The following is a 54,712-nucleotide window of genomic DNA, read 5'->3' on the forward strand; positions in this document are numbered from 1 at the left end:
CCCCGAGCCCTCCGCGGCCGGCAAGCCGAGCAAAAAGACTTCAACCACCCCCCCCCCGGCCTTTTCTTACCCAATTTAAAACGGCGCCCCCCCGCCCCGCCCAGAAGCGGCGCCACGACAGAAAAGCCGCGCCACCACTATGCTTCCGAACAACTCATTCCCGGATTCAACAGAATAAGCAAACCGGGGTACCACAAAGCCCAGCCAGCCCTTAGCTTCGCTGACGGGCCCCACCCTGACGCAGACGACCACCAAAAAATCGTGTACTTCGTTTAATTCGTAATTCTATGAAGCTACTGAGCGACAGCATCGCCGACGACGCCGACTTCTTCGTGGAGCAAATCCACCTGGTAGCCATCGTCTTCGACAACACCGATGACGTGACCGTGTGGGCCACCACCTATTTCGACCAGGACGCTCATTTCTTTCATCTGGCCCTGCCGTTCAAGGCCCTGGACACGCTGCTAAGCCTGACCCACGACCGGGCCGAAGCCCTGCAGGAGGAAGTAGCCGACGCCCTGGCGGCCGGCGAGTGGCCCGCCCTCCTCGAATACAATTCCGACGAAGCCCCACCCGTACCCTTACCCAGCGTGGCCCTGAAGCTTTCGGTAACCTACCCCGCCCTGGAAGATGGCGAAACTGCTGACGAAGCCCCCGACGACCCCCAGCCGCACAACATCTTCTACCTCGAAGGCGTGTTTGTGCGCCTCGACTCCTAACCTAACAGCCCGTAGCGGTTTCCAGCCTTCGGCGTAGATCTTTGTATAATAATAATCCCGCCTCACGCGCGGCGAAGGTAGCCACCGCCTATGCTCCCGGTACCCATCTTCTACTTAATTCCGGGGCTGGGCGCTGATGGGCGGGTGTTTCACTACTTGCGCTTGCAGGGCGAAGTGCACGTGCTGCATTGGCTACCTCCGCACGGCGCTCGCGAGCCACTGCCGCACTATGCCGCGCGCCTCGCGGCGGCCGTGCCGGTAGAGCAAGCCTGCTGGCTGGTTGGGGTCTCCTTTGGCGGCGTGCTGGCGCTGGCCCTGGGCGAGCTGCGCCCCCTGGCCCGGGTGGTACTCATTTCCAGCTTGGCGAGTCCGCGCGAGTTGCCGTGGGTGGCTAACCTGGCCCGTGCCACGGGGCTGCATCGGCTGCTGCCCATGCGCTGGCTGGCGCTCGGGCCGCGCGTAGCCCAGTGGTTTTTTAGTGTCGAGAACGACGCGGAGTACCAGCTGCTCCGCGCCATTATCCGCGACACCGACCTGCGGCTGGCGCGCTGGGCCATTGGGCAAATCGTGCATTGGTCGGGTAGTTCTGGCATCCCGGTTGCCCGCATCCACGGGACGCACGACCGGCTACTGCCCCGGGGTGCGGCGCACAGCCACTACCAGCTCCCCGGGGGCCATTTCATCATTGTCAGCCGCGCGGTTGAGATAAGCCAGCTACTGAACTACTTAGCTGCCCCAGCTGCTTTCGCTCCGCAACCCGCCCCGACGGGTTAATCACTCACTGTTCATCGTCCATCATCCCGTGCAAGCCACCTTCCCTTACGCCGGCCGCCTCTACACCTACGACCCCGCCGCGCCCCTTGACGTTTCCCTGCCCCTGGCCCCCGGTGCAGACCAAGTGAGTTGCTTCTGGGCCGAGCCCGTGCAGTTTGATACCATTCGAGTGGGCTCCTTCGTGGGCAGCGTGGCCCTTGGCGGCAGCACCAACTACCAGCGCGTCCACGTCACGCCCCACGGCAACGGCACCCACACTGAGTGCTACGGCCACATCGCGCCCGACCCTGCCGCTACGCTTAACCAGTGCCTGCGGCGCTTCCTGTTCGTGGCCCGGCTGGTAAGCGTAGCCCCCCGTGCCCAGCCCAACGGCGACCTGGTGGTGATGCTGGCCGATGTGCAAGCCGCCCTGGCAAGCCAAGCCGACGGCTCGGTGCCCGAAGCGCTGGTTTTGCGCACCTTACCCAACGACCCGGCCAAGCGCAGCCGACACTACTCCGGCACCAACCCACCCTACGTTGAGCCGGCCCTGGCCCATTTTCTGGTGGCGCAGCACGTTCAGCATCTCCTGCTCGACCTGCCCAGCGTCGACCGGGAAGAAGATGCCGGGCAACTGCTGGCCCACCACGCTTTTTGGCGGTATCCTGCCCAGCCGCGCTGCGGGGCCACCATCACCGAGCTGATTTTCGTACCCGACGAAGTAGCGGATGGCCTCTATCTGCTCAACATTCAGATAACCAGCCTTGAGCTGGACGCCAGTCCCAGCAAGCCGGTCCTCTACAAGCTAAGCCCGATGCCTCCGCCTCCGCCGGGGCCCTGAGTTCATCCCTGATTAGTAGCTCGCCGGGCCCGGCTCTCCTTGGGCCTGCACATTACATTAAGCAAACCGGAACTTACCCGGCCGGGTACAGCCCTACAAGGATTCGGTGGGGTTTCACCAGCTACCTCAAGTACACCACCCTGAAAAATGCGTTAATCTCGTAGCTATCAAGGCGGCAATTACTCCGATGTCTGGACCGGCCTTGCTTCTTGACCTACCAGTGCCGGACTGCCAGCCTTGGGCCTGGGCTCGCTAGCCAGTTTATGCCTAAGCCTAGCGGCACTACGCAGAAAGGGCTGCCCGGTGAGGAGCAGCCCTTTATCCAGTAAGGGGTATGGCGGCAATTAAGCCGGTACCGATACTACTTCGCGGGGAATTACCGTAACGAACGACCGGTCTTTGCGGCCTTTGCGGAACTGTACTTCACCGTCGACCAAGGCAAACAGCGTGTGGTCCTTGCCCATGCCTACGTTTTCGCCGGGGTGGTGCTTGGTGCCGCGCTGACGCACGATGATGTTACCGGCAACGAGGGCCTGGCCCCCGAAAATTTTCACGCCGAGACGTTTGGAATGCGATTCGCGGCCGTTGTTGGACGAGCCGACACCTTTCTTGTGAGCCATATTTTTTGGAATTAAAAATTAAAAATGAGGAATTAAAAATCTGCTGAAGACTAAGCTCGAACAACTTTTAATTTTTAATTCTCAATTTTTAATTGGAATTGGCCTTAGCCGATGCTGTTAATCATTACTTTGGTGAACGACTGGCGGTGGCCGTTCATCTTCTGATAGCCCTTGCGGCGCTTTTTCTTGAAGACGAGCACCTTGTCGCCCTTCACGTGGGCGAGGATGGTGCCGGTTACGGCCACGTTCAACTCGGGAGTGCCGATGGTGATGGTGCCGTTGTCATCGGTCAGCAGGGCGTTGCCTAGCGTTACGGTGTCGCCGACGTTGCCGGCCAGTTTGTGAGCGTAAACGAATTTGTTGGCCTCAACCTTGGTCTGCTGGCCAGCTATGTTGACAATTGCGTACATCAGCTTTCGCGGGTTTTTCTAAAATGGGAAGGCAAAAGTACGACTTCCGTTTGGCATATCCAAGCCTAAGTTGTTAATCGTCATTGGCTGGCCTCCGCGGGAGCTTTCGGAACACCTTGTACGCGAATAAAACGCCGCTCCCGGACCGGGTTAGGAAATGTAACGATTACTAAAAAAAATAGCCGTTACCTGGGTGGGGCCCGCCGTTTTGGGGACAAGTCGGTTTATCCACACGGAAATTGTGGATAAGTAGGGTCCAAAGAGCCTGATTTTGAGCGTCGTTTCCTGGCCTAGCCCGTTAGACCAAGTGAAAAAAGCGGCGGATTACGCTCCTAAAAAAAGTAGCTGGAACCGGAACATAACAAAGAAAAAACCTTAGAGGGGTGGTCATCGGCCTCGGCGGCGGACTTATATTTGGTGTTGGAACGCGACCCACCATTTTAGGGCATCAGTCAAACATCTGCCCAAACCCGGCAGTTTAGTTTGCCGCTTTCTCCTCCGCAACTAGTCATCAAGTCCCTCAGTATTTATGGAGCCTCTCCTCGCCGAAAACCCCAACCGCTTCGTGCTTTTCCCCATCCAGAACGATGAGGTATGGCAGTTCTACAAAAAGTCGCAAGCTTCCTTCTGGACCGCCGAAGAAATCGACCTCTCGCAGGACCAGAAGGATTGGAACAGCCTGAACGACAACGAACGCCACTTCATCAAGCACGTGCTGGCCTTCTTCGCCGCCTCCGATGGAATCGTGAACGAAAACCTGGCCGTCAACTTCATGCAGGAAGTGCAGATGCCCGAGGCCCGCTGCTTCTACGGCTTCCAGATTATGATGGAAAACATTCACAGCGAGACCTACTCCCTGCTGATTGATACCTACATCAAAGATCCCAAGGAGAAGGATTACCTCTTTAACGCCCTCGAAACGGTGCCCGCCGTGCAAAAGAAAGGTGAGTGGGCTCTGCGGTGGATCAACTCCGAGCACTTCACCGAGCGCCTCATCGCCTTCGCCGCCGTAGAAGGCATTTTCTTCTCCGGTTCGTTCTGCTCCATCTTCTGGCTGAAGAAGCGCGGCCTGATGCCCGGCCTCACCTTCTCAAATGAGCTGATTTCGCGCGACGAAGGGCTGCACTGCGACTTCGCCTGCCTGCTCTACGGCTACCTCCAAAATAAGCTGCCCGAGGAGCGCGTGCATAGCATCATTGCCGACGCCGTGCGCATCGAACAGGAATTCGTGACCGATGCCTTACCAGTGAACCTCATCGGTATGAATGCCAAGTCGATGGCCCAGTACATCGAGTTCGTCGCCGACCGCCTGCTGGTGGCTCTCGGGTGCAGCAAAATCTACAATGTCACCAATCCCTTCGACTTCATGGAAATGATTTCGGTGCAGGGCAAAACCAACTTCTTCGAGAAGCGCGTAGCGGAGTACCAGAAAGCCGGCGTGATGAGCGAGCGCAACGATAACGTATTCACGCTGGACGAGGATTTCTAAGCAACTATCGTACAGAAAAGAGCGCCCCAAGGGGTTGGATTACGCTCTAATCCAACCCCTTGGGGCGCCTTTTTAACTGCCCGTGCAAAAGTAAACGTATCAATCAAGCTGTCATACTGAGCTCGCCCCAGCATCTCGCGTGTAGGAGTAACTCAATCGCTGAATGAAGCCAGATGCTTGTCCACAGTGGTCTTCGTTTTGGCCTCCGGGAACGCCAGGGGACTAGGCCCGATCTTGTACGTTTAGTGATGATGGTCCCTCTTTACTACTCTGGCTGCTCATCACTTTGGGCTTGCGATGATGATAAGCTGATCCGGCATGGTTCAGCACAACTGTCGTAGTGCCACGATGCTACTTGGGCCTAACAGTCGCAAGGGCGACAGCTTGGCGCCATAAGCTATATTGGTTTTTAAAGTGAATTTGTTGATTATATACAAGCTCTGAGCTAATGTGTTGTATGCTCAGTGCAGAAAGTGCGCCCTCTTCTTACCTCAATTATTAGGCTTTGCCAGTCTTTTGAAAGTCTGATTTTGTTAAATTTATACTGCTGATAATAAAATATATAAAGCAGGCAAAGGGCCCTAATAACCCTTGCCGTAATGTCCCTGATTACGTAATTTAGTTCTTGCCAGTCTTGAGGCCGCACCTAGTTTTGGTGTAGACATAAAAAGGCCAGGCCGGGAGCGGGGTGCTTTTCTGGCAAAATGCTGGGACCATGCAGGTAGCTGATTTTAGCCCAAATCAAGGTAGCTTTAGTTTAAGATTGACCAGTGCAGCTGCTCTCAATAACACTTTGCTTAACGCCTGACCTTCTGCTGCCGCGCTTCGTCACTTATCAAACACCCGTCGCTTATGCCTTCCATTTACGAGTTGAAGCCCAGGTTTCAGCAGTTGCTACGGCCTTTGGCGACGTTCCTCTACCGGGCTGGTATTACGGCCAATGGCGTAACGGTGGCGGCCCTGTTGGCCGCGCTGGCCTACGGGGCGTGGCTGTTCCTGGCCCCCACCAGCCGCTGGGCCTTGGGCCTGTTGCCCACTTTTTTATTCATGCGCATGGCGCTTAATGCCATCGACGGTATGCTGGCCCGCGAGTTTGGGCAGCAAAGCAAGCTCGGAGCGGTGCTCAACGAGGGCAGCGACGTCGTGGCCGACGCCGCCCTGTATGCGCCCTTCGCCCTGCTGCCGGGCGTGCATGCCGGGCTGGTGCTGCTGGTGGTGTTCCTGGCCGGGCTCAGTGAGTTCATCGGGGTGCTGGGCCAGGTGGTAGGAGGGGGGCGGCGCTACGATGGTCCGTGCGGCAAGAGCGACCGGGCTTTTGCCTTCGGAACAATGGCGCTGCTCCTGAGCCTGGGCCTGCCGGTACAGCCTTATCTTAACTACGTTTTCGGATCGCTAGCCTTACTACTGATTCTTACCGTGTGGAACCGGGCCCGTCAGGCCTTGCGCGTTTCCTCGCTAACCGCCTAAGAATGTGACTGATTTGCTTTCTTACGCTTTTGGCAGTATCGTCATCCTGCTGGTGACGGCCTCCCTGACCGTGGCCACGCTAATGCGGCTGCACCCGGCACGCAGCTACGTGGAGCTGAAGCTGCGCATCCAAACCTGGTGGTGGCTGACGGCCGGCCTGTTCCTGGCCCTGAGCTTCAACCGGGGGGTGGCCCTCGTGATGATGACCTTGGTGAGCTTTCTGGCTTTCAAAGAGTTCATCTCCCTGATTTCGACGCGACCCATCGACAACGCCGTGCTGATTCTGGCTTACCTGGCCATTCCGGTGCAGTACCTGTGGGTGCACATCGCGTGGTACGGGATGTTCATCATCTTCATCCCGGTTTACGTGTTTTTGCTCCTGCCGCTGCGCATGGTCATCGCCGGCGAAACCCGCGGCTTCCTGCGGGCCGTCGGCACCCTGCACTGGGGCCTGATGACCACGGTATTCAGCATCAGCCACATGGCGTATCTGCTGGTGCTGCCGGCCCACGCCGGCGCCCATGGTGAAGTACGGGGGGAGATGCTGGTCTTCTTTCTGCTCGTACTCACCCAGATCAACGACGTGGCGCAGTTCCTCTGGGGCAAGATGTTGGGTCGGCACAAGGTGGCCCCCAAGGTGAGCCCCAACAAAACCCTGGAGGGTCTGCTGGGCGGCGTAGCCACTACTACCCTGTTGGCCTGGCTGCTAGGGTCGTGGTTTACGCCCATGAGCCCGCTGTACTCAGCCCTGGCCGGGGTGCTCATCAGCTTATTTGGATTCACCGGCGATGTGGTGATTTCGGCCGTCAAGCGCGACATTGGCGTAAAAGATTCCGGCAGCCTGCTGCCTGGTCACGGCGGCGTCCTCGACCGGCTCGACTCGCTGACTTACACGGCGCCCCTGTTTTTTCACTACCTCTATTACCTGTATTACTAGGCCATGCGCGGGGTATTGAGCAAGTCGTTGCGGCTACTGTTCATGGTGTGCGTGGCCTATCCGGTAGTGCTGCTGTGGCTGGGCATTCATGTGCGGCACCGGGAGCGGCTGCCCCGGAAAGGGCCCGCCATTATCGCGGCCAACCATAACAGCCACCTCGATATCCTGACCCTGCTCTCGCTGTTTCCGCTGTTCAGCATTCCAAACGTTCAGACCGCGGCGGCGGCTGATTATTTCTTCAAAACGCGGTGGCTGAAGTGGTTTTCGCTGCACGTCATCGGCATCATCCCGGTGGTGCGGGGCCAGGGCCCGGCCAATCACGAAAACCAGGACCCGCTCACTGATTGCTACCGGGCCCTGGAAGCCGGCAAGGTGCTACTGATTTTCCCCGAAGGTACCCGGGGGGAGCCCGAGCAACTGGCCGAGCTGAAGCCCGGCATCTGGTACCTGGCCAAACGCTTTCCGCACGTGCCGGTGGTGCCCGTATACCTGCACGGCCTGGGCCGGGCCATGCCCAAAGGCGCCCTGATTGCGGTGCCATTCTACGCGAAAGTAGTCGTAGGCAAGGCGCTGAGTTGGGTCGACGATAAAACGGCCTTCATGAACTCCCTACGCGACCAGTTCAATAAGCTCAAGCTCAAGGTGTGCATTCCTGTCGAAGACGATGAGTAGCGCTGCGACCCCACCCCCGGCCCCTCCCCTCCGGGAGAGGGGTGCCAGACGACTGCTCCACTAGAACACCCCCCTCCCCCGGAGGGGGGCCTAACGGCCGGAGCATCAACTCCAATTCCTTGAAAACAACTAACAATCACTACCAGCACTTAACCCTCAACCCGTCCCCAATGCTTGCTCCTTCCTCCCTTGCCCATCCTGCCCGCACCTGCAACGAGCAGCACTTTCCGTCCTTCGACGCAACTTCGCTGTTCTACCGGCACTGGCCCGCTGCGGAGCCGGCGGTGGAGAAAAAAGCCATTGTGCTGTTTCACCGCGGCCACGAGCACGGCGAACGCATGGCGCACCTGGTAGATGAGCTCGCCCTGCCCGATCATGACTTCTTTGCCTGGGACGCCCGGGGCCTGGGGCATTCGCCCGGCAAGCGGGGCTACGCCGACAACTTCGGCGTGCTGGTGAAAGACGTGGACGCCTTTGTGCGGCACATTGCTGCCCAGCATGGTATTGCCACAGAGAACGTGGTGGTTATCGGTCAAAGCTTTGGGGCAGTCGTCGTCGCCACCTGGGTGCACGACTACGCGCCTCGCCTGCGCGGTCTGGTGCTGGCCTCGCCCGCGTTCAAAATCAACCTGATTGTGCCGGGTGCCCGCCAGGCCCTGGCGCTGCTGTACGCGGTGAAGGGCAATTTCTTCGTCAACTCCTACGTGAAGGCCACCCAGCTCACGCACGACGAAGCCCGCATTGCCTCCTACAACAGCGACCCGCTTATTACGCGGCCTATCTCGGTCAATATTCTGCTGGAGTTGAATGAGGCGGCCGACCGGATCATCGCCGACGCGGCGGCCATCCACGTGCCCACGCAAGTGCTCGTTTCGGGCGACGACCAGGTGGTCTACCAAAAGCCGCAGCAGCAGTTCTTCGACGGACTGAGCAGCCCCGTGAAGGAAATTCACGTGCTCGACGGCTTCTACCACGACACCCTCGGCGAGCGGGACCGGGAGCGGGCCCTGGTGCTGGTCCGTGATTTCATTACCCGCGTATTTGCCACGCCGCCGGCTCCTTATAGCCTGCTCGATGCCGACCAGCACGGCCATACCCAACGAGAGTTCAGCCGCTTGAGTGCCCCCCCAACGTCAGCCCTGGCCCGCGGGTACTGGGCCCTGGGCCGGTTCTGGATTAAGGTGGGCGGCCAGTTTTCGGCGGGTATTAAGAACGGCCTGGCTACCGGCTTCGACTCGGGCAGCACCCTCGATTACGTGTACCGCAACCGCAAGCAAGGCCTGACGCCGGTGGGTAAGCTGGTGGATGGCGTTTACCTGAACAGCATTGGCTGGCGCGGCATTCGCATCCGCAAAGCCCATCTGGAAAAGCTCATTGGCCAGGCCATTGATTTGCTGCGGGCCAGCCGCCAGCCGGTGCACATCGTGGACATTGCCGCCGGCCACGGGCGCTACATTCTGGAAGCGTTGGCCGGGCGGCCGGGCCAGGTAGCGAGCATCCTGCTCCGCGACTATAGCCCCGCCAACGTGGAGGCCGGGCGCCGCCTGATTGCGGAAAAAGGCCTGGCCAACGTTGCCCGGTTTGAGCTGGGCGACGCTTTTGACCAGCAGTCGCTGGCTGGGTTGCAGCCGGGCCCCACGCTGGCGGTGGTGTCGGGCCTGTACGAGCTGTTTGGGGATAACCGTCTCGTTGGGGCGTCGCTGGCGGGGCTGGCCGAAGCTATGGCGCCGGGCGGCTACCTGCTCTACACCAACCAGCCCTGGCACCCGCAGCTGGAAATGATTGCCCGCTCCTTAACCAGCCACCGCGAAGGACGGGCCTGGGTGATGCGTCGTCGCGTACAAGCCGAAATGGATGAGCTGTTGGCGCAGGCCGGGTTCGAGAAGCTGGATCAGCTCACCGACCAGTGGGGCATTTTCAGCGTGTCGCTGGCTCGGCGCAAGTAACCAGCGCGGGACGGGCCGAATACTTAGTGCGATAAGGTGGTGTTGCCTTTGCGCTTGGTCTTTTTTTGCTTGGATTCTGCGGCTTTGCCGTCGTAGGGGGCTACTTTGCTGTCTGGCACAATCACGGGCATGCCGGGTGCTGCGTACACGTTTTGCATTTTCAGGTCCGCGCTATCGCGGAACCCGCCGGAGGTGGTGTAGGTCTCCTGTGTATTGGAAGTACTGTGATTGCTTGCTTCTGCGGCCGTCTGCGTGGCGGCTTTGTTGAGAGCCGCTTTGGTATTGGCAGCTGAAGGGCGAAGGTTGGCGGGAGTGGTCTGGGCCGAGACGTCGGCAGCCGCAACTAACAGAACCAGGGAGGAAAGCAGGATGCGATACATAACGAGGGGGTAATGATAAAAAGAAAGTTAACTCTGGCTGGTAAGTTCATGATACGGGCCATTTTAGTTATACGAACTTGTTACTGCTACGGTCAACTTTAGTACTCACTCGCATCCCGGCGAATGGGGCCCAGCTGTTCTTTTACCGCAAAAAAGCCGGCTTATTCCCTGGAAAGGGATCAGGCGGGCTTTTGCTTTGCAGAGCAGTTCTGGGGCGGAAAAGATAAACGCCCCGGGTCGCCAGCGGCTCAGGTCAATAAGCAGTATCGAAGCCAGGGCCTTTGCTGTTACCTCCAGATCTTAATTCTTGGTAAAATCAGACTTACAGTTCAATTCAAACAACTTCCAAAGAATAGAGATGAAATCGGTTTGTAATCTGCGGGCGCTGTAGGTTCGTCACTGCTGTATATATGAAAACTAAAGCATCAACTGTACCCCCTGCCGCTGAGGCCCACCCTTGGCGGCGGGCGGCGGTCTGGCTGGCGTTTCTGGGCCCGTTCTTCTTTTTGTCCTACGGCTTCGCTAATTGGTGGACCGGCCAGCTGGCCCGTGTAGATTCCGTAGTATTTGGCTGGGAAAAGCATATTCCATTCTGGGACTGGACCATTCTACCCTACATGTCGCTGGATGCCTTCTATGCGGGGTCGTTGTTTCTGTGCGCCACGCGGGCTGAGCTGGACACCCACGCCCGGCGCCTGTTCAGCGCCAGCTTGATCTCGGTGGTTGGGTTCCTGCTGTTTCCGCTGCAGTTCAGCTTCGTGCGGCCGGCTACCAGTGGCTTCAACGGCGCCCTGTTCGATGTGCTGATGGGTTTCGACAAGCCGTACAACCAGGCGCCTTCGCTGCACATCAGCCTGGTTCTGCTGGTGTGGCTGGTATTTGCCCGGCACCTGCGCGGGCTGGCGCTATGGGCCGGGCACGCCTGGTTTTTGCTAATCGCGCTGTCTGTTTTTACCACTTACCAGCACCATTTTATTGATGGGGTGACCGGGGGCGCCGTCGGGGTGGTCTGCGTTTATCTTTTCCCCGATTTCCCGGTGCGATGGCTGGGCCGGCTGGTGTTGAGCGATGACCCGCTCCGGCGCAAGCTGACGGTTGCCTATGGTCTCGGGGCTCTGCTGTGCTTCGGGCTCGCCCTCGTTGTGGGCGGGTGGGCCTGGCTGCTGGCGTGGCCCGGCGGGGCGCTGCTGCTGGTGAGCTTGGCGTATGCGGGCTTGGGCACCTCCGTATTCCAGAAGCACGACGGAAAGCTAAGCTGGGCCGCCCGCACGCTGCTGGCGCCCTACCAGATAGGAGCCTGGTGGTCGTCGCGCTGGTTTACCCGCCACGGGGTGCCCAGCGTGGAGGTGGCCCCGGGCATCTGGCTGGGCCGCGCCCCCGGCCGGGCCGACTGGCAGGCCCGGACGTTTGGCGCGGTGCTGGACGTAACGGCCGAATTCAGCCTCCGCTCCTTCGCCCGGGCGTTGCCGCACCGCAGCGTTCCGCTCCTGGACCTGGTGGTGCCGACGGTGGAGCAGTTGGCCGCGACCGTCGCAGCCCTCACCGAGCTGGAACCGCACCGGCCGGTGTTGGTGCACTGCGCCCTGGGCTACTCGCGCAGCGCCTTAACGGTGGCCGCCTGGCTGCTGCACCACAGGGGCGCCCCCACACCCGACGCGGCCATTGCCCAACTGCGCGCCGCCCGTCCCCAAGTGGTTTTTTCGGCGGCCCACCGGGCGGCGTTGGTGGCCTATCAAGCTACCTTAGCGATGAAAACCGTTCTTTCTCCCAATTGATTATGAGTCCGGAGCAGCCCATTGCCTTGCGCGTATTACTGGGTTTTTTGAAAGCCGGCCGGGTGCTCGATGGCGGCTCGTCGGCGCTGTTGCTGGGCACCGTGGTGCTGGCCTCAGCCCCGGGCGAACCCTTGACGACGTTCGTTCTAGCCGTAGCGCTGGCCCTGGGGCTGGTGGAGAAATACCTTGCCTGGCGGGTGGCGCTGGATGTGGAGTTTTTCACGCTGCTTTACGAACAGCCAGAAAAGGCCGCGGCTTTCGACGCGGCCCTGGCCGACTTCCTGAACCAGAAGAGCGCCCCGGCGCCGCGTAGCATGGCCAGCCGCTGGCAGGGAGCCCGCCGGCTGGTTCGTCGGCAGGCGGTCCTGTTGGTCGTACAGGCCGGATTGGTGCTGTTGGTGTTAGTAGGCCGGTTTCATTGAAGTCACTTTCACAAAATCAGGTAGCGATGCTCCTGGCTAGTCTGTGCTTCTTAGAGCAGTTTTCGGAAAAGAATTAAAAATTAAAAATGAAGAATTAAAAATTAGCTGGTCCATTTTTTAATTCTTCATTTTTAATTCCTAAAACACGGTACACGGACTTGAGAACCGCTCTAATTATTATCATTCTCTCACTTCTCTCCCTCAAATGACATCTTCTCATTCCCCTGATCAAACGACCTCTTCAACTAAGCAATGGCCGCTCCCGGGGCAGGTCGACCCCAGCCTTATGCCCTGCGCCTTTTGCCGGCGCCGGTTGCGATTCAACGGCCGGCCGGTGTTTACCTCGTGTTCGTGCAAGGCTTTCGGGCCGCCCGTGACGATTGGGGCACTGGTAGCGGGCGCGGCATTGGTGGTGGCGGGGCTACTGTGGCGCGCCCAACGCCGCAAGCAGTAGTTAACCTTTCTGGTAGGAGCAGCGGTTCTCCAGCTTGGGTTTGCAAGCGGGGAACCGCTGCTCGCAGAGCCAACCTATTTCAGGCGGGTATCAAAGGGGTGTAGCTCCAGCGAGACGACTTTCAGGAGGCGGTGGTCGGGGTGTGCGGGGTTTAGCAGGTAGTTGTATTCGATGGAGGAGTGAGCCGACGGGACGCGCATGAGCCAGAACTTCCCTTCCGTGAGCCAATCCTCGGTGATGTTGGCCAGCTCCTGCGGGTAAGGCAAGGTTGCCCAGCTGGTGGGCAGGTGGGTGGCATCTACCTGCTTGGCGGGCGTACCCTCGGGCACTTCCAGGGTGAGGGCGAAGTAGTTGACGGGCAGCACGGGCGAGTTAGCCAGCATCTCCAGCTTAGCCAGGGAAAGGTGCTCGGCCGTGTATAAGATGGGGGTGCCTTGCCGGTGCCAGCGGCCGTGGTGGTACAGCCCACCCTGGCCGGATAGGTCGGTTATGTAAGGCTGCTTGCCGAAGCGGTAGAGTCTCATAGGTAGATAGGAGGACGTAGGCAGAAACTGGGCGCAGCAGGTCCGGGCGGAAAGAGGCGGAGGCAGCGGTAGGCTTGGTAACTTTCAAAACGAATAGGGTTCGCGGTTGGTACTTTTAAAGTAGCGCAGTTTCGTCAGCCGGGCTATTTTAAACAGCGGCTGGGCTGGGGCCTGCTTCGACCCAGGGGGCGACCGGTACAGGACCGCCCGTTAGGGTGATTCAGCCCGGTGCTGCCTTCGTATTACAAACCATATGCCGGGCAAAATGAGTCCCGCAAACCGCCCCTGCCAGGCAGTTTTTCTAAATAATTATACCCTTGATATCCAATAATTTGCTTCGCGATGAGGCGGTCGGCTAATGTAGTGGAAGCTCCACCTTGGGATAGCCCTATTGGAAAGGGCGCCAGACCCAGGAATTTTTGCCGCGCCAAAAAATAGTTGGCTGAGTAGAGTGGCCGGTCGTTACGAGAAAATACCCCACTGTATGCGGCCCAGAACCTCGTGTATCTGCTCGCGGCCGAGGGCCGAGGAGAGTAGCGTCTGGGGCTGTTCGCCGCCCAAGGCGGGATTTTCGAGCTGCAGCCAGCAATAAAAGTCGGTCTCGTTCTCAAAGACGTCGAGCCCGTGGGCGACCACGCCCGAAAGCTGGATGGCCTTTTCGGCTTCGTCGCGGGTGAGGTTGGTCTGGGCCTGCTCGTGGCGGGCCAGCGTACTTTCGGGAATGGTCAGCATATCACTTATTTCGCGGTCGCTCAGGTTCATACGCCGTTGCAAGTGCCGGATGGCTTTGATGGGCACCCCAGTGGAAGCCACACGCAGCAAATCCAACTCATTGTGCACGGGCTGCGGAATGACAGCCGGTCCGCCTAGCAAGGCGACCACGGCCGCCGCCTGGGTTTGGAAGCGGGTATTATTCATGTGAAGGGCCTTGAACAGTCAATCCAAGGAAAGGTACGATAGAACGAGACGAAGCGGTTGATTCATTCCCGAAAAACAGCTGAATGGCCTGATTTTCCGGGTATATGGAAAAATTCTGAAAATTTTGCCCCTCTGCCCACCCCGGAAGAGGTGATTTCTATGACCTGATGAATTAGAACCGCCGTGTTTCCGATGGGTTCAATGCTGCCATTATCTAATTCATTTTTAAATACTTACTAATAGAAATTACGAATCGGTTATCCGAGGACGCAGTAAGGGGAATTCGCCCGGCCCATATTCCCACATTAGAGCTGCTGCTTTTTACGGGAGCGGGTTTCTCAAGGTGCTATTTTCTGGTATATGCGGCCCAGCGGGCAGGAGCGAAGCGGCCAGTGTCACGGATACGAAAGCGGAGCTGGGGGCCGTTAGGTCGTGATGAAAAGACTGCGACGCTTTCTGCACTGGCTGCGGCCACTGATGCCTTACTTTAACATTGGGCTGGCTATAGCCGCATACGGTGCCAATGAGCATTGCGTGCAGGGATTTTGCCAGCCGGTGCCGTGGGCGGCCGGGGTGCTGCTGGCGAGCACGGCGGCTTTTCTGCTGTGGCCGTGGCTGAAGCACGTTGCCGGCCTCAACTACCTGCTCCTTTTCCTGATGGGCGTCCATTTCACGGTGTGTTTGTACTGCACGTATTTTATTGGGCCTTCGCAGTTGCTTCCCGTTCTGCTGTTCTTCTTCCTGTTGTTTCCGATGCTGCTCTGGGTGCCGGTGCTATTTGGCGCGCAGGCCGCGCGGCGCGCCTGGACGGCTGAGCTGGCCGGGGCCAAAGCCGTTTTTGCTTTGGGCGTGCTGGCCTTGGTGCCGGTGCAATGCTGGGCCGAGTACCAGTACCGGGAAATAGAAGCCGCCGTGGCCCGGGTCCCTCCGGCTCAGCGGCACCGGGCGGCGCTGGCGGCGGTGGTGCCGCGCACCTACATGGCGGAGCGGCTGGCCGGGGCTTTGTTTAAATACCACAACTATCCGGAATTTATCTTTGATGGCTGGCGCCCGCCCCTGCACGACCCACTGGTGAACGTAAGCCTATGGGCCCGGAGCGGGGTGGATGTCAACCCCCTGCAAGCTCCGTGGCAGGATTCAACCGGTAAGGAAGTAGCGAACCGCCTGGAAGAGCAGGCGCGGTTCTACCACCTACTTTTTCCGGAGCGGCCCCTAAAGGTAGATTGCGCCTGTGCGCAAATCTGGGATGCCGAAGGATATTACGACTGGCATCGGGATTGGAACAGCCCGGAGGCAGACCGGCGGGCCCGCATATGGCGGAGCCGATTCCCCGAGCCGGACAGGGTGCCGGGCTACGACGTTCGGTCGACTTATCCACCGTTACCCCCTGCGGACAGCAGTAAACCGGAGGGCTCCCCCGGGCGTCGGTAAAAAGCGGCTGGAGGGCTGGTTTAGGGGGTTTGTGGAAAACTTCTGGAACTTTTGCTTGCCCTCCCAAACCGGAAGAGGTAATTTCCAGGATTGAATTGGGCGTAACCGTCATGTTGCCGCTGCGTTCAACGCTACCCTTCTCTATCTGCCTTAGACACTTGTAGTCGTGCGGTGCGCTGACCGGCTACTTTTTATAACGAAAAATCCACACCAAAACACTACTGGTATGCTAGTAATTAAACGCGACGGCCGTCGCGAATCCGTGAAGTTCGACAAAGTCACGGCCCGAATTGAAAAGCTCTGCTACGGCCTGCACATGGACTTCGTGTCGCCGATTGAAGTGGCGAAGAAGGTGATTGACGGCATCTACGACGGCGTGACCACCGTGGAGCTCGACAACCTCGCCGCCGAGACGGCCGCTTCGCTCACCACCAAGCACCCGGACTACGCCATCCTGGCGGCCCGCATCGCGGTGAGCAACCTGCACAAGGTGACGTCGAAGTCCTTCTCGAGCACCATGAAGCGGCTCTACACCTACGAAGACCCCAAAAACGGCGACAACGCCTCGCTGCTGGCCAAGGACGTGTGGGAGGTCATTCACAAAAACGCGGCGACCCTGGACTCGGCCATTATCTACGACCGCGACTACAACTACGACTTCTTCGGGTTCAAGACCCTGGAGCGCAGCTACCTGCTCCGGTTGGAGGGCAAGGTGGTGGAGCGGCCCCAGCACATGCTGATGCGCGTGTCGGTGGGTATCCACAAAGACGACATCGACTCGGTCATCAAAACCTATAACCTGCTGAGCGAGCGCTGGTTCACCCACGCCACGCCCACGCTCTTCAACGCCGGCACGCCCAAGCCCCAGATGTCGAGCTGCTTCCTGCTCACGATGAAGGACGACTCCATCGAGGGCATTTACGACACCCTAAAGAACTGCGCGCTGATTTCGCAGTCGGCCGGCGGCATCGGCTTGTCGGTGAGTAACGTGCGGGCCACCGGCTCCTACATCAAGGGCACCAACGGCAACTCCAACGGCCTGGTGCCCATGCTGAAGGTGTTCAACGACACGGCCCGCTACGTGGACCAGGGGGGCGGCAAGCGCAAGGGCGCCTTCGCTATTTACCTGGAGCCCTGGCACGCCGACGTGTTCGAGTTCCTCGACCTGAAGAAGAACCACGGCAAGGAGGAAATGCGCGCCCGCGACCTGTTTTACGCCCTGTGGACGCCCGACCTGTTCATGAAGCGCGTGGAAGCCAATGGCGACTGGACCCTGATGTGCCCCCACGAGTGCCCCGGCCTGGAAAACTCCTGGGGCCCCGAGTTCGAGAAGCTCTACACCAAGTACGAGAAGGAGGGCCGCGGCCGCCGCACCATCAAGGCGCAGGAACTCTGGTTTGCCATCCTGGAAAGCCAGACCGAGACCGGCACGCCCTACATGCTGTTTAAGGATGCGGCCAACGGCAAGTCGAACCAGCAAAACCTGGGCACGATTAAGTCGAGCAACCTGTGCACCGAGATTATTGAGTACACCGACGCCGACGAAATCGCGGTCTGCAACCTGGCCTCGCTGGCCCTGCCCCGCTACCTCGTGACCGACAAGGCCGGCAACACCACCTTCGACCACCAGAAGCTGTACGAGGTGACCTACCAGGCCACCATCAACCTGAACAAGGTGATTGACGTGAACTACTACCCGGTGCCCGAGACGCAGCGCTCGAACTTCCGCCACCGCCCCATCGGGCTCGGCGTGCAGGGGCTGGCCGACACGTTTATTGCCCTGCGCATGCCCTTCGAGAGCGACGAAGCCTCGGGCCTGAACAAGGACATCTTCGAAACCATCTACTTCGCCGCCATGACGGCCTCGAAGGACCTGGCCATTAAGGACGGGCCCTACGAAACCTTCGCCGGCTCGCCCCTGAGCCAGGGCAAGTTCCAGTTCGACCTCTGGGGCGTGACGCCCGACTCGGGCCGCTGGGACTGGGAAACCCTGCGTGCCGAGGTGGTGAAGCACGGGGCCCGCAACTCGCTGCTGGTGGCGCCCATGCCCACGGCCAGCACCGCCCAGATTCTGGGTAACAACGAGTCGTTCGAGCCCTACACGAGCAACATCTACGTGCGGCGTGTGCTCAGTGGGGAGTTCATGGTGGTGAACAAGCACCTGCTGAAGGACCTGGTGGCCCTGGGGTTGTGGAACGACCAGATGAAGCAGGAAATCATCGCGGCCAACGGCTCGGTGCAGGGCATTGCCCGCATCCCGCAGCACATCAAGGACCTGTACAAGACGGTGTGGGAGATCTCGCAGCGCCGCATCATCGACCAGGCCGCCGACCGCGGGGCCTACATCTGCCAGAGCCAGAGCCTGAACCTGCACGTGCAAAACGTGAACTTCGGCAAGCTCACCAGCATGCACTTCCACGCCTGGAAGCGCGGCCTGAAAACCGGCATGTACTACCTGCGCACCAAAGCCGCCGCCGACGCCATCAAGTTCACGGTGGAAAAGCAAGCCGCCGAAACCCTGGAGCCGCTGGCCCTGGTGGAGCAGAATCAGTCCGACATGGCCTGCTCGCTGGATAACCCGGAGGGCTGCGAGGTGTGCGGGTCGTAAGAGTTATAAATCTTTGATATTATGGAAAAGGAGGCTATACTGGCCTCCTTTTCTGATTTCTACTGCTAATGGAATACCGAATTTATTGCGATGAATCTGTTAAGGATGGTAAGTTCTTTTCTAACTTTTACGGAGGGGTATTGGTCCGTTCCCGCGACTTACGGCGTGTAGAAAAGGCTATTAATGATGTCTGTGATAAACACCATTTTAATACCGAAATTAAATGGCAAAAAGTAACTGCAAACTATCTACAGAAATACATTTCCTTGATGGACACCTTCTTCGATCTGATGGAGGCTGATTTGTTGAAGGTTCGCATCATGTTCACCCAAAATGCGAACCGGCCACTCAACCTATCAGATGAGCAGTTGCAGAACGAATACTTTATTTTATACTATCACTTTTTCCATCATGCCTTTGGGCTGCCTTATAGTAACCCGTCGGAGCGCCCGGTATATGTTAGGGCCTATTTTGATCAACTGCCAGACACGTTGCCTAAGAGACAAGCTTTCAAAGAATATATCAAAGGATTGCAAACGAAGCCTGATTTTCGTTTGGCCCATATCAAATTCCGTAAAGAAGACATCACTGAGGTGGATTCAAAAAGCCACCGACTTCTACAGTTCCTTGATGTTGTCCTCGGTAGCATGTCGTTTCGCCTGAATGATAAGCACCTCGAAAAACCTGAAGGTGCTCGAAATCGCGGCAAACGAACGATTGCAAAAGAAAAGCTTTACAGGCATATAAACAGCCGTATTCAACGCATGCTTCCCAATTTCAACTGTGGTTGCTCGACCGGATTGCGAGGCGGAATAGAGAACCGCTGGCTTCATGCTTATCGCCATTGGCTTTTCGTTCCGAAAGCTATGGAGGTGGATAACACGCAATACAAGAAATAGAAAAAGCTCCGTTCTCCCTACATAAACTTCCCAAGTGGAACTTGGGCGTTCGGGAGCTACAGAGCTTTTCTGACGCAAAGATGGGGAAGTGCTCGTAATTCCTTGCAAGAACTCTCGTAAAAACGTGTAAAAACGTATTCAGCCTACACTAAATTCTCTGCTTGTTAATGTATAACGTGTTAGAATGTAGATGATTATACTAATGTCTTGTGCGACTGAAGCTTTCGCATTACCCAGCCAGCCGCTTCTGCCCTGGGAACGACTGATTTGTTTTAGGTAGGCTGGACTTCAATCCTTATTCAACATGCGACGATGGCCGCAGGCGGTACCGCTCTAATCTGGCTGGTCTATGCAATGCTGTGCCTGCTGTTGCTTAGCACAGTCTTCGGTTGGCATCGCGCCAATACCCCAGTTGCTAAAGGCACATACCTTATTCTGTCTGTTCTCACTGGCAGCCTACTGGTAGGGCTTGGCTACCGCCAATATTCTCTTCATCACGAGGCCGAGGATAAATATATTGGAACATATCTATTGGTGCATTACCCCCACTGTCCAAAGTGTGTTCTATACTTAGCACCTGATAACCGCTACGAGGTTAGGGAAGGCCCTGTTGTCAAGGAAACCGGCCCTTGGCGCTACGAAAGCGGTGGTGACTACTGGATTGTGTATATCAACGAAAGTGGGCATCTTGGCAGTGGTAAGTACTCATATCGACTTACCAAAAAGCAGTAACGGATTCCGCGAGCGACAGCTACTGTGTCCAGTAGCCTAAGCTTCACTCGCCGCTCTTGCCCCAAGGCAGCTGTGGTGTTAGTGACATTAGTTCAAATGAAAACGTCTATTGTTATAAATAACTAAATAACAAATAAAAACATTTTTAATTGTTCTGCTTTCTAAACTGGAAGCTAGTATATTTGACTAATGATGAGCTTAAAATTATAGTAGTAAAGCAAGCTGCCGAAACCTTGGAGTCATGGCCCTGGTGGAGCAAAACCAAGCCGACATAAACTGCTCGCTGGATAATCCGGACGCCTATGAGGCCTGCGGGTCGTAAAGTTTTGCAGGGAGAGAATAGATCTCCCTTCGTTTCTGTCTTCTAAACCAATTTATACCTATACAATAATGCCTATACCCACACCAAAATGGAGCGACGGGCTCACAGGCCCGCACTTGCAGATGGCTGCTTACGAAGATGGCTCATACATGCGCGTCAAAGCTGGCCCTGGAACTGGAAAAACCTTTGCTTTAATGCGGCGCATTACGCGGCTTTTAGAAGAAGGCGTCGAGCCTGAGTCGATACTTACGGTCTCATTTACAAGAACTGCGGCAAATGACTTGGTTAAGCAACTGGAGCGACTTGGTGCCCCTGGAGCTGACAAGGTTCATGCTATGACATTGCACAGCCTTGCTTTTAGAATTTTGTCTGCTGAAGGCGTTTTAGAAGACTTAGGTCGGCACTCACGTAGCCTTATGGAGTTTGAAAAGAATTGCATGGTGTATGACTTGGTAACTCCAGAGGCTAACGTTACTGCTACAAGGGACCTATTGATGGCATTTGAAACCTATTGGGCAACATTGCAGCATCAGGTTCCAGGATATTCTCATAATCCGCTAGAGCAGGACTTTGAGCGCCGCCTTTTACAGTGGTTAACTAACCATCGTGGAATGCTAGTTGATGAGCTAATCGTGTTGATGATAAAGCATCTCCAAGACAATCCGCTTGCAGCAGCACATATAGGGTACAAGCATATCCTAGTGGACGAGTATCAAGACCTGAATAGAGCTGACCAGATGCTTATTGATTTGCTAGCTAAATCGAATAATCTGACAGTCATAGGCGACGATGACCAGTCTATTTACAGCTTTCGACATGCTCAGCCGGAGGGAATTATTTCCTTTCATACGACACACGCCCCTACTCTTGATATAGAGCTTCTCACTTGTCGTCGGTGCCCGAAGAAGGTTGTTGAGTTTGCTAACCATCTAATTTTGAATAATGAAGGCCGGTTTAACCCTTCGGCGGTTCTGTTGCCTTTTGCTTCAAACCCCGAAGGCAACGTGTCGATTGTTCAGCACGAGTCGGTTGTCGATGAAGCGCGCAACATTGCTGATTACATTAAATGGCAGATTAGCATGAATGAAGTGCCAGCTGGTCAAATACTTGTTCTGGCTGCCCGAAAGCAAATAGGGCTAGCAATTCGCAGTGCTCTTGTCGCCAATCATATTCCTGCGCAAAGTTTCTTCAATGAGGATTGTCTTGAACAGCGGGCTGCTCAAGAAGGAATATGTGTTCTCAATCTTTTAATTAATGAAGAGGATAAAATAGCCCTTAGAGCTTGGCTAAGTTTTGATAAGGATAATAAGAGAGTTAAGCAGTACGCTGCTCTAGATACCACGGCGAAAACGCTCAGAGTCTCAATATTTGAGTGTCTGGAGATGGCGGCTAATGGAACAATTACGTTACCAGTCGCATGTAGAGACTTGCTAGGCCGCTACCAAGAAGTGGCTCGGAAGGTGGGCGCTTGTCAAGGTAGAACGCTAACACAAATCATAGATATCTGCTGGCCGGCCGGAAATGCAGATTGCTTTGATGTTAGAAGAGTCGCCTTACGCATCGCGGCAGACCAAGATGAACTACCTAAGTTCCATCGAGAACTACTTTTTGCCATTACACAGCCAATTATGCCTAGCGAAGATGACGGCATAGTCAGAATTATGAGCTTGTATAAGTCCAAAGGCTTGACTTCAAAATGCGCAATTGTAGTTGGCTGCAACGCTGGAATTCTTCCGAGAATTCGGCAAAGCGAAACGCAACTTGAGCAGGCATTTTCAATTGAAGAGCAACGTAGGCTTTTCTATGTTGCAATAACTAGAACCACTGACACACTGGTCATAAGTTCTGCGGCATTAATGCCCATGCAAGAAGCAAGACGAGGAGGCGTTGAATTTAACAGGACCGATGGAAATATAGCCTTACTTAGAATGAGCCCATTTATTCGGCAATTGGGACCTAATGCTCACGTACAAGCGGCACAAGAGTGGCGTGAAGCAATAGGTTTCTAAGGCGAGTATCTTAAGCTTCACCAGCCGCTGCGACCCCGGGGCGGCTGGTTCGGCGTTGGGGTAGCTTGCTGCTCTTTCTCGTACTTTGGCTATGGGCTTCTTCAATGCTCTCAACGTTCCCATCCAGTGTTTGCACTGTGGACAGGAATACGCGGGGCGAATCCAGTTCAAATTCGGGGCTACTCGGCAGCTGGAGTATCAGTTAGGCGATACCCTGGCGTGGGGCTACAACGAGGAAGGCAAGCCGCACTTACCGCGGGTGAAAGTGCACGGGATTCTGGAGAACGACGAGTGCCCAAAATGCGGCGTTGTCCTTGAGCAGCAAAAGGACGGCGAGTATGACATCCTAGTGGAGAACGATGTACTTAAGTCCTATTCACTGATGATTACTTACGCTGATTACTCTGCGGACCTTGCAACGGAGGGATGCTACGCGATTCTTTAGCGTATCACTAAGCTGCCGCCGCCTCGGGGCCGGGGTGGTGTTGAGGCCGACGGGGCCGGGTGTAACTTAGCTGCATGGAAACGCCTCGCTCCGCTGCCCACCCGCGCATTACCATCGACCCGAACATTTGCCACGGGCAGCCCACGGTGCGCGGCCTGCGCTACCCCGTGCAAAACGTGCTCGAATATCTGGCCTCCGGCATGACGGAGGCCGAAATCCTGGCCGACTACCCTGATTTGGAGGCCGAGGACCTGCGCGCCTGCCAGGCCTACGCGGCTGATATACTGCAAGTGCGGTCCATCTTCCGGCTAGCCTCGTGAGCACCGCCGAGCCGTTGCGGTTTCTGGTCGATGCGCAACTGCCGAAGCGGTTGGCCGATTTTCTGGCCTTTCATACCGGCTGCGGCTGCCTGCACACCCTCGACCTGCCCGCGGCCAACCGAACGCAGGACGGGAGCATCAGCCAGCTCTCGATGGCGGAGCAACGCATCGTCATCACCAAAGACGCCGACTTTGTGAACAGCTTTCTGCTCCACGGCCAGCCGTATAAGCTGCTGCTCGTGTCGACGGGCAACATCGGCACGAATGATTTATTGGAGCTTTTTCGGGATTTCCTGCCGCAAATTCTGAAGCTGTTCGCGCATCATTCATACCTGGAGCTGTCGCGCACGCTGCTGGTGGCGCACCGGTAAGCAGAAACACTAAGCTTCCCCAGCCGCTGCCGCCCTCGGTAGCGGCTGGTTGGCGGGTGGGGCGATGGCTACCAGATGGCGCGGGGCTATGCCCCGTGCCGACTGGCAGTGGGTCTCTGGCCCGCAGGCGTTCGCGCCGTTAGGGGAATTTTGCGTTGATATCGTTCAACAAGCGCAGGGTGGAAGCATGCTGTTAAGCACTCAGCCATAAGTACCCGTAGTCTCTTGAACAGTCATGATTCGACCAGCTCAGCATGACCGTGCTTTTCTCTATGCTTACTTCTGTACAACTACTTCGTCGGCACGAGGCAGAGCCTCGCGCCGACGAAGTAGTTGTGTTTGGTGTGGGCGCAATTCGTTGAGCCAGCAGACGCCGAACTTTTCGTGCAGGCCGCCGTGGCCGTGCTCGACTACGCGCGCCAGCAGGAACTGCTAGCCGCGGGTGCCGGCCCGGAAGCGTTACTTTCGATTGTTGCTGCAGCGCATGGCTGCGGACCTAGCCAATGCCGAACAATTACAGGACGCGCAGCCGCCGCGATACCGACGTTAAGAGGGTGCCAGCCCCGTCGTAGCCTTCGATAACTAAGTTGCGGTAGCCCGCCTGGTTGAACTTCGTGCTGAAGGGTACCGTGCTGGTGCTGCTCAGCCCCAGCTTGGCATCGTAGATGGTGTACTGCCCGTCGATGATGATTTTGACGCGGCTGACGACGGGGTTCGCGGTGATGTTGAACGTAGTAGCTATGCCGGCCCGGATTTCTTGGGTCACGTCGGCCTCGGTAATGCCCAGCAGGGGGAAGCTGGCCGGCCGGATGCCCAGGCAGGGCAACACGTCGTTGCCGCCGCCCCGAATCTGCCAGCCCACGCCTTCGTTGTAAATGTCGATGAGGCCCCGGGCAGACCTCGCGCCCGAGTTGGCGATGATGACGTATTCGATGTCACTGGCCTGTCCGCCGTTTTTTGGGCTGGAGTTGGTCACGCCGAGCTGCTGGGCCAGGTTAATGGATGCTTCGCCGGCTTTGCCGCGCGGGCCCACGTCGCCGCACAGGGCGAAGCAGCCTTTGCCGGTGCGCTTGTTGTACGCATAGGCCAGGTTGCCAGGCCGAATGCCGTTGCCCGACTGGGCGTACAAGTCCCCCGGAATCACCACGAACGGGAGGCTTTCGGCGTCGACCCAATGCCGAGGGTCGCTGGCGGGGAAGTCGGGGTAAGCGAGCGAGGTTTGCGACACGTAGAAGCCGCGGGCGCCCCGTATCACCGGCACGCCGTTGGCGCCCTGCACGTACCGCTTGCTCTCGCTGGTGGCGTTGCCTAGGTAATCGAGCGCGATGGCGTTGTTGCTGGGGTGATAACAATAAGGCGAACCATCGCCGTCGACCTGCATTCCGGCCGTGTAGAAGTACACGTTGGGGTAGTTGTTCATGCGGTATACGCTCACGCCGCCCGTGCTAAGCACCTGGGTCTTGCCACCGCAGGCGGCCGTGGCCTCCAGGGCCTGATTGGGGGCTTCGGCCCCTTTGGGGGCAACATCGGGGGTGCGATTGCAGGCGCTCAGCGCCAGGAGAGCCAGGCCCGTGCTGGCCAACCGGCCAGTTGTAGAAGAGCGAAAGCGGGGGAAGCAGAAAGGTAACATTGGGGGTAGAAAAGAGATGAAAAAAGTGTGAAAGGCTGAAGAATCGGGTTGGAGCAAAGCACGTAAGGGCAGAGCGAGCAACGCCACGAACGGCTTTTTTACCCCAAATACCGGCCATCGGCGTCACCAATCAAGAACTGAACCCCGCGGCTTGGTCGAACGACACCAGCCGTTGGCCCAACGACCAAACTCTTTGGTGCAGACTGCCAGCAGCGGAAGTATGCCATCGCTTAGGAAGCGACCTATGGCACCGTCGGCAACGGGTTTGGAGCCGCAGCGGGGTTGTTTGCATCGTTGGCTGCTGTGGACGTTCGGGTGCTTTATATTATATTAGCGAAGTGCTATGCTGATGGGTGGTCCTTGCAAACATGAAAACCAGCTTACTCGCCCTGCTGCTCTGGCTTTCGGCGGGGCGGCCGGCCGTAGCTCAGAGCCGTGATTCGCTCGGCGGGAAAGTAAAAACCTACTTCCCGGCCGGCCGGGCCCGGCAAGCCCGCGCCTACCAGCAACTGGTGCAGGAAGCGGCCAGGTTTTACGAAGAGGCGTTGCCGGGCCCGCCGTTTGTCGTCGGGCTGAACGTGCGGCCCACCACGCCCGTGCCGTACTACGACGATGAAACGAACCGCCTGGTGGTGGGCGCGAGCAAGCAGGCCCCCCAACTGTTCCAGCCCGCCGACGGCAGCTCGGCCGACACCGTGGATTTGGTGGCGGTGCACGAGTTGGGACACTATTACTTCTATACCCTGCACCCCACCGCCATTCCGACCAAATGGGCCGGCGAATTTTTCGCCTCGTACTTCGCCATCTGCTACCTCGAAACCCGAAAAGGGCTGTCGATGCGGCCTTCGGCCCCCGCCGGTCCTTTGCCCCAATACCGCACCCTGGCCGATTTTGAGCGGTTGTACTACGGGGTGGGTGGGCCCAATTACGGGTGGTACCAAGGTCGATTTGCCGCCCTGGCGTATGCGCTTTATCCGAAGTTTAAAACCAAGCTCGTGAAGATTGCCTTCGCCGAGTATGGCCCTACGGGCAAGCCCCCCCCCCCCACCCCTGGAACTCCTGAAAACTCTTGCTCCCAAGGAAGTGGCGCTTTGGTTGAAAACAATGCAGTAGCCATCTGCTGACGGCTTGTGGAGGTTCCCTAAGCTTGCCCGGTAGTGGCGTATATTAGCCAGCTCATCGTTGGCCTCAACTAGCTAACCTACCCCACTTTATGGAGCCTTTTGCTACTCCAGTTACCGACCAGCTGCAAACAGAGACCTGGAAGGCGTATCCACTCATCACCCCCGCCAAGTTTATCATTCTGTGTGTGGCCTCCTTTGGTTTGTATGGCCTGTGGTGGCAATACAAAACCTGGCGGTTTTTCAAGCAATGGCAGCAGACGGACACTTGGCCGGTTCTGCGGGCTATTTTCAGTTTGTTTACCTTCAATGAGTTGTTGCAGACCATTAATCAGTTTGCGTATTCCACGGGAGGATACCGTCCTATCTCCAATCCAACCGGGCTGGCGGCTGGCTACATTATCCTGAACTTGCTCGCCCGATTGCCCGACCCACTGTGGGTTGTGGCCCTAGGGGCGTCGGGATTCCTGGTACCCGCATATAAAGAATTTCGGGATGCCATGCTACAAGCACCTGCCTATGGCGGCTGTAACCAGGAGCATTTCAGCGCGCGGCAAGTAGTTGCTCTTGCGTTGGGGGTGGTATTCTGGGGCTTAGGGCTTTTCGGCATGACACTACCGGACTGACCGCGCAGCTGTTCAGGTGGTAAGTGGCCGCTAGCGTGTCGAGCTGATTCAGCTGCCGACTTAAAGTTTGGTTAAGCATGTACCCCAAATGAGGCCAGCAGCTGTCTCCCGCAGTCGCCGGTCATAGCAAGTTGTGCCCGCCTGTCTTCACGGGCGGTCGATAAGCCGCTGATTGCCCATGTACACTGCCCTGCTCGCACACATTGCCCGGTACGTAGCCCTGACTTCGGCCGAAGCCCAACTGGTGGGCGACAACCTGACGCTGCAAACCGTGCCGCGCAAAGCCTACCTCCTGGCCGCCGGGCAAACCTGCACCGCCAACTACTTCGTGCTGCAGGGCTGCCTGCGCATGTATTTCATTACCGAAAAAGGGGCGGAGCAGATCACGCGTTTCGCCCTCGAAAACTGGTGGATAACGGACCAGTCCAGCTTGCTGAGCCAGCGGCCGTCGGAGTTTTTCATACAGGCCGTGGAGCCCACCACCGTGGCCGTGCTCGACTACGCCCGCCAAGAGGAGTTGCTGGCCCGGGTGCCGGCCCTGGAGCGCTATTTCCGGCTGGTGCTGCAGCGCGTGGTCGCGGCTGACCAGATGCGCTTCGTGTATCAGTTCGGCTTATCGGCCGAGGAGCGCTACCACCACTTCAGCACTGCGTTTCCGGGGTTTGTGCAGCGGGTGCCGCAGTATATGCTGGCCTCGTACCTGGGGTTTACGCCGGAGTTCCTGAGTAAGATCCGGGCCCGGCCCGGTGGCCATCCGGCGGGCAAAGCCGGCCGCCACGAACCCTGAATTTCTTAATCTAGGTTAAGGAGAACCGGCCCGATCCCGGCGGAATTTTGTCGCACACTTAACCCCAGCTATTATGGACCAGCGACTTAACATGCAGCAACTCGAGCCCAACGCCTACAAAGCCATGTACGGGCTCGCAAAGTACCTGGGCGCCACCGGGCTCAACGCCACCCACCAAAACCTGATTAACGTGCGGGCCTCGCAGCTCAATGGCTGCGCCTTTTGCATCGACATGCACACCCGCGAAGCCCGCGCCCACGGCGAAACCGAGCAACGCCTCTACCTGCTTAATGCCTGGCGCGAGACCACCCTCTTCACCATTGAAGAGCAAGCCATTCTGGCCATGACCGAAGAAGTAACCTTTATCAGCAAGCACGTGTCGGCCGCTACGTACCAGCAGGCCGTGGCTGCTTTGGGTGAGCAGTACCTGGCCCAGGTCATCATGGCCATTGTGACCATCAATGCCTGGAACCGCATCAGCATTGCCACCAACTTGCCGCTGTCTGCCTAGCTGACATTTGACCGTCCCGTAAAAGCGAAAAGCACTTTTGAACGTCCTGCTCTATCTGGCGTCCGCTGGTCGAAGCCTCTCTCCCGCTTCGTCTGGGCCATTTCAAGGAAGTGGGAGAGAGGCTTCGACCAGCTCAGATGACCGTTTTTAATTTACGCAAACAGCTTCTACCCCCCTCTGTAGTTTAGCGGTCGCCCATCAGCTGAATTTGACGTTCTCATGTCGCCTACTTGAAAGAGTAATGCGACTCCACCCCGGGCACGGCGGGTGTTTTTGGGCTGGTAGTGGTAGGTTCAGCCCAATGAAACGATTGCTGACGGTATTGCTGATTTAGGGTTGGATCAGCGCCTTGGCCCGGGGTGCTGGCTTAATATCGCAGGTTAGTAAACGTGCCGTTCGCGATGTTTCGGGTGTTGGGGGAGCCAGGGGTTGGATTGGTTATGCCGGCCACGAAGCGAAAGGTTCCGGAGTAGGTGCGGGCGGTGGTGTTGACCGCGTCAATGTCCAGGGTGCTGGAGCCGTTGCCCGACCGAGAGCTATAGATGACCTGGTCGGCCGCGTTGTATTGCGCATAGTTGGCGGCAGTATTGAGCTGCACCCGGCCTACTGTCGGCACCTGGCCCTGCAGAAACAGCGTGAGCCGCACGTTGGCGCTGTTCTCCAAGGTGATAACCCGGTCGCCGGAGACGACTTGGGAATTAATGTTGACCGGGGTAACCGTGGTGCCGTTGACGGAGTACGAAGCGCTGGTCGGCACTAGGGTGGCCGTGACGGTAGGAACGGTCGTGCCCCCGACCACTAGCGTTACCCTGAACACGGTTGTAATGGCCTGGTAGCCCGGGGCCGCGGTAAAGCTGATGGTGTACTCCCCGAAGGGCAGGTTGGGCAGGGAGTAGGCTCCCGTGCTGCCGGGAGTAGTCGTGGTGGGTCGGCCGCTACTCGGAGTAGCCGTCACCGTTGTCACGGAACCAACCGGGTCTACTTGTCCGCTCAGGGTGGCGGTGGTTGGTGCCGCGACAACCGTGGTCGTGGGAACCACGGTGCCCCCCGCTACCAGAGCCGCTGAAGCGGGTGTCGGCGCGATGTAGCCCGCCGCCGGGGTGAAGGTGAGGGTATAGGAGCCCAGCGGCAAGCCAGGGAAGGAGTAGGTGCCATTCCGGTTGGGGGTAGCCGTAATGGCTTTGCCGTTGGCGTCGGTGGCCGTGACGGTGGCGATGGAGCCGGCCGGCGACACCTGTCCGCTGAGGGTGGCCGTGACGGTTGCCGGGGGCTGGGCTTGGGGATCATCTTTTTTGCTGCTGCATGAAACAGCAGTTAGCAAGGAGCTAGCTAGTAAGCAGAGGGCTAAGTAACGTAAATAGGTATTCATAGAAAAAGGAAAATGTATAGCGAGTGAAACGGCAAGTTACGGCCCCTACGCGCAACTAACTAATTGATTACGCAAGGATCAATCAGCTACTACCATTACCGGGAGGTAACCGTGGAATTCTCTTTTCAGCGGCTGATGTTGCGGTTCCACCTTTAGTATTCTGGGTTCTAACTAATCTTCGTAATGTTATATAAGTAGTGGGCGATTGGAGTATTGGCTTCTCCCGCAAGGCAAGCCGGTTACTGTGCCAACTGCCACGGCAGCTCCGTGGAATGCCGGCTAGCATCGCGGCTCCGGACTCACGCTTCAAGCAGAGAATGGACTATGGTGCAGCCAGCGCAGTGTTCCACACCCGGGAGCAGGCCGGTTTCGGCTTGGTTGATGACCAAGCCGTGGCGCAGTGGAGATGGGCGCTGGTCGACGTGATGGGGCTGGATGGCGTCCAGCGCGATGGGCTGTCCAGCGAGGGCAGGAGGGGGCATTGGCTGAGAGTAGTACCTAGGCCAGGTCGCTCTGCCGTTGACCGAATCGGGGCGCGGGCAGTGCCAATCCCGGTGAGAGGAGCATTCTAAGCCCCCCTCACCGGTGTGTTTCGTGAACTTTTCAGAGGTGGCAGGGGAATTCCGCTAAGCTGGTGAGCGCTCACACGGAGCCGCTCCGGCAAGCGAGGACAAAGAGAGCTCCTTACTACCTGACGGGCGGCTAAACACCGGTAAATTTCACCGTTACGATGGGCTGGGTTTCGTCGCACCGGATCAGGTAGGGCTGGCTGGCCAGTAACGCGGCAGTGTCTTTATACGCAAAGTCAAACTCCTGCAAGATGCTGCTGTCGAAGTCGCCCTGCCGGTTGAGTAACTCCGGAAAACGCTGGCGGTAGGCATCCTTCTCCGCTTTTTTCAGGGAGTGCCAGAACTTGAGCGTATTGGTGCGGCTGTACCGGCGCCCGGCCCCATGCGCGCAGCTCCACAGGGCCTGCTCAACCGCGGGGTCCCAGCGGTTGGGCTTGACGATCAGCGAGCCCCGGCTCATGGAAAGCGGGATAACTACCTCAGTGTCGGCGACCAGTTGCGTGCTGCCCTTGCGGTGAATAACCCCGTTGGCGGTAAACTCCAGCAGGTTGTGGCAGCTATCGGCAAACACCGGCGCGCCGGGCGCCACGTACTGGTTGCGAACCAGGAAGTCGTAGGTTTTGGTGACGAATTCTTGGCGGCGGCTCGCCGCATAAGCCAGCACCCGGGTGTACTCCCCCAAGTAGTCGGGCGTGGCCACGTCGATCGGCAGCCACTGCTGGCCGGGGTTATGCGCTTGCAACAACCGGCAGTTCTGCTGGTACAGGTAGATGCCCAGGTTGCGGCTCCCGGTGTGCACGAGGATGTACAGGTAGTCGTCCGATGCCTCGAGTGAAAGAAAGTGATTTCCCCCACCCAGGCCTTCATCGGTCATGCCGTGGACTTCCCGCTCAAACGCGCGATAGTGCCGGGCTTTGTCGAAGGGCCGCAGCACCTCCGCCCGGGCAATGCGCAGGTAGGCCACTCCGCAGCCCATGTCCTTCCCCGTTACCAGGGGGTAGAAAACCGAGGTGGTTTGAAAAGCCACTCCCACCGGAATGGAGCGTTCCGAGCAGTAGTGAATATCGGGGAATACGGCGATCCGCCCGATGGAGGCTTGTTCCTCGAAAGCGAGGAGGGACTGTAGCGCGTTCTGCTCCACGCCGCTACAATCCGTAAAATAGACTGTTTTCACGGGGTCTTCTTTACGAGATGAGTAAAATGGCGCGCGACGGGAAGCAGCCGCAGAGTAGGGCGCGCGGGTAGGGCCTCAGCATAGGCCGTCACAAAGGTAAAGGAATGTCAGTTGTCTTTCGTAACTTGTAGAGAGCGAATTCCTCATCACAATTATCCCTATGACATCTATTTATCATTACGAAGTGCATAAATCCCTACGGGCCGGTAACGGCCAGCCGGAACGCCTAGTCGAGTTACGAAGTGATTACTACGAAAAGCCGGACGTAGCCATGACGCAGCTGAACGCAACCCTGACATCCATAAAGGGAGCCAACGGCGAATACTTCACGCCCATGCCCGTTGATAGGATGGAACGGTACCTTGCCGAAGAAGGCGTGTTTACCAATACTGTCTTTCTTCCCGATCTGACCATCAGGTACCTATCCATTACGCGTATTTCCGCACGGTAACCAGCAAGGACATTTCAAATAATGTGCTATGCCCAATAATCTGAATCAATACTGTGTGATAGAATAGCTTTCGGACCGAGAGTTTGCCAGAAACACTGGGGCGCGGGGGGAGTACAATATTCCGCTCTGGCATGCAATATCTCTTAGCAGCGGCTGTTTATGCTGCTGAACGGCTGTCTTATGCATGTACACGCGCTTCTTCTCCTGGCAGTGCTGGCGGTTGCCGGGTGCCACCCCACGGATACTGGTCGAGGAGAGGGTAGCACCCTCCCATTGGCGCGGTTCGAACTCCCCGTCGTGACCCAGCCTGCCTCTGTAAGGGAAAAGAGACCGGAGTTGCGACAAGTAGACAGCATTGGCTGGGTGTGGCCTCCGCTGGCAGGCCGCTTCGGCTTTGCCCGTCGCATAGATTTAACCCACCCCGATACCCTGGGCCAGGACCTGGCCGAGCAAGGGTATCCGAGCTATCGGGCTTTCCAGCGTGCCGACTCCCTGAATACCGACGGGTTGGAGGTCGTGGCCGACTACCGCCACGAGCTGGTATATCAACGTCCCGGAGCGTTTCCGGCGAATCTCGCCCACCTGTTTCCGGCGCGCCGGACCTATCCGGTGTACGTGGCCAATTCCACGTCCCACCCCAAGCTCTTGTATGGCAAGGACAAGCACGTATTTGCCGTGCAAGAGGCGCTGGACCGCGCCGGGCGTTGGCGGCCCATCGAAAGCCAAGGCCCCGATTTCTGTGGCAACGGCCATTGGATCCTCAAAATCCGCCCACGGCAAATGGCAGTCTTCCTAGTTGACAAATACGCCGGGAATTTTGCCACGATGTTGCGCGTGCGCGTGCAGAACGGGGAGAGCCGGTACGTGTCGGCGCCGTTTGCAGGGCGAATTAGCGAGGGGCAGTTTCGGTTACCCCTCCGGGACTACGAGGTGCTCAAAAGGAACCTATCAGCCGTGGACGACTTCTACTATGGCGCGGTTCCCGCCGTAGTCGATTCCATTCAATTGCGTTACTAAAACCAGGGTACTCCTCCATGCCGACCGAGGAGTTACCTTGCGTCTTCACGTTGCCCCGGCCAGTCATGGACGCGCTTGAAGCACTTGAAGCCCAGTTACGCCCCTTCGTTGGGGCCGTCGTGCTCGACGGAGACCTGTTCATCTTTCCCACCGACGACCCCGCGAGCTTGTTTGACACCGACACCATCCTGTACCTGGTCACCAGTGCGGGCCCGTGTCCCTAAACCTGCGTAGTGAGGGACAAACGCCGGAAGTCGAGTGTCCGCCGGTTTCCCTAGCCCTGCTGCTGACTTCCCCCGGCAAGCTGACTTAGCCGAACGGCGCCTCGCCTGGACGCGCTTGTTCGCCGCCGAGGCATGGGGACAGCTTGTGCACGAGCGCTTCGCCCTGGCCAGCTTTCCGGGTCTGGCCCGTGCCCTCCACGCTCAGTTGGAGCGGATTGCCCTCTACGCCTTCGCCGATGACGCTGCCCCTGTCGGCGTCCAACTCGTTTTCCCCGATGTGACCATCCACTCCGTGCCGGGCCTGTCAGGGAATGTGGTCCTCACCGGGAAATTAGATGACTTTTTTGCCTTCCCGGTCTGGGAATACCAGGTGTGAGCAGGAAGCCGCTGATTGGGGTAACCTGAACGAAGTGAAGGAAAACACGCTCAGCAGCCATTACATTATCTATAACAGATACGTATTCAATATCAAAGGCAACAGGTACCAGTTAGTGGCGATGATTTTCTTCTTCACCAAACAGGTCTACATCCGAGGCATTTTCACCCACGCTGAATATTCCAAGCTATCGAAGAGGCAGCTTTCCGAACTGTAGGTTCGTCTACCCCGTTGCCTGATCATAGTACCCGCTCGCCCCGTTAATGCCTTATGTAAAATGGCTAAATCCAACGCCTTGACTGGCATCACCAGCGACCAAGAACACGAAGCGGCTATTAGCCGCATGATAGCCCTGAGCCTAGCCGTAAATTAGGAATGTGTACCCCGCTACCTAAAAGGCCGTTTCCATCAGGAAAACGGCCTTTTAGGTAGCGGGGACTGGATTGCGGCCCACGTTTTAGGACAGATACTAGCCAGACTAAAAAAGCCCTTTTCTGGCCTGTAAACGGCTTTTACAAGGTGCAGTTGTCGGGATTAATCGGGGTACACACTGTTTAAATCGCAGCGTGTGTACCCCCACGTGTACCCTTGTCGGGGTACACACCCTATCTTTAGCTTGGCAACTACACACTCATTTTATGGCGACGGTATCCTTTCATCTGAAGGAGCCAGGGGCTGACCGCCCCACGGCAATTTACGCCCTGCTGACCATTGACCGGCGCAACCGGGTGAAGGTCTACACGGGGCAGAGCATCCACCCCAGCAAGTGGCTCAAGGCCGACCAGCGCGCCCAGGTGCGCGGACGGGGCAATGAGTTGAACGGGCACCTCAACGACGCGCTGGCCGGCATCAGCGAGCGGCTGCTACTCGCCTACGCGGAGCACCTGGCGGCCGGTACCGTGCCGACCGCGGCCGCGCTGCGCGAGGCGGCCGCTCCGGAACGACTCGCGGAGCCTGCGGCTGCCAAAGCGCCGGCGGGCGGGGTGTTCTGGCAACACTATGCCGAGTGGGTAGCCTACACCCGGGCCGCCGGCACTGTGCGTACGGCCCAGGCCCACGCCACCGCCGGCCGGCACCTGCGCGAGTTTTCGGAGGCCAACGGGTACGCCATCGATTTTGAGACGCTGACGCCCACCGTGGGCGACCGCTGGGCCGCCTACCTGCTCAATGTGGCCAAGCTCACCGACAACACCATCAACAAGCATCTGGGCCGGCTCAAAGCCTTCATGAAGTGGGCGGCCAAGCGGGGCTACACGGAAAGCACCGCCCTGGACCGGGTGAGCTGGGCCCGGCGCGAGCCCGACGTAATAGCGCTGAGCACCGCCGAGCTGGCGGCCCTCGAAGCGCTGCCGCTGGCAGTGGGCGCTCGCCTGGAGAAGGCCCGGGCCTGGTTCCTGCTGGCCTGCTACACGGGCCTTCGGTATTCCGACCTGGTGAGCATCCGGCCCCAGCACTTGCGACCGGCCACGGCCACACTGCCGGCCCACTTGCGGCTCACGGCCCAGAAGACGCGCGCGGTGGTGAACGTGCCCTTGAGCGTGCGCGCCCTAGGCATCGTCGAGCGGCTGTTGGCCGGCGAGCTGGCCAGCGTGAAAAGCCAGCCCATCACGAACCCCGTCCTGAATCGCTTCCTAAAAGAGCTCGGGCAACTGGCCGGCATCGACAGCCCGGTGGAAGTGATTCGCTACCGCGGCGGGGTGGCCGACGTGGCCACGGCGCCCAAGTACGAAAAGCTGACGGTGCACACGGCCCGGCGCACGTTCGTTACCCTGAATCTGGGCAAGGGCATGAGCGCCGAGTTCGTGATGAAGCTCACGGGGCACACTTCCTACAAGTCGTTTCAGCGCTACGTCAACCTGACGCCCCAGCGCGTGGCCGAAGAATTCGCGCGGTTTCACGAGATGCCCGAGCGAGCTGAGTAATTATAATCTATTCCTGAGAGCTGGCAAGCTATGTCGATAGAAACCCAATCTGAAGCAGGGGAATCAGAAATTTACTCGCGTTGTACCAGAAAAGAGAATGCCCTGACCCTGCAGGACCTTTGTGATAAATGTCCAATACCTTTTCGCATAAAGGAAGGACTGCCCCGAATAAAAGCCGAAATCGAAGTACACCGGCAAGGGAATACGCGGGCCGGATTCCTGCGCTATTGTGAAAAAGCGCTCACAAACCATGTGGAAAAAGCAGCGCGCTTTGCTAACGATTTAGCGAATCCTGCCAAGGCTGGAAGTCTCCCTGTCGGGAATCTGCTGGAAATCAAATTTTGGAATTTGGCCCTGTGTGAGCTCTACAAAGTAGAGCTAGAGCCGCTGCAACCAGTTGTTTCTACCACTGCTGTGGCTCTGGTTGACGATGAATCAAAGGAGTATCATCCTTATCCGCCGCATATTAAGAAACTTATGGATTTAATGCACGAGCAACATCTGCACAGTGCACAACTATCCACCCTAGCGGCTCAGACAGCGGCTGCTAATGCTCAAAAGGCAATGGTAGAACGGACAGGCCAGTCTCTTGAAGATATAGAACCAGATGTCTCCCTGTTACCATCCAAGATTGCTGAAAGCCACACTTATTTTACCGCACTCCTAAAGACATGTGCGCAGCTTCCTCGCTACGATGTGACCCAGACGTTGCGAGCAGCGTTCGAGCAGCACCGCGCAAAAGGTTTTTATGCTTGGAGCGATTTTGTACAACGGTTGCCCACTTACATCGCTCAACACTTGAGCAACGATGTGCAGCAGATGCTGAACGCCCACGGTGGGCTGCTGACGTCGTTTCGGGCAACGCTGCGCGTGGCGGAGCTTCAGCCTGAAAATTGGCCTTTCTGGGGTGTTGATGAACGTCATCGCCTGCTCATGAGGCAAAAAGACGTAGTTGAGCGGCTAGAACTGGCCCAACAGCAAGAACGACCTGCAAACGTTGCGGAGCATACCGAAACCCTTGCCTGTATTGCTTCCATCTTGACGGCGCTCGATGCTGCCGTAGCCGCCGGCAATTTTGTGGTGAATGCAAGCGAAATCAATGCTTCATCGGCTGCTCCGGTAGTAAAGTCGGAAGCACCTTCACAAACCAGTCCCTTACTGCCCACTGCAGAACTGCGGGCTTTTTATTTAAAACTGTTGCAGCACCCTGCCTTTGCAGAAGAACTTTCACTTTATCAAAAGTCAGAGCTGTTGGCCTATGCGGAACAGGAAAAAATGAATGGCGTCCGATTGGCCGTCGAATTGATGGACAGCAACCCAAGCTATGCCTATCCCAACGAATACAAAAACGGGCGGGAAGCGGAGTATTGGATGGAGAAAAGCGCAAACTATCGAGACAGCGTACGAGTGCTACAGTTGCTGGCCCCACCGACCAAGCCAGCTTCGCTCAGCACTCTTGCAACCATAGCACCAGTGCTACCCCATCCATTCACGCCGTTGCTGCTGAACTATTCAGTGCCTCAGCTGCGCGAGTTATTGGAGGAACTCGGCTTAGTAGGCACCGATGGCCACGCTGTACCAGCGGCCAGCCCCGGAGCGTGGGTGGGCGTCATTCACGGCCTGCTCGATGCCACCCCGCCACGGCTTCGAAACAATAAGGCAGCTGTTCAGCGGGCATTCTGTGAGCACTTCGGCGCTGTGGTAGGCGAGCGGGCGGTGCAGGCTGGTCTTGGGAAGCATGGTAGTGAAGCTGAGCGGTTCCGGGACAGCACGTTGGCACTGTTGCGTGGGCAAGCTAATGCGGAGTAGTGCGGATTCGTGCGGATTCGTGCGGCCGCAAGGTTCCGTAGTGCCCAGGTAGGCTATTTACACCGTCGACCGGCATACCTCCCCGGCGGCGCTCGCCTTATGCTCACGGCTGCACACGCCTATCAGTTCCTTTCCTCCCTCACCCCCGAGCAGGCCAGTGGCCTGGTCAGCGCGGCCTGCGCTGTGGGGGCACTGCTGCTGCAGCTGCTCACGTTCCGGCGCGAGCGGAAAGCGCAGTAGCACAAAAGGCCATCCTGTAGGGTGGCCTTTGTTGTATCGTCGAGCCCGCGGCGGGGTGATGTGTCAAGCTGGTCGGGTATATTATTTGGGGAGTGTAGCCTTTGTTGTACACGCTACAGATGCTTCTTGGGGGGCGGACTATTCACTGTCTGCACTAATTTATTTCGTAATGAAATGGCTTTCATCTGCTCTTCCATATTCAGGGGCACGACTGAGCCCATAAACTCGGCCAAATCCTTTTCTAACTTCCCCTGGCGCTTAAGCACGTTTAGTAGCTCTTCCTCGACCTGCTCGAGAAATGGCATAAATTCAGCGTAACGCTTCTGTGCCTTTGCAAGGGTCTCTTGTTGCTGTTGGATGACTGTCTGTAGCACTTTTTGGGCCTCCGGGTCAAAGTTGGGCAAGTGTTCCATCTGCACCTGCAGCGCCGCCTCTTGATGCTCCACCTCGGCGCGCAGACGAGCTAGGGCCTTAGCCGACTCCCGGTGCATGGCCCTCCCATGTTCTAAGTGCTTTGATACCTGCACATACTCCTGGATGAGCTGTACAACCTCGACCACCTGCGATGCGGCTGGCGGTGATGTGTCGCGTAGCATCTGACCCTGGCCCAGCACAAGCCAGTCTGAGCTAACGCTTGGGTATTCTTCTAGTATTCTAACCAGCACCTTGAACGATGGGTCACTCTTGCGTCCCATCAACATTTCTTGAACAGCCTGAGCAGAAACGCCGATTTTTCTGGCAAACGGGGCCTTCTTACCTTTTTCGAAGGTATCTACCAACAAATTTAGTCTCTGATTTACAGAGCTTTCCCCTTCAATATAAGATCTAGTTGATGAATTCATGTTGCTTTAGCTGATAAAATCAACGAGAGTTATTACATTTGTTATGTAATGAGCAAATATCAACAAAAGTAGTGTAATGGACTCTAATAAGACGCTAACCTGCCTGCTGGCCCCTGGCGATATCGGTACCATTGCCCGCGAGTTGGGCCTATCACACGGCGCCGCCGCCGCCGCCATTCGCCGAGGCAACCCGGGCCACCCTGCAGTAAGAGCTGCCTTGTCTCGCGCGGAGGCCAGTGGTGCCCTTGCTGCTGCTCAGAAGTTGGCCACCATCACCTCGGCCCCGGCCGCCTAGCCCAACCACTATGCAACCGACCATCATTGTTCAGGGCATTACAGTGGAGCAATTGCGCGAAGACTTACGCGCCCTTATTCGCTTTGAACTAGCTCAGGCCCAGCCCACAATTGGTACGGCTGCCCCATCTGTCGACGAATTACTGACCGTACCCCAGGCCGCCGCCCTGCTCGACGTGTGTGTAGCCACCGTGTTTGAATGGAAGCGCCGGGGCCTGTTGGTGTCCACTAAAATCGGTGGGCGCACTTACCTCAAGCACTCTGATGTGCTGAGCGCCGGCACGCGCGAGCAACGCACCCAGAAGCCCAGCCGGGTAAAGGGCAAGCCGCCCGCCTAACACCTCTCATTTCTTGGATTTTACGCTTTGCCGGCTTGCTCGGCCTAGCTGCTGCTTTGTCTGATTTTTCACCCCTTCACTTTCTTTTTTTTATGGTTGCCATTGCATTCCCCATTGCCCAGGTTACCAACCTGACCACCGCCTCGCTCACCGCCCAGGCCGCTGCGCTGGGCTATCCCGCCGTCCTTTTCGGCCTCACCCCTGCCCAAGGCGGATACTGGCGTGAGCCGGGTTTGCCCTGGCTCACGGCCGAGATGCACGACAACATGCCGCTGGGCTACGGCGGCTACGAGATGATACGCCAGTACTGCGAGTTCGGCGGCAACGACATGGCCCCGCGCTTCCCGAAAGGCTGCTGGGTGAACATGGCTCCAGTGCACGAGAAGAAGAACCTGGTGGTGGGCAAGGTGTACGTCTACTGCTATCTGAATCACGAAACCGGGAAACACGAATACCAAGCCGGCCGGCTCGAATCCATTGGCGGCAATTGCCTCTGGGCCCGCGCCGACAACAACCCCGCCGTGGGCTTGTGCTGGCTGCTCAACGAGGACGAGCCGCACAAAGCCGTGTGGGACGTGTACGAAATCACCCACTACGTGAGCTACCCCAGCGAGGAAGAACAGCAGGAAGGAGCCTCCCGTGCGTAGCCCGGCCCCTCGAACGTCTGGAGCCGCGGTGCTGGCCCAGCGACCGGCGCTGAAGGCCTTTCTGAAAGGCTTGCACAGCCTGGAGCTGAGCGACACGGGGCGCCGCAACGTGGCCGCCCGCTTCGGCCTGTCAGAGTCGGAACTATCGGCCGCCCTGGCAGCGGCCGCTCACTACCAATAAGCCCTCGCATGACGGAAGAAATCACCCAGCAGCCCGGCCCGGCCGAAGCCGGCCCGACCGTGGCCGGGCTGCTGGCCCACGCCCACGAGCTGCTCAGCGCGCCCCCGGAGCCCAGCGCCGGGCTGGCCCGGCTGCTGGCCCTGAGCCGGCAGGTGCGGGCGGCCACGGAGCAACCGGTCACGTTTCGGCCAGCCCTGTTCTGGCAGGATGACGAACCAGTTATCTGGCCGCGCACCGTCAACTTGATTCAGGGGCAAACGGGCGTTCACAAAAGCCGCGTGGCAGAACTGTTCGGCTCAGCGGCCCTGACTGCACTGGCCAGCCGCGCGACGTCCGACACGCTGCTCGGCCTAGGCTTTCGGCCCGCCGAGGGAGAAGCCTACCGGCTGCTATACATCGATACGGAGCGCAACACTTCCGACCAGCTGCCTTATGCCATTCAGCAGCTGAAGGCCCGCGCCGGCTACGGCTTTGCCGAGCATCCACCCATGCTCGACTACACGTCCCTGGTGATGGAGGCACGGGCCGAGCGCTTCCCCCGCCTGGCCGAGTTCCTGGCCCACCAGCGGCGAGGGTTTGATGGGCATCTGCTGGTTATTCTGGACGTGCTCAGCGACTGCGTGGCCGATTACAACGACGTGGGCGCGTCGCTGGGGCTGATTGACTTGCTGAATGTAGCCGTCAACGAGCAGGATGCCACGTTTATCGCCGTCATTCACGAAAACCCGGGCAGCACCAGCAAGGCCCGCGGGCACCTGGGCACTGAGGCCAGCAACAAGGCCAGCACGGTGCTGCAAGTGGGATTTGTGAAGGAAGGCGGACGGCTTACTCCGCTGATTCAGCTGCTGTATCTGAAGCGCCGCTATGCCGCACCTGGCCTGACTTTCTTCGCCACGTTCGACGAATTCACACGCGGATTGGTGCGGGCTGATGTTGACGCGACCGATGTGCAGCAAGTGTGTTCGAGGCCAGGGCCGCAACGCAAGGCCTCTGCCGCAACGGTGCTGAGCCTTCTGCCAACCATGCTGGCTGACGGACCTCTGCCAGCAGGAGAATTGGTAGCGGGGTTGGCTGAAGAGTTAAGCGTGTCGCCACGCACGGTAAAAACCTACTTGTCGGAGTTGCTGCCGCCCTACTCAGGCTATGTAAACGACTTGACCGGCCGCCGGTGCTGCCTCGTGAGAAGAAAGGCAGGGGCTGGGTTTTCGCTGCTGTACTCACTTGAACCTTCCTCCTAATCTACGTGGGCAAAATCTAATGTTGCCCACGCTTGCCCATTGCCCAGAACTAGCCTACGTGGGCAGTGGGCAACAACCCCTATAGGGGGGTTGCCCATTGCCCACTGCCCACAGCGAAACCAATCCGTTATGCCCACTTCTTATCGTTACACCCTGCAGCCCTACACGGGCCCCGCCAGCCGCTATACCTGTCCTGGTTGTAATCACCGCCGGGAACTGGCCCGCTACCTCGACACCGAAACCGGCGAACTGCTGCCGGAAGCATTCGGCAAGTGCAACCGGGCCGACCAGTGCGGCTACCACCTGAGCCCGTACCATGCCGGCCCCGGCGGGCAGAGCTACGCCGACCAGGTGCGCGAAGCCAACCGTCCCGATGGCCAGTCCTGGACATCGCCCCCGGTGCGCCGCCCGGCCCCGCTCCGCCCGGTGGTGGCCATGCCGTCGGATGTGGTGCAGGCCACGCTCGGGCATTACGAACACAACGCCCTGGCCCAGCTGCTGCGCAACCACTTCGGGTGGGGCATTGCCGACGAGCTGCTCAAGCGCTTCGCCGTGGGCACGTCGGCCCACTGGCCGGGGGCCTGCGTGTTCTGGCTCATCGACGAGCAGAGTCGAGTACGTGGGGGCCAGGTCGTGCTCTACGATGAAACCGGGCACACCGTGAAGCAGCCCAAGCGGTGCACGACGTGGGCGCACACGGCCTTGGCAGCTCGCTGCCGGCAACTGGGCCAGCCGGCCCCGGCCTGGCTCACGGCATACTCCGCGACCGAGGTGCCCAAGTGCCCTTGCCTCTTCGGGCTGCCCCAGCTGCTGAACGCCCCGGCTGATGCCCGGGTGGCCATCGTGGAAAGCGCCAAAACGGCCGTGTTCTGTGCGCCCTACCTGCCGGACTGTGTCTGGCTGGCCACCATGGGCAAAAGCTACCTCACGGCGGACCGCTTGGCCCCGGTAAAGAACCGCTCGCTCGTGCTCTTCCCCGACGCCGGCGCCACAGATGACTGGCAGCGCCGCGCCGACGAGCTGCGCGAACAGGGCTTCACCGTCACGGTGTCGACCTGGCTCGAAACCAAGGCCACCGCCGAACAGCGCGCCGCCGGCATCGACCTGGCCGACCTGCTGCTGAGCCAGTGGCCCGGCTTCCCGCCCAGCTGGAACGAGCTCGACCCAAACTCCAAGAATTCGGCCACGAAACTCCCTAAAACTACCCGATTTTGAAAAAGCCTCCCCGCACCTACATGCTTCACAGTCTGACCGATAACGACAAAACCCAGTCCGGCGTGTTCGTCATTCGCAACACCTGCGATTCACGGGTGTACGTCGGGGCCACCAAGCACCTGCTCAACGCCTTCCGTCAGGTCCGCAACGACCTGCGCGACGGCAAACACAGTTCCGACCGGCTGCAGGCGTTTGCCGCCGCCCATGGTCTGGGTGTGTTGCGCTTCGAAGCGCTGGAGCTGTGCCCCGTCGACCAGATGCCGGCCGTCAAGCAGCGCCACCTCGACCAGTTGCAGACCAGCGACCCCGCCCACGGTTTCAACATCCTGAACGCGCCCGTCGGGCCGGGCCAGCGCCTCAGCTCAGAAGCCCGGGCCCGCATCAGCCTCGGCAAAAAAGGCCGTGCCATCACTCCCCGGACGCTCGAGCACCAGGAGAAGCTGGCCGCGGCGCATCGTGGCCGCAAGCGCAGCCCAGAAGCGTGTGCCAACATGCGAGGGGAACGGGGCAAGCGGAAGCCACGGGGGCCCTAACACACCCGCGCAACTGCATCATTTTATCCATCACTTCAAAATCGCCCCAATGGCCACCAACACCCCCACACCTGGCTTGAATCAGCAACAAGAAAACGCCCTGCAGGAAGTCGTTAAAGTCATCGACGAAGCCGTGGCCAGCGGCCGCATTGCGCCCACCGTGCGCACGGTCTTCAACCAGCTCATGACCCAGACGCGCGCTATCAATGCCGGCGTACCGCAACCCGGCAGCATTTCGGCCGCCGCCGCCATGGTCGAAATCTCGGCCCGTACAGTCGCTCAATAACACGTCCCCTTTTAATCATCTCCATCATGCTTACCCAAGCCGAAAACGCCGAAGCCCGGCGCAATTACACATACTTCGAAGACCAATGCACGGCCTACAAAGCCCTCCTCGCGACTGCTAGCCTCCCCTTCTCGACAGACCTAGACGTCGTGACTTCAGCCTACCGGCAGCAGCTCTTTGATGGGCTGCTCAAAATCGACCAGGGCCTAAAAGCCCGCTACGAGTTGTTGCGCACCGAAGAGGGCCGGCAGAAACTCGTCGCGGAAACCATAAACCTTGATGGCCACGACGTAATTGACGAGGTCGCCACGTCGCTGCAGCAGCTGCGAGCCACTTACCAGCGGATTGGGTTGCCTGGTAATGAGGGCTACCTCCATCAAGCGATTCATTTCGATTCCTTTGCCAGCATGTTCAACCTGGACCTGGGCAAAGCACTCGACGGGCAAACTATCAAGTGGGCCGGCAACGAGCATGTGTTGGCCTACTTCCAACAGTTGGCCACCTTCCTCACGGGGTGGAAGACGTTGGTGGCCGCCACAATAAAGCAGGGGGCTTCTGTGCAAGACGCCGTAATGTACCTGCCCGACTTTTTTGAATCCGACCTGGGCATCATGACAAACGAACCGGTAAGGGTTGACGAAAAGCGCCTGCACTTTCGGATGGGCCAGCACCGCCTGTCGCAAAACATTCCCCGCCCCAAGTAGTGGCCACCCCCACCTCGTCGACCGTCCGCTGCGCTCCGATGCAGGCGGGCGGTCTACTGGGCCGGGCCCGACAAACGCGCCAGCCCTATACCACGTCGGATATCCGCTACGTGGCCACTCATTATCCCCATACCACCGCGAAGGCCTGCGCGGCTGCCCTGGGCCGTACCGTGGGCAGCGTCCGGCAGTTTATCCAAGCCCGGCCCGAACTGCACAAGCGCGGCCAGCCGTGAGCCATTCCTCTTCTCTTTAATTCTCATGTCAGAAACGTTTTCCACCGAATCCGCCGCCCTGGTCGCAGCCGGCACCACGGCAGAAGTTGTTCTCGCCTTGGCCAACGAATCCGCGCTTGCTTCGCCTGGCGAGACTTACCTCTCATTACCGGCGGCCGCCGCCATGCTGGGCCTTTCGGTTCGGCAACTCAAGCGCCTGCGTTGCCGCTGGAGCTTACCTATTCACCGCCACGGCCACCACAAAAGGATTGCTTACGAGACGATAATCAACCTACGCACCGTTGTCATCACTTTGGCCGCCCATGTTTAGCCTCAATTGTCAACTGTTTATTGGCTCGCTGGAACTCGACTTCGTGCACGAGGTGACCATTGAAAGCTCGTGGCAGAAGTTTACCGACACGGCCACTATCACGCTGCCGCGCAAGATAAAAATTCTGAGCGGCCAACAACTGCCTGACGTGATTCAGGTCGGTGATGTGGTGGTAATTCGCTACGGCTACAACGGCGAGTACCGCACCGAATTTACCGGCGTGGTGTCGGCCCTGAAAAGTGGCAGTCCTTTTACCGTGTCGTGCGAGGATTTCATGTGGTATTTTAAGCGTAAAGCCGTTAGCTATAGCTGGCGCAGCATTACCCTGACCGAATTGCTTACCTACCTTCAGCACGAGTATCTGGAGTATTTCCCGCCACGCGGGTTTGAATTCAAGGTGCTGGGAGAAGTCAATCTAGGTAAGTATCTGATTAATCAAGCCACAGCCGCGCAGGTATTTGATGACCTGAAAAAGCGGTTTCTGCTTAATTTCTTCTTTCGCGAAGGGGTGCTCTACGCTAATAAGCCCTACGAAGAGCAGGCCGAGCGGCACCGCTACGGCTTTACCCAAAACGTGATTGAGTCGGACCTGACGTTTGTTAAAGCTAATGACCAGTCCATTATCTTTCGCGGGGCCAGCACGCAGCCGGATGGCAAAAAGGTGGCCTTTGACTACAACCCGCGCACTGACGTGGTACACATCAACGCGCCGAAGGAACGCCGCCACAAAGGCGACGCGGTACCCACCCCCGCCGTGACCGCCGCCACAGGAAAGGCCAGCGGCAACGGACAAATACGCACCTTGCTCGTGCCCCCCGGACTGAATGGAAAAGAACTAGAAAAGGCCGTGCGGGCGGCAGCGGCCCAGATTTGTTTTGATGGGTACCGGGGCGAAGGCCTGCTCAGCTTCGGCCTGCCCATTGCCAACCACGGCGATATTGCCGACCTGCACGACCCCGACTATCCCGAACGTAGTGGAGCGTACTACATTGATGCTGTAACCAAGACGTTCGGCATCAATGGCAGCCGGCGTAAGATTAAGTTGGGACCGAAGGCCCCGCCTGAAACTTAACTATAATTCCCTTGCCGTCGCCGGTGGCTACCCTGACCTTTATACTTCATCAGGTTTCGTTGACTTGATGGCCAACAGTATGTTTTTCATCCGAAAACCCCGCCTGCTTCAGACGGGGCTTTTTCGTGCCCACGCCCAGTTCATGAGCACCAGCGCCACCCTTCGCCGTCAAGCCAACCTCGACACGCGTAACCGCAAGATTCGGGACGCCTTTTACCAGCGCTACACCCGCGTGCCGCGCGAACGAAAGCCCGACCGCGGCCAGGTGGTAGCTCAGTTGCCCGAGAAGTTCTTCTTAAGCATAGCAACGCTGGAAAAGCTGCTTTATGCGGCCGTGAAGTAAAGAGGAAAAGCCCCGCTGGCATGTGCTGGCGGGGCTTTTCTGTTATTGAAGCTGTATTACTATCACAAAAAGGTCATCGCCATCAATGCGCCTTACTGTGCTTGCACTTACCACAGAGTAGTCGTAGCGCCCTGAAAATGTATCTAACCAAGATTGGAGCTCTCCATTCGCTATCTCGTCGGCTGTAAATGACTGCGTTTTTACCATAAAAAAGGAATAAAAGGTGAGCCCCTAAGGTAGTAAAAATGCCGGCCGTCCCATCTGCTCCAGACTGACCGTGTTGAGCATAAATCCGCCGCCTTTGTTAAGTTATTCTTTGTCGCCAAACCACTCGCGCACGGCTGCTTCGCTCACAATGTATTTGCGGCCTACTCTCTGATGACGCAACCCACCACGGCGCGGTTTCACAACCAACAACTCGCGGATTTTTGTCTGACCGCAGCCCATGCGCATTGTTAAGCGGTCGTCGTAACCGCGGCCTGGAGTAGGCTTAGTCCCTAAGTGGTAAGTACGGGTGCCGACCTCGGCAATGGCACGCGCGGCCCCGACAGCTGCAGCGACTTCAGCAAGTACCCGCGTTTCGGCTGGATTACTCAGCGTGACACTGATAATTTGGCCACTAGTCACGGTAAGAGTGAGTGGAGCGTTATCCATAGTTGTTCTTTAAGAGACGGTACTACATTTTGCTGACGAATGTACTCCCACGCCATAATGACCCTGTTCATGGATTACGAGCTTGCTTTATTTCAGCCAGTGAGCACACAAATGTTGCAATCATAATCGCCTGACAACTAGCTTACGGTTGACCTAGGGTTTTTCCGACGGCCAAGACGAATGTGTAACTCATTACGCATCGGTTGGGACTGAAAAAACGCTTCTATTGTCTCTACCGGCTGCTATGTGTAACCCATTACGCATTGCGGCTTCTACCCCACCCCGTCATGCCCTACGCCATTTTCCTCGTCAGCAAGGTTACCACTCCGGGCATGGCCACTAGTGTCACCCAGCACAATCTTCGACTCGAAGACACGCCCAACGCGGACCCGGCCCGCACTTGGCTCAACCAGGAGTACGTGAATCAGGAACACCTCCCGTACCTGCAGATGGCCAACGAACGCCTGGCGGAACTTGACCTGGTGCCGCGCCGGCGGGATGCGGTGCGCCTGGTAGAGTTGGTGCTGACGGCCAGCGCCGATGGCTTTGCCCGTGCGGCCGATGGGTTGGTGCCCGACATGCGCGACTCGGCGTGGGTAAAGGATAATCTCAAGTTCGTGCGCGAGCAGTTCGGGGAGAAGAACGTGGTCGGCGCCATGCTGCACCAGGACGAAATCACGCCCCACCTACACGTGCTCGTGGTGCCCCTCACGCCGGACGGACGGCTCAGTTGCCGGGACGTGTTCAGCCCGGCCCGCCTGCACCAGCTGCAAACCGACTACGCCAAAGCGATGGCCCCCCACGGACTGGAGCGGGGCATCAAGTACAGCACCGCCAACCACGAGGACGTGCGTCGCTACCACGGGGCCCAGCTGATGAGCAAGGAGCAGCTGGCGGACTTGGCAAAGCCGTTACACCCCGCTCCACATCAGCTTCCGACCATGCCCTCGTGGGGCATCCCGGAGCAACACGTCGTCAAACAGCAGTTTGGCCTCAACACATACCTGTTCAAACTGTTCGACCAATTCAACGACAAGATTAAGCAACTGGCCACCGTGGCCACGGCCAACGCCCACGAGCGGGAGAGGGCCCGGGTGATGGAGAAGCGCCTGGCCAGCAGCCAGGACTTGGTGGTAGCAACCCGCGCGGAGCTGACCGCCACAACCGGTACACTGACCACGCAGGTGCAGCAGCTACAGCAGGAACTCGCCACCCGAACCGCAGAGCTGGCGGAGCAGAAGGGGCGCGCTGATAAGAACAACCTGCAGTGTATGCGTTTGGTCATGAAGCATGTGCAGGGGCAGCCGTTATCGGAAAAATCTACGACCTGGGCACAGGAACTGAGCCAGAGGGACCACCGCAACATCGAAGTCCAATTAGCCAAGCAGCTGCTACTACCCCTGCAGCAGATAACGGACATTGCCCCCGCATTTCTGAAGCACGGCTACGTACTGGAGGTGCTCAGCCCAGAGAAGTTTACCCTGACGCACGAGAAGTATGGGATGCGCTACAGCAGTGACGAGCTGCGCCCCAACGGGCGGGACTGCATGGAGCAGTTCCGGGAGGCAGTGGGGAAAACGAGAGGCCGAGAGCAGGCTGGCCCGGCCCTACCTGGTGACGGTGGGATTGAGATGTAGTGTCTCACGAAAAGTCCTGTCTGACGCGCTTGGTTCTACACGTACGCAAGCTCGGAGTGAATTCTTACCTCACGGCCCAGCGCAAATAGTGATTATATATGCCTGCTTCGGTTGAATTTGTTACCCCAATAGAGCATCAAAAATTAATTGAGGAGGTCCGCGAACTGCGAATGCTTGTTGCTGACCTGTTAGAATCGCTCGACGACGACGTGGACACCAAGACGGCCCTCAAGCTCACCGGCATCAAGTCGCGCACCACGCTCATCGCCGAACGCCAACGGCGCGGCACTCTGATTAGGCATTCCAAACTCGGCCGTAGCTGTATGTACTCCCGCGCTTCCTGCCTGGCATACAAACGCGCCCACCGGCTGCTGGTCGGTTATTGTTAAAAAAGACGCCTTTGACGGGTAGGTAATTTAATGCGTGTACCCCTACGTGTACCCCGAGAAAGAAAAAAGGCCGTTCCCACATTGGAAATGGCCTTTTAGGTAGCGGGGACTGGACTCGAACCAGTGACCTTTGGGTTATGAGCCCAACGAGCTACCAACTGCTCCACCCCGCACTGTTTATGATGCAAAGGTAGGGTAATTTTTGGGTAACACCATAAAAAAAGTAGTTTTGATGCCTTAGACGCGGTGAAGGCGTGGTTCTCAGCCAGAAAAAAACACGGCTGCCGAGTACCGGGGGGCCGCTACCATACAAACCTTACGTTCAGCCCGAGTTTCTTTCGTTGCTATGGGCTCGTTCTCTTGCACGAGGTCTCGTACAGCCACGCTGGTAGTCTTGCCGGAGCGGCCGCTGTTGGTAGTAAGCACTACCACCGCCACTTACGCTCCTGAAGCTGCCGGCGAAGGCCTGACATCGGAGTTGCCGGACGTCGACGTGGGTGTCCGGCAGCGCCTGGTGGATGCGGACGGCCCCTTACCGTTGGCAACTTTGGGCGCTGGTGCGGAAACCGGAGGGCGGCTACCTTTGTGGCCGGTGGCGCCGGCCCAGCGGCAACTGCTGCGCCGCCGTAGGTTGAACGGCGCGGGCAGTTGGCATTGGTCGGGGCTCCCGGCCCGCCTCATCTTATTTGCCGCCCGCTTTTGCTTGCTTATGTCCGACCAACGCCCACCCGCTCTCGGCTTCATCTTCATCACGATTCTGATTGACGTCATTGGGTTAGGCATCATCATTCCGGTGGTGCCCAAGCTTATTCAGCAGCTCACGGGCGAGGGGCTGAGCCGGGCGTCGGAGTATTCGGGCTGGCTCACCTTTGCCTATGCCAGCGCGCAGTTCTGCTTTGCGCCGGTAGTAGGGGGCCTGAGCGACAAGCTGGGGCGGCGGCCGGTGCTGCTGGGGGCCCTGCTGGGCCTGGGGCTCGACTACGTCTTTCTGAGCTTCGCCCCTACTTTGGCGTGGCTGTTCGTGGGGCGCGTGCTGGCGGGCATCACGGGGGCCAGCTTTACCACGGCCACGGCCTACATCGCCGACATCAGCGCGCCGGAGAAGCGGGCCCAGAACTTTGGGCTGGTGGGCGCGGCGTTTGGCATCGGCTTTATCATCGGGCCGGCCATCGGCGGGCTGCTGGCGGATTTCGGGGCCCGGGTGCCGTTTATGGTTGCGGCGGGGCTGAGCTTATGCAATGTTCTCTACGGGTTTTTCGTGTTGCCCGAGTCGCTGCTGCCCGCGCAGCGGCGGCCGTTTGAGTGGCGCCGGGCCAACCCCGTGGCCTCGCTGCTGCGGCTGGGCAATTACCCCGCCGTGCTGGGCTTGGTGGCCTCGCTGGTACTGATTTACCTGGCCGGCTCGGCCACGCAGTCGGTCTGGGCCTTTTACACCATGTACAAGTTTAGCTGGACCGAAAGGCTGGTGGGCATCTCCCTGGGCGTGGTGGGGCTGTTTTCCGGGATCGTGCAGGGTGGGCTGGTGCGGGTGGCCATCCCGAAGCTGGGCGCGGCCCGGGCCATCGTGGTGGGGCTGCTGTGCTACGCGGTGGGGTTTGTGCTGTTCGCTTTTGCCCCCCGCGGCTGGCTGATGCTGGTCTTTCTGGCGCCCTACTGCCTGGGGGGACTGGCCGGGCCGGCGCTGCAAGGCACCATCTCGGGCCAGGTGCCGGCCAACGAGCAGGGCGAGCTGCAGGGCTCGCTCACCAGCCTCCTCAGCGCTACCGGCGTGTTCGGGCCCCTGCTGATGACCCACCTGTTCGGGTATTTCACCCAGCCCGCGGCGCCAGTGCAGTTTCCGGGGGCGCCGTTCTTGCTCGGCGCCGTGCTGGCGCTGGCCAGCGTGGCCCTGGCCGTGCGCTCCCTTAAAAAGCATCCGCCCGTGGCGGCCGCGCCCCCTGGTCCGGCCGTATCCGCGCACTAGCGTCCGGCAAGGAGCGGGGATAGGACTGGCCACCAAATTTCGTATCTTGGCTCAAGTCGCCCTGCTCCACCCTGCCATGCCCTCTATTACCCTGCCCTTGTTCCAGGTTACACCCCGGCCCGATCTGGGCATTTTGGTGGGCCGCTGGGGCTACCAACCCGACCCGTCCGAACTTCCCGCCGTTTACGCGCAGCTGGCCGAGGCTGGGCTGCGCGACGGCTCCCGCTTCTGGCTGCAGGACATTCGCCGCCGCACCCTCAACGACCCTTATACTACCCAGTGGCTGCTCGCCGAGTACTTCCCCAACGTGGCGGCACAACTGGGTGGCCGGCTCTACGTGGCGTACCTGGTCAGCCCCGACTTGCACCACCACATCGTTACCGGGCCTGCGTTTGAGCCCATTGCCTCCTACCAGGACAAGCCTTTCGTACTGGCCTTCTTCGGCAAGGAGGGTGAAGCCATGGATTGGCTCAACGAGCAACGCACCGCCGACCCTGCTTAACCCCGGGGTGTGGTCGAACTTGCCGTCGGCCAGCTCTTGCGGTGGCAAGAGCTGTATGCCAACAGTTAGAGCGGTTCCCAAGTCAGGGTACCGTTTTCATAGGAATTAAAAATGAAGAATTAAAAATCAGCTGGTCAATTTTTTAATTCTTCATTTTTAATTTTTAATTCCTGTGTAAATAGCCACTGTATTGGCGGCAAAGACTATTGACTGTCGAGGGCGCGGATTTTGTACCCGTCGAAAAGATGGTCAGCTATAAAACCCATAGTCCGGCACCAGTGTGGCGGGCTCATTACCGCCCGTGTTAATTCGTCGCGGCAGCCCGGCTACGCTGGCCGGGCAGGACCACCTTTTCTATATCGTTACTTTTGACCGGCTACTTATCTGCCACTAACACAGAAAGAGCGGCCCGCATCAGCAGGCCCCTCTTGCCATGAGGTTTCAACCGGAAGCTGTAAGCGCTACCTTTCCACCGATACCTGGCGGATGGAGAATTCGTTGCCGTTCTGCACCTTGAGTGAGTACACGCCATCCGCCAAATGGCTCAGGTCGAGCTTATTGTTCATATTATCGCGCACCGTGGCCGTGTGCACCCGCTGCCCAAGCAGATTCGTGACTTCTACCTGCAGTCCGTTGCTGGCATTGGCCCCGCGCACGTCAACGGAGAAGACGCCGCTGCTCGGGTTGGGGTACACGCTCACGGCCCGCTCCAGGGCGGCGGAGGTGCCGAGCAGGGTCGCGGTGAAGCGGAAGGTCCGGCCAGCCGTTGGCAAGCTTGTTTTGTCGTATTGAAAAGGTTGAAGACCGCCTTGCCACGTAGCCGCCGACCACGCGGTCGCGGCAGACTTGACGCCAAACACTACGCGGCCGACGGCCGTGCCCGAGCCTTTCAAACCGACACCTGAGATTCCCGTACTTGCCGTGCCGGTGCTTGGAGTGAAGGGGCCATACACAAATTCTATAGCGTTAGTGGTTTCATACAGCTTTACTTGGAAGCTGGCGTTGGTAAATTGCTGTGATTCAAGATCTCTTATACCGGACCATTCCACAGTGCATACGCGGTTAGGCGCCGTGCCAGTGGTTTGAAAGCGGAAGCTCGTAGCAGGGGAGGCCCCGGCCAAGTCTGTGAACAACGGAAACAGCATGTTATTGTCAGCTGCATTAGTGCTGCTCACGAAATCAGCTAAGATACTACTAGGCGGCGTGCTGCCTAGCTTTAGTGCTCCGTTAGTGTTTAAGACAAACTGGGTGAAGCTCTGGCCGTTGTAGTTGAATGTGAAGCCGATGGCTTGAGGCGCTGAGTTGGCGTCGTCCGGGTCACTCACCACAATGGCCGTGCTAGTATTATTGAGCGGATTATAAGCACCAGCTGTGCTGGTAACGGCGGTGGGAGAATAGTTCAGCGCTTGGCCGTGGGCGGCGAACGCACCAAGGCCGAGTAAGGCCAGCAAAGCCAGGTTTTTGCGATCAAAGAAGTGCGAGAGTAAGTGAGTTTTTTCCATGTGTTCAGATAAGGTAAAATGAGAATGCCATAGCGCGTACGCTAGTTATGTCTATTTGTTGCACCAATTTGAAAGAAAACCATATCGCTTCGAGTTATCTTACTATAACCGACAGCTTCTGCGCTAAAGCCTACTTGCTATCCGCCGCTGACGCAGAAAGAGCGGCCTGCATCAGCAGGCCGCTCTTTCCATGAGCTTTCCACAGCCGGAAGCACTACCTCTGCACCGACACCTGGCGGATGGAGAATTCGTTGCCGTTCTGCACCTTGAGTGAGTATACGCCATCCGCCAAATGGCTCAGGTCGAGCTTATTGTTCATATTATCGCGCACCGTGGCCGTGTGCACCCGCTGCCCAAGCAGATTCGTGACTTCTACCTGCAGCCCGTTGCTGGCATTGGCCCCGCGCACGTCAACGGAGAAGACGCCGCTGCTCGGGTTGGGGAATACGCTCACGGCCCGCGTCAGGGCGGCGGAGGTGCCGAGCAGGGTCGCGGTGAAGCGGAAGGTCCGGTCAGCCGTTGGCAAGGTGGCTTTGTTGTAGTCGAAAGCCTGGCTTGTATAAATGCTGCCCTGCCACATCGCCGCCGACCACGCGGTTGTGGCTGACTTGGTGCCGAGCACTAAGCTGCCGGCGGTATTGGCCGAGCCTTTCAGGCCGACAGATGCGAATCTCATTTCTGACGCGCCGGTACCTGGAGTGATAGGACCATACACGAATTCTATATTGTTACTGGTTTCATACAGCTTTGCTTGGAAGCTGGCGTTGGTAAACTGCTTCGTTGGTTGAAATTCGTCCATACCAGACCATTCCACGGTGCATACGCGGGTAGGAGCCGTGCCAGTGGTTTGAAAGCGGAAGCTGGTTGTGGAGGCCCCGACCAAATCGGTAAATAGCGGAAATAATATGTTGTTATCAGCCGGATTAGCGCTCAGCAGAAAATCAAGAATAACCCCGCTGGGCGGAGTGCTGCCTAGCTTTAAGGCTCCATTTGGAATCGGCAAAACGACAGGGACAAAAAAAATTAAACGGATGGGACAATTTTTCTGCGCGAAAAAACACTTTTTGAAAACAGTTTGAAAAGTGCCTCTTTCTGAAAAAATGCCCGTAACAAGCAAAAAACCCGGCTACAAGCCGGGTTTTTCTTTTCAAGCTGTTAAAGTAAGCCAATCCACTCCCTAGCGCCTAAAGCCACGTATGGTGGCCGGTTTTCGTGTTCGTCGGTTCCACCTAAAGCATTACCGCCCGCTGCATCTAGCGTGTGGGTGTGGGAACCTGCCTGCTGCACTGAAGCGGTGGTTGTGCCACCGGATGCGCCGTTTTGCTGGCCTACGAACACGCCGTAAATGCGACTGGAATCGTCGCCTTCGTGGGCAACTGTGGCGTTGTGGGTGTGCTGGCCAGCGTTACCCATATTGTGGGTATGCCGTGGTACTTCTGTAGCACCCAGGGTCACTTTTGCAGCGCCACCCGTTACACCCAGCGCATAATCTGATGAGCGTGAATCAGCAACCACGGGGAAACGGCCACGAATATCAACAGTAGTGCCGTTACCACTGAGCTGCCACCCATACGCTTTGGTGCCGTACTTGCCTTTGCCGCTGGTGTCGTAGTCAGTGGCCACAATCCGAGTGCTGAACTGCAAATCACCCACTTCACGCAGTAGGGCTTCACGGGCTTTTTCAAAGCGCAGCACACCTTCCGGCATCACCCGCACCGCTTCACCTGTGCCACCTACGGCGCGAATGGCCACCTTCCGTTCTGACATACAGGCACGGGAAACGCCATCGAAATACGGGCGCATATCTGTATCCACCGCCGCATCCAGATACAGTTCCATTGGTAGGGTAACACCTGCGGCCCCGTTGAAACGATGGATGCCGCTTTCCAGAAATACCAGGCCATTCCCAATATCGACCTGGCCACCTGCCTGCGGCCGAATTTCACAGCCCGACACCACACAGGCAGGCAAGCCTAAGAACTGGCCATAGATGGCGTATTGCGTTTGTTCCTGAAGCGTTTTCAGGTCATCAAGCCCCCGAGGGCGGCCGTTCAAATCAAATAGAAGATTCAGCATTACACGTAGTTGATTGAGTATTTAACCATTGCCAGCTTCAGCTGACGGATTCTTGCATTCAGGGCCGCTTCCTGCGGCCTGAGCGATTGAGGCACTTCTACAATGAAGCCCACCTGGTTCACGATTTCCTGAAAGAAGAAATCATATTCAAAGGGCGGGCACTCGCTGATGAAGCGCAGATACTCCTGTGGCTGGTGGTTCTCAGCCATGAAGAAATCATAATCGGCTTCTATCTGCTCATCTGAATTGATGATGCGAATGCGAGTAAAGGCCGGGTCAAATTGGTCGTTCAAAGACCGTTCAAACGCCATTTTTTGCCCCGAGTAAGACAGCTTGCGCTTCGTGGTAGCAGCGTAGCCCACAAAGCGAGTGTAGAGCGTGGCCACAGGTGAGGCCAGGGCCATCAAGTAGGCCCGCAGCACTGGTTTCCGCAGCAGGTAAGGCTTCAGCCCTGTCACCAGGG

At 58.0% G+C, this 54,712-nt stretch carries 61 protein-coding genes and 1 tRNA gene (1 of these 62 cut by a window edge); 46 read left to right on the forward strand and 16 right to left on the reverse strand.

The window, feature by feature from the left end:
• Positions 1-287 precede the first annotated feature (287 nt).
• The 3 genes from IC235_RS17215 to IC235_RS17225 all read left to right on the forward strand — a co-directional run bounded on the left by IC235_RS17215 (position 288) and on the right by IC235_RS17225 (position 2,313).
• Positions 288-719 (forward strand): hypothetical protein, encoded by a 432-nt coding sequence (locus tag IC235_RS17215; protein ID WP_191006442.1) that lies wholly within the window; start codon positions 288-290, stop codon positions 717-719.
• 90 nt (positions 720-809) lie between these two features.
• Positions 810-1,493, forward strand: a complete 684-nt coding sequence (locus IC235_RS17220) for an alpha/beta fold hydrolase (protein WP_191006443.1) — start codon at positions 810-812, stop codon at positions 1,491-1,493.
• Between the two features lie 28 nt (positions 1,494-1,521).
• Positions 1,522-2,313 carry a cyclase family protein gene (locus IC235_RS17225; protein ID WP_191006444.1) on the forward strand — a complete coding sequence of 264 codons (792 nt, stop codon included), beginning with the start codon at positions 1,522-1,524 and terminating at the stop codon, positions 2,311-2,313.
• Positions 2,314-2,657: 344 nt separating this feature from the next.
• Here the strand turns inward: IC235_RS17225 and rpmA are convergent, their stop codons facing one another.
• Positions 2,658-2,933, reverse strand: coding sequence for a 50S ribosomal protein L27 (gene rpmA, locus IC235_RS17230; RefSeq protein ID WP_191006445.1), 276 nt, complete (start codon positions 2,931-2,933; stop codon positions 2,658-2,660).
• A gap of 104 nt (positions 2,934-3,037) precedes the next feature.
• Positions 3,038-3,343, reverse strand: coding sequence for a 50S ribosomal protein L21 (gene rplU, locus IC235_RS17235; RefSeq protein WP_191006446.1), 306 nt, complete (start codon positions 3,341-3,343; stop codon positions 3,038-3,040).
• A gap of 529 nt (positions 3,344-3,872) precedes the next feature.
• Between rplU and IC235_RS17240 the strand changes: the two genes are divergently transcribed.
• From IC235_RS17240 to IC235_RS17260, 5 genes are all read left to right on the forward strand, one after another.
• The gene (locus IC235_RS17240) at positions 3,873-4,832 is read left to right on the forward strand and encodes a ribonucleoside-diphosphate reductase small subunit (protein WP_191006447.1); all 960 of its coding nucleotides are present in this window, start codon (positions 3,873-3,875) and stop codon (positions 4,830-4,832) included.
• A gap of 852 nt (positions 4,833-5,684) precedes the next feature.
• Complete coding sequence (locus IC235_RS17245; protein ID WP_191006448.1) at positions 5,685-6,299, forward strand: CDP-alcohol phosphatidyltransferase family protein; 615 nt, start codon at positions 5,685-5,687, stop codon at positions 6,297-6,299.
• A gap of 4 nt (positions 6,300-6,303) precedes the next feature.
• Positions 6,304-7,236 carry a phosphatidate cytidylyltransferase gene (locus IC235_RS17250; protein WP_317173603.1) on the forward strand — a complete coding sequence of 311 codons (933 nt, stop codon included), beginning with the start codon at positions 6,304-6,306 and terminating at the stop codon, positions 7,234-7,236.
• Between the two features lie 3 nt (positions 7,237-7,239).
• Positions 7,240-7,908, forward strand: a complete 669-nt coding sequence (locus tag IC235_RS17255; protein WP_223847383.1) for a lysophospholipid acyltransferase family protein — start codon at positions 7,240-7,242, stop codon at positions 7,906-7,908.
• Between the two features lie 170 nt (positions 7,909-8,078).
• Positions 8,079-9,854 (forward strand): bifunctional alpha/beta hydrolase/class I SAM-dependent methyltransferase, encoded by a 1,776-nt coding sequence (locus IC235_RS17260; protein ID WP_191006449.1) that lies wholly within the window; start codon positions 8,079-8,081, stop codon positions 9,852-9,854.
• Positions 9,855-9,877: 23 nt separating this feature from the next.
• Here IC235_RS17260 and IC235_RS17265 read toward each other — a convergent pair whose 3' ends face one another.
• On the reverse strand, positions 9,878-10,234 hold the full coding sequence (locus IC235_RS17265; RefSeq protein ID WP_191006450.1) for a hypothetical protein: 357 nt from the start codon (positions 10,232-10,234) through the stop codon (positions 9,878-9,880).
• A 410-nt stretch (positions 10,235-10,644) separates the two neighbouring features.
• Between IC235_RS17265 and IC235_RS17270 the strand changes: the two genes are divergently transcribed.
• The 3 genes from IC235_RS17270 to IC235_RS17280 all read left to right on the forward strand — a co-directional run bounded on the left by IC235_RS17270 (position 10,645) and on the right by IC235_RS17280 (position 12,885).
• The gene (locus IC235_RS17270) at positions 10,645-12,009 is read left to right on the forward strand and encodes a dual specificity protein phosphatase family protein (RefSeq protein ID WP_191006451.1); all 1,365 of its coding nucleotides are present in this window, start codon (positions 10,645-10,647) and stop codon (positions 12,007-12,009) included.
• Positions 12,010-12,011: 2 nt separating this feature from the next.
• Entirely contained in the window at positions 12,012-12,431 is a 420-nt protein-coding gene (locus IC235_RS17275) for a hypothetical protein (protein ID WP_191006452.1), read from the forward strand.
• Between the two features lie 286 nt (positions 12,432-12,717).
• Complete coding sequence (locus IC235_RS17280) at positions 12,718-12,885, forward strand: hypothetical protein (RefSeq protein ID WP_191006453.1); 168 nt, start codon at positions 12,718-12,720, stop codon at positions 12,883-12,885.
• 74 nt (positions 12,886-12,959) lie between these two features.
• Here IC235_RS17280 and IC235_RS17285 read toward each other — a convergent pair whose 3' ends face one another.
• Both IC235_RS17285 and parS read right to left on the reverse strand, forming a co-directional pair.
• Positions 12,960-13,409 carry an RES family NAD+ phosphorylase gene (locus IC235_RS17285; protein ID WP_191006454.1) on the reverse strand — a complete coding sequence of 150 codons (450 nt, stop codon included), beginning with the start codon at positions 13,407-13,409 and terminating at the stop codon, positions 12,960-12,962.
• 462 nt (positions 13,410-13,871) lie between these two features.
• Positions 13,872-14,327, reverse strand: coding sequence for a type II RES/Xre toxin-antitoxin system antitoxin (gene parS / locus IC235_RS17290; RefSeq protein ID WP_191006455.1), 456 nt, complete (start codon positions 14,325-14,327; stop codon positions 13,872-13,874).
• A gap of 435 nt (positions 14,328-14,762) precedes the next feature.
• On the opposite strand from parS, the gene IC235_RS17295 reads away from it, so the two are divergent.
• From IC235_RS17295 to IC235_RS17325, 7 genes are all read left to right on the forward strand, one after another.
• Positions 14,763-15,758, forward strand: a complete 996-nt coding sequence (locus IC235_RS17295; protein ID WP_191006456.1) for a hypothetical protein — start codon at positions 14,763-14,765, stop codon at positions 15,756-15,758.
• Positions 15,759-15,984: 226 nt separating this feature from the next.
• Positions 15,985-18,366 (forward strand): ribonucleoside-diphosphate reductase subunit alpha, encoded by a 2,382-nt coding sequence (locus tag IC235_RS17300; RefSeq protein WP_191006457.1) that lies wholly within the window; start codon positions 15,985-15,987, stop codon positions 18,364-18,366.
• A gap of 68 nt (positions 18,367-18,434) precedes the next feature.
• A complete protein-coding gene (locus IC235_RS17305) occupies positions 18,435-19,265 on the forward strand; it encodes a DUF3800 domain-containing protein (protein ID WP_191006458.1) in 831 nt (276 codons plus the stop codon).
• Positions 19,266-20,441: 1,176 nt separating this feature from the next.
• Complete coding sequence (locus IC235_RS17310) at positions 20,442-22,328, forward strand: ATP-dependent helicase (RefSeq protein WP_191006459.1); 1,887 nt, start codon at positions 20,442-20,444, stop codon at positions 22,326-22,328.
• A gap of 91 nt (positions 22,329-22,419) precedes the next feature.
• Positions 22,420-22,773, forward strand: a complete 354-nt coding sequence (locus IC235_RS17315) for a hypothetical protein (protein ID WP_191006460.1) — start codon at positions 22,420-22,422, stop codon at positions 22,771-22,773.
• A 74-nt stretch (positions 22,774-22,847) separates the two neighbouring features.
• The gene (locus IC235_RS17320) at positions 22,848-23,093 is read left to right on the forward strand and encodes a DUF433 domain-containing protein (protein ID WP_191006461.1); all 246 of its coding nucleotides are present in this window, start codon (positions 22,848-22,850) and stop codon (positions 23,091-23,093) included.
• The gene (locus IC235_RS17325) at positions 23,090-23,464 is read left to right on the forward strand and encodes a DUF5615 family PIN-like protein (RefSeq protein WP_317173604.1); all 375 of its coding nucleotides are present in this window, start codon (positions 23,090-23,092) and stop codon (positions 23,462-23,464) included. The genes IC235_RS17320 and IC235_RS17325 overlap by 4 nt, the downstream gene beginning before the upstream one ends.
• A 514-nt stretch (positions 23,465-23,978) precedes the next feature.
• Here the strand turns inward: IC235_RS17325 and IC235_RS17330 are convergent.
• Positions 23,979-25,094: a glycoside hydrolase family 75 protein gene (locus IC235_RS17330; protein ID WP_191006462.1), complete on the reverse strand. Its 1,116-nt coding sequence runs from the start codon at positions 25,092-25,094 to the stop codon at positions 23,979-23,981.
• A 368-nt stretch (positions 25,095-25,462) separates the two neighbouring features.
• Here IC235_RS17330 and IC235_RS17335 point away from each other — a divergent pair, with 368 nt between their 5' ends.
• From IC235_RS17335 to IC235_RS17350, 4 genes are all read left to right on the forward strand, one after another.
• The gene (locus IC235_RS17335; RefSeq protein WP_191006463.1) at positions 25,463-26,218 is read left to right on the forward strand and encodes a hypothetical protein; all 756 of its coding nucleotides are present in this window, start codon (positions 25,463-25,465) and stop codon (positions 26,216-26,218) included.
• 89 nt (positions 26,219-26,307) lie between these two features.
• Positions 26,308-26,841, forward strand: a complete 534-nt coding sequence (locus IC235_RS17340) for a hypothetical protein (RefSeq protein ID WP_191006464.1) — start codon at positions 26,308-26,310, stop codon at positions 26,839-26,841.
• Positions 26,842-27,019: 178 nt separating this feature from the next.
• Positions 27,020-27,628: a Crp/Fnr family transcriptional regulator gene (locus tag IC235_RS17345; protein ID WP_191006465.1), complete on the forward strand. Its 609-nt coding sequence runs from the start codon at positions 27,020-27,022 to the stop codon at positions 27,626-27,628.
• A 73-nt stretch (positions 27,629-27,701) separates the two neighbouring features.
• The gene (locus IC235_RS17350; protein WP_191006466.1) at positions 27,702-28,139 is read left to right on the forward strand and encodes a carboxymuconolactone decarboxylase family protein; all 438 of its coding nucleotides are present in this window, start codon (positions 27,702-27,704) and stop codon (positions 28,137-28,139) included.
• A 367-nt stretch (positions 28,140-28,506) separates the two neighbouring features.
• Here the strand turns inward: IC235_RS17350 and IC235_RS17355 are convergent, their stop codons facing one another.
• From IC235_RS17355 to IC235_RS17365, 3 genes are all read right to left on the reverse strand, one after another.
• On the reverse strand, positions 28,507-29,508 hold the full coding sequence (locus IC235_RS17355; RefSeq protein ID WP_191006467.1) for a DUF6252 family protein: 1,002 nt from the start codon (positions 29,506-29,508) through the stop codon (positions 28,507-28,509).
• A 299-nt stretch (positions 29,509-29,807) separates the two neighbouring features.
• The gene (locus IC235_RS17360) at positions 29,808-29,990 is read right to left on the reverse strand and encodes a hypothetical protein (protein WP_191006468.1); all 183 of its coding nucleotides are present in this window, start codon (positions 29,988-29,990) and stop codon (positions 29,808-29,810) included.
• 220 nt (positions 29,991-30,210) lie between these two features.
• Complete coding sequence (locus IC235_RS17365) at positions 30,211-31,251, reverse strand: RtcB family protein (protein ID WP_191006469.1); 1,041 nt, start codon at positions 31,249-31,251, stop codon at positions 30,211-30,213.
• Between the two features lie 160 nt (positions 31,252-31,411).
• On the opposite strand from IC235_RS17365, the gene IC235_RS17370 reads away from it, so the two are divergent.
• The 7 genes from IC235_RS17370 to IC235_RS17400 all read left to right on the forward strand — a co-directional run bounded on the left by IC235_RS17370 (position 31,412) and on the right by IC235_RS17400 (position 37,290).
• Positions 31,412-31,702 (forward strand): hypothetical protein, encoded by a 291-nt coding sequence (locus IC235_RS17370; RefSeq protein ID WP_191006470.1) that lies wholly within the window; start codon positions 31,412-31,414, stop codon positions 31,700-31,702.
• Positions 31,703-32,038: 336 nt separating this feature from the next.
• Positions 32,039-32,719: a hypothetical protein gene (locus IC235_RS17375; protein ID WP_191006471.1), complete on the forward strand. Its 681-nt coding sequence runs from the start codon at positions 32,039-32,041 to the stop codon at positions 32,717-32,719.
• Positions 32,720-32,977: 258 nt separating this feature from the next.
• Positions 32,978-33,319 (forward strand): hypothetical protein, encoded by a 342-nt coding sequence (locus IC235_RS17380; protein WP_191006472.1) that lies wholly within the window; start codon positions 32,978-32,980, stop codon positions 33,317-33,319.
• On the forward strand, positions 33,279-33,536 hold the full coding sequence (locus tag IC235_RS17385; RefSeq protein WP_191006473.1) for a type II toxin-antitoxin system HigB family toxin: 258 nt from the start codon (positions 33,279-33,281) through the stop codon (positions 33,534-33,536). The genes IC235_RS17380 and IC235_RS17385 overlap by 41 nt, the downstream gene beginning before the upstream one ends.
• A 421-nt stretch (positions 33,537-33,957) precedes the next feature.
• Positions 33,958-35,241: a tyrosine-type recombinase/integrase gene (locus tag IC235_RS17390; RefSeq protein WP_191006474.1), complete on the forward strand. Its 1,284-nt coding sequence runs from the start codon at positions 33,958-33,960 to the stop codon at positions 35,239-35,241.
• Between the two features lie 30 nt (positions 35,242-35,271).
• On the forward strand, positions 35,272-37,050 hold the full coding sequence (locus IC235_RS17395) for a hypothetical protein (RefSeq protein WP_191006475.1): 1,779 nt from the start codon (positions 35,272-35,274) through the stop codon (positions 37,048-37,050).
• A gap of 99 nt (positions 37,051-37,149) precedes the next feature.
• On the forward strand, positions 37,150-37,290 hold the full coding sequence (locus IC235_RS17400; protein WP_191006476.1) for a hypothetical protein: 141 nt from the start codon (positions 37,150-37,152) through the stop codon (positions 37,288-37,290).
• A 113-nt stretch (positions 37,291-37,403) separates the two neighbouring features.
• Here IC235_RS17400 and IC235_RS17405 read toward each other — a convergent pair whose 3' ends face one another.
• Positions 37,404-38,132, reverse strand: coding sequence for a helix-turn-helix domain-containing protein (locus IC235_RS17405; RefSeq protein WP_191006477.1), 729 nt, complete (start codon positions 38,130-38,132; stop codon positions 37,404-37,406).
• Between the two features lie 76 nt (positions 38,133-38,208).
• On the opposite strand from IC235_RS17405, the gene IC235_RS17410 reads away from it, so the two are divergent.
• From IC235_RS17410 to IC235_RS17470, 13 genes are all read left to right on the forward strand, one after another.
• Positions 38,209-38,427 (forward strand): hypothetical protein, encoded by a 219-nt coding sequence (locus IC235_RS17410; RefSeq protein ID WP_191006478.1) that lies wholly within the window; start codon positions 38,209-38,211, stop codon positions 38,425-38,427.
• A gap of 10 nt (positions 38,428-38,437) precedes the next feature.
• Complete coding sequence (locus IC235_RS17415; RefSeq protein ID WP_191006479.1) at positions 38,438-38,764, forward strand: helix-turn-helix domain-containing protein; 327 nt, start codon at positions 38,438-38,440, stop codon at positions 38,762-38,764.
• Positions 38,765-38,856: 92 nt separating this feature from the next.
• Positions 38,857-39,411, forward strand: coding sequence for a hypothetical protein (locus IC235_RS17420; protein WP_191006480.1), 555 nt, complete (start codon positions 38,857-38,859; stop codon positions 39,409-39,411).
• A complete protein-coding gene (locus tag IC235_RS17425) occupies positions 39,404-39,592 on the forward strand; it encodes a hypothetical protein (protein WP_191006481.1) in 189 nt (62 codons plus the stop codon). Before IC235_RS17420 ends, IC235_RS17425 begins: the two co-directional genes overlap by 8 nt.
• Positions 39,593-39,600: 8 nt before the next feature.
• Complete coding sequence (locus IC235_RS17430; protein WP_191006482.1) at positions 39,601-40,830, forward strand: hypothetical protein; 1,230 nt, start codon at positions 39,601-39,603, stop codon at positions 40,828-40,830.
• A 129-nt stretch (positions 40,831-40,959) separates the two neighbouring features.
• Positions 40,960-42,045, forward strand: coding sequence for a DUF6371 domain-containing protein (locus IC235_RS17435; RefSeq protein ID WP_191006483.1), 1,086 nt, complete (start codon positions 40,960-40,962; stop codon positions 42,043-42,045).
• Positions 42,042-42,578, forward strand: coding sequence for a GIY-YIG nuclease family protein (locus tag IC235_RS17440; protein WP_191006484.1), 537 nt, complete (start codon positions 42,042-42,044; stop codon positions 42,576-42,578). Before IC235_RS17435 ends, IC235_RS17440 begins: the two co-directional genes overlap by 4 nt.
• A gap of 49 nt (positions 42,579-42,627) precedes the next feature.
• Positions 42,628-42,864, forward strand: coding sequence for a hypothetical protein (locus IC235_RS17445; RefSeq protein ID WP_191006485.1), 237 nt, complete (start codon positions 42,628-42,630; stop codon positions 42,862-42,864).
• Positions 42,865-42,890: 26 nt separating this feature from the next.
• Positions 42,891-43,568 carry a hypothetical protein gene (locus tag IC235_RS17450; RefSeq protein ID WP_191006486.1) on the forward strand — a complete coding sequence of 226 codons (678 nt, stop codon included), beginning with the start codon at positions 42,891-42,893 and terminating at the stop codon, positions 43,566-43,568.
• Positions 43,568-43,801 carry a hypothetical protein gene (locus IC235_RS17455; RefSeq protein WP_191006487.1) on the forward strand — a complete coding sequence of 78 codons (234 nt, stop codon included), beginning with the start codon at positions 43,568-43,570 and terminating at the stop codon, positions 43,799-43,801. The genes IC235_RS17450 and IC235_RS17455 overlap by 1 nt, the downstream gene beginning before the upstream one ends.
• Before the next feature lie 25 nt (positions 43,802-43,826).
• Positions 43,827-44,111 (forward strand): MerR family transcriptional regulator, encoded by a 285-nt coding sequence (locus tag IC235_RS17460; protein WP_191006488.1) that lies wholly within the window; start codon positions 43,827-43,829, stop codon positions 44,109-44,111.
• The gene (locus IC235_RS17465) at positions 44,104-45,183 is read left to right on the forward strand and encodes a hypothetical protein (protein ID WP_191006489.1); all 1,080 of its coding nucleotides are present in this window, start codon (positions 44,104-44,106) and stop codon (positions 45,181-45,183) included. Before IC235_RS17460 ends, IC235_RS17465 begins: the two co-directional genes overlap by 8 nt.
• Positions 45,184-45,262: 79 nt before the next feature.
• A complete protein-coding gene (locus IC235_RS17470) occupies positions 45,263-45,526 on the forward strand; it encodes a hypothetical protein (protein ID WP_191006490.1) in 264 nt (87 codons plus the stop codon).
• Between the two features lie 309 nt (positions 45,527-45,835).
• Here the strand turns inward: IC235_RS17470 and IC235_RS17475 are convergent, their stop codons facing one another.
• Entirely contained in the window at positions 45,836-46,180 is a 345-nt protein-coding gene (locus tag IC235_RS17475; protein WP_191006491.1) for a MerR family transcriptional regulator, read from the reverse strand.
• A gap of 287 nt (positions 46,181-46,467) precedes the next feature.
• Between IC235_RS17475 and mobV the strand changes: the two genes are divergently transcribed.
• Positions 46,468-47,817 (forward strand): MobV family relaxase, encoded by a 1,350-nt coding sequence (gene mobV / locus IC235_RS17480; RefSeq protein ID WP_191006492.1) that lies wholly within the window; start codon positions 46,468-46,470, stop codon positions 47,815-47,817.
• Positions 47,818-47,987: 170 nt separating this feature from the next.
• A complete protein-coding gene (locus IC235_RS17485) occupies positions 47,988-48,206 on the forward strand; it encodes a hypothetical protein (protein WP_191006493.1) in 219 nt (72 codons plus the stop codon).
• 100 nt (positions 48,207-48,306) lie between these two features.
• Here IC235_RS17485 and IC235_RS17490 read toward each other — a convergent pair.
• Positions 48,307-48,379: transfer RNA gene (locus tag IC235_RS17490), tRNA-Met, on the reverse strand.
• 173 nt (positions 48,380-48,552) lie between these two features.
• Between IC235_RS17490 and IC235_RS17495 the strand changes: the two genes are divergently transcribed.
• Together IC235_RS17495 and IC235_RS17500 are read left to right on the forward strand one after the other, a co-directional pair.
• Positions 48,553-50,169 (forward strand): TCR/Tet family MFS transporter, encoded by a 1,617-nt coding sequence (locus IC235_RS17495; protein ID WP_317173605.1) that lies wholly within the window; start codon positions 48,553-48,555, stop codon positions 50,167-50,169.
• A gap of 76 nt (positions 50,170-50,245) precedes the next feature.
• Positions 50,246-50,671, forward strand: coding sequence for a hypothetical protein (locus tag IC235_RS17500; RefSeq protein ID WP_191006494.1), 426 nt, complete (start codon positions 50,246-50,248; stop codon positions 50,669-50,671).
• Positions 50,672-51,132: 461 nt separating this feature from the next.
• Here the strand turns inward: IC235_RS17500 and IC235_RS17505 are convergent, their stop codons facing one another.
• The 4 genes from IC235_RS17505 to IC235_RS17520 form a co-directional block, all read right to left on the reverse strand.
• Positions 51,133-52,173, reverse strand: a complete 1,041-nt coding sequence (locus tag IC235_RS17505; RefSeq protein WP_191006495.1) for a T9SS type A sorting domain-containing protein — start codon at positions 52,171-52,173, stop codon at positions 51,133-51,135.
• 214 nt (positions 52,174-52,387) lie between these two features.
• Positions 52,388-53,176, reverse strand: coding sequence for a T9SS type A sorting domain-containing protein (locus IC235_RS17510; protein ID WP_191006496.1), 789 nt, complete (start codon positions 53,174-53,176; stop codon positions 52,388-52,390).
• A 152-nt stretch (positions 53,177-53,328) separates the two neighbouring features.
• Positions 53,329-54,249 (reverse strand): hypothetical protein, encoded by a 921-nt coding sequence (locus IC235_RS17515; RefSeq protein WP_191006497.1) that lies wholly within the window; start codon positions 54,247-54,249, stop codon positions 53,329-53,331.
• On the reverse strand, positions 54,249-54,712 hold the 3' portion of the coding sequence (locus tag IC235_RS17520; protein ID WP_191006498.1) for a hypothetical protein. It continues 46 nt past the right edge of the window; 464 of the gene's 510 nt are visible here — the last part of the coding sequence; its start codon lies off the right edge, out of view; its stop codon occupies positions 54,249-54,251. Before IC235_RS17520 ends, IC235_RS17515 begins: the two co-directional genes overlap by 1 nt.

The organism is Hymenobacter montanus (genome assembly GCF_014699115.1).
GTDB lineage: Bacteria > Bacteroidota > Bacteroidia > Cytophagales > Hymenobacteraceae > Hymenobacter > Hymenobacter montanus.

What these genes read in the sequence shown, in the direction of transcription:
- IC235_RS17500 (WP_191006494.1), top strand. Translation starts at nt 50,246, where the DNA reads ATGCCCTCTATTACCCTGCCCTTGTTCCAGGTTACACCCCGGCCCGAT.
- IC235_RS17505 (WP_191006495.1), bottom strand. Translation starts at nt 52,173, where the DNA reads ATGGAAAAAACTCACTTACTCTCGCACTTCTTTGATCGCAAAAACCTG.
- IC235_RS17315 (WP_191006460.1), top strand. Translation starts at nt 22,420, where the DNA reads ATGGGCTTCTTCAATGCTCTCAACGTTCCCATCCAGTGTTTGCACTGT.
- parS (WP_191006455.1), bottom strand. Translation starts at nt 14,327, where the DNA reads ATGAATAATACCCGCTTCCAAACCCAGGCGGCGGCCGTGGTCGCCTTG.
- IC235_RS17460 (WP_191006488.1), top strand. Translation starts at nt 43,827, where the DNA reads ATGTCAGAAACGTTTTCCACCGAATCCGCCGCCCTGGTCGCAGCCGGC.
- IC235_RS17445 (WP_191006485.1), top strand. Translation starts at nt 42,628, where the DNA reads ATGGCCACCAACACCCCCACACCTGGCTTGAATCAGCAACAAGAAAAC.
- IC235_RS17495 (WP_317173605.1), top strand. Translation starts at nt 48,553, where the DNA reads ATGGGCTCGTTCTCTTGCACGAGGTCTCGTACAGCCACGCTGGTAGTC.
- IC235_RS17370 (WP_191006470.1), top strand. Translation starts at nt 31,412, where the DNA reads ATGACATCTATTTATCATTACGAAGTGCATAAATCCCTACGGGCCGGT.
- IC235_RS17385 (WP_191006473.1), top strand. Translation starts at nt 33,279, where the DNA reads ATGACTTTTTTGCCTTCCCGGTCTGGGAATACCAGGTGTGAGCAGGAA.
- IC235_RS17255 (WP_223847383.1), top strand. Translation starts at nt 7,240, where the DNA reads ATGCGCGGGGTATTGAGCAAGTCGTTGCGGCTACTGTTCATGGTGTGC.
- IC235_RS17450 (WP_191006486.1), top strand. Translation starts at nt 42,891, where the DNA reads ATGCTTACCCAAGCCGAAAACGCCGAAGCCCGGCGCAATTACACATAC.
- rplU (WP_191006446.1), bottom strand. Translation starts at nt 3,343, where the DNA reads ATGTACGCAATTGTCAACATAGCTGGCCAGCAGACCAAGGTTGAGGCC.
- IC235_RS17300 (WP_191006457.1), top strand. Translation starts at nt 15,985, where the DNA reads ATGCTAGTAATTAAACGCGACGGCCGTCGCGAATCCGTGAAGTTCGAC.
- IC235_RS17405 (WP_191006477.1), bottom strand. Translation starts at nt 38,132, where the DNA reads ATGAATTCATCAACTAGATCTTATATTGAAGGGGAAAGCTCTGTAAAT.
- IC235_RS17340 (WP_191006464.1), top strand. Translation starts at nt 26,308, where the DNA reads ATGGAGCCTTTTGCTACTCCAGTTACCGACCAGCTGCAAACAGAGACC.
- rpmA (WP_191006445.1), bottom strand. Translation starts at nt 2,933, where the DNA reads ATGGCTCACAAGAAAGGTGTCGGCTCGTCCAACAACGGCCGCGAATCG.
- IC235_RS17400 (WP_191006476.1), top strand. Translation starts at nt 37,150, where the DNA reads ATGCTCACGGCTGCACACGCCTATCAGTTCCTTTCCTCCCTCACCCCC.
- IC235_RS17310 (WP_191006459.1), top strand. Translation starts at nt 20,442, where the DNA reads ATGGCTGCTTACGAAGATGGCTCATACATGCGCGTCAAAGCTGGCCCT.
- IC235_RS17465 (WP_191006489.1), top strand. Translation starts at nt 44,104, where the DNA reads ATGTTTAGCCTCAATTGTCAACTGTTTATTGGCTCGCTGGAACTCGAC.
- IC235_RS17420 (WP_191006480.1), top strand. Translation starts at nt 38,857, where the DNA reads ATGGTTGCCATTGCATTCCCCATTGCCCAGGTTACCAACCTGACCACC.
- IC235_RS17245 (WP_191006448.1), top strand. Translation starts at nt 5,685, where the DNA reads ATGCCTTCCATTTACGAGTTGAAGCCCAGGTTTCAGCAGTTGCTACGG.
- IC235_RS17280 (WP_191006453.1), top strand. Translation starts at nt 12,718, where the DNA reads ATGCCCTGCGCCTTTTGCCGGCGCCGGTTGCGATTCAACGGCCGGCCG.
- IC235_RS17285 (WP_191006454.1), bottom strand. Translation starts at nt 13,409, where the DNA reads ATGAGACTCTACCGCTTCGGCAAGCAGCCTTACATAACCGACCTATCC.
- IC235_RS17330 (WP_191006462.1), bottom strand. Translation starts at nt 25,094, where the DNA reads ATGTTACCTTTCTGCTTCCCCCGCTTTCGCTCTTCTACAACTGGCCGG.
- IC235_RS17335 (WP_191006463.1), top strand. Translation starts at nt 25,463, where the DNA reads ATGAAAACCAGCTTACTCGCCCTGCTGCTCTGGCTTTCGGCGGGGCGG.
- IC235_RS17265 (WP_191006450.1), bottom strand. Translation starts at nt 10,234, where the DNA reads ATGTATCGCATCCTGCTTTCCTCCCTGGTTCTGTTAGTTGCGGCTGCC.
- IC235_RS17515 (WP_191006497.1), bottom strand. Translation starts at nt 54,249, where the DNA reads ATGCTGAATCTTCTATTTGATTTGAACGGCCGCCCTCGGGGGCTTGAT.
- IC235_RS17470 (WP_191006490.1), top strand. Translation starts at nt 45,263, where the DNA reads ATGTTTTTCATCCGAAAACCCCGCCTGCTTCAGACGGGGCTTTTTCGT.
- IC235_RS17275 (WP_191006452.1), top strand. Translation starts at nt 12,012, where the DNA reads ATGAGTCCGGAGCAGCCCATTGCCTTGCGCGTATTACTGGGTTTTTTG.
- IC235_RS17350 (WP_191006466.1), top strand. Translation starts at nt 27,702, where the DNA reads ATGGACCAGCGACTTAACATGCAGCAACTCGAGCCCAACGCCTACAAA.
- IC235_RS17410 (WP_191006478.1), top strand. Translation starts at nt 38,209, where the DNA reads ATGGACTCTAATAAGACGCTAACCTGCCTGCTGGCCCCTGGCGATATC.
- IC235_RS17270 (WP_191006451.1), top strand. Translation starts at nt 10,645, where the DNA reads ATGAAAACTAAAGCATCAACTGTACCCCCTGCCGCTGAGGCCCACCCT.
- IC235_RS17395 (WP_191006475.1), top strand. Translation starts at nt 35,272, where the DNA reads ATGTCGATAGAAACCCAATCTGAAGCAGGGGAATCAGAAATTTACTCG.
- IC235_RS17295 (WP_191006456.1), top strand. Translation starts at nt 14,763, where the DNA reads ATGAAAAGACTGCGACGCTTTCTGCACTGGCTGCGGCCACTGATGCCT.
- IC235_RS17240 (WP_191006447.1), top strand. Translation starts at nt 3,873, where the DNA reads ATGGAGCCTCTCCTCGCCGAAAACCCCAACCGCTTCGTGCTTTTCCCC.
- IC235_RS17305 (WP_191006458.1), top strand. Translation starts at nt 18,435, where the DNA reads ATGGAATACCGAATTTATTGCGATGAATCTGTTAAGGATGGTAAGTTC.
- IC235_RS17415 (WP_191006479.1), top strand. Translation starts at nt 38,438, where the DNA reads ATGCAACCGACCATCATTGTTCAGGGCATTACAGTGGAGCAATTGCGC.
- IC235_RS17360 (WP_191006468.1), bottom strand. Translation starts at nt 29,990, where the DNA reads ATGCCCCCTCCTGCCCTCGCTGGACAGCCCATCGCGCTGGACGCCATC.
- IC235_RS17320 (WP_191006461.1), top strand. Translation starts at nt 22,848, where the DNA reads ATGGAAACGCCTCGCTCCGCTGCCCACCCGCGCATTACCATCGACCCG.
- IC235_RS17220 (WP_191006443.1), top strand. Translation starts at nt 810, where the DNA reads ATGCTCCCGGTACCCATCTTCTACTTAATTCCGGGGCTGGGCGCTGAT.
- IC235_RS17485 (WP_191006493.1), top strand. Translation starts at nt 47,988, where the DNA reads ATGCTTGTTGCTGACCTGTTAGAATCGCTCGACGACGACGTGGACACC.
- IC235_RS17475 (WP_191006491.1), bottom strand. Translation starts at nt 46,180, where the DNA reads ATGGATAACGCTCCACTCACTCTTACCGTGACTAGTGGCCAAATTATC.
- IC235_RS17215 (WP_191006442.1), top strand. Translation starts at nt 288, where the DNA reads ATGAAGCTACTGAGCGACAGCATCGCCGACGACGCCGACTTCTTCGTG.
- IC235_RS17260 (WP_191006449.1), top strand. Translation starts at nt 8,079, where the DNA reads ATGCTTGCTCCTTCCTCCCTTGCCCATCCTGCCCGCACCTGCAACGAG.
- IC235_RS17345 (WP_191006465.1), top strand. Translation starts at nt 27,020, where the DNA reads ATGTACACTGCCCTGCTCGCACACATTGCCCGGTACGTAGCCCTGACT.
- IC235_RS17430 (WP_191006482.1), top strand. Translation starts at nt 39,601, where the DNA reads ATGACGGAAGAAATCACCCAGCAGCCCGGCCCGGCCGAAGCCGGCCCG.
- IC235_RS17355 (WP_191006467.1), bottom strand. Translation starts at nt 29,508, where the DNA reads ATGAATACCTATTTACGTTACTTAGCCCTCTGCTTACTAGCTAGCTCC.
- IC235_RS17390 (WP_191006474.1), top strand. Translation starts at nt 33,958, where the DNA reads ATGGCGACGGTATCCTTTCATCTGAAGGAGCCAGGGGCTGACCGCCCC.
- IC235_RS17435 (WP_191006483.1), top strand. Translation starts at nt 40,960, where the DNA reads ATGCCCACTTCTTATCGTTACACCCTGCAGCCCTACACGGGCCCCGCC.
- mobV (WP_191006492.1), top strand. Translation starts at nt 46,468, where the DNA reads ATGCCCTACGCCATTTTCCTCGTCAGCAAGGTTACCACTCCGGGCATG.